The sequence below is a fragment of the bacterium genome (assembly GCA_009926305.1).
In the GTDB taxonomy this organism is placed as follows: domain Bacteria; phylum Bdellovibrionota_C; class UBA2361; order UBA2361; family RFPC01; genus RFPC01.
On sequence record RFPC01000012.1, the window covers coordinates 1 to 44910 of the forward strand.

Annotated in this window: 35 protein-coding genes; 13 read left to right on the plus strand and 22 right to left on the minus strand. The window is 46.1% G+C overall.

The window, feature by feature from the left end; genetic code table 11:
• Positions 1–76: 76 nt before the first annotated feature.
• Together EBR25_03525 and EBR25_03530 are read right to left on the minus strand one after the other, a co-directional pair.
• Positions 77–631 carry a hypothetical protein gene (locus tag EBR25_03525; protein ID NBW40056.1) on the minus strand — a complete coding sequence of 185 codons (555 nt, stop codon included), beginning with the start codon at positions 629–631 and terminating at the stop codon, positions 77–79.
• A 140-nt stretch (positions 632–771) separates the two neighbouring features.
• Positions 772–1050: a hypothetical protein gene (locus EBR25_03530; GenBank protein NBW40057.1), complete on the minus strand. Its 279-nt coding sequence runs from the start codon at positions 1048–1050 to the stop codon at positions 772–774.
• Positions 1051–1296: 246 nt separating this feature from the next.
• On the opposite strand from EBR25_03530, the gene dcd reads away from it, so the two are divergent.
• A complete protein-coding gene (gene dcd / locus EBR25_03535; protein NBW40058.1) occupies positions 1297–1866 on the plus strand; it encodes a dCTP deaminase in 570 nt (189 codons plus the stop codon).
• A gap of 28 nt (positions 1867–1894) precedes the next feature.
• On the opposite strand, the gene EBR25_03540 is transcribed toward dcd, so the two are convergent.
• The gene (locus EBR25_03540) at positions 1895–3364 is read right to left on the minus strand and encodes an amidophosphoribosyltransferase (protein ID NBW40059.1); all 1470 of its coding nucleotides are present in this window, start codon (positions 3362–3364) and stop codon (positions 1895–1897) included.
• A 77-nt stretch (positions 3365–3441) separates the two neighbouring features.
• On the minus strand, positions 3442–5751 hold the full coding sequence (gene purL / locus EBR25_03545; protein ID NBW40060.1) for a phosphoribosylformylglycinamidine synthase subunit PurL: 2310 nt from the start codon (positions 5749–5751) through the stop codon (positions 3442–3444).
• Positions 5752–6197: 446 nt separating this feature from the next.
• Here purL and EBR25_03550 point away from each other — a divergent pair, with 446 nt between their 5' ends.
• The 6 genes from EBR25_03550 to EBR25_03575 all read left to right on the plus strand — a co-directional run bounded on the left by EBR25_03550 (position 6198) and on the right by EBR25_03575 (position 12646).
• Complete coding sequence (locus EBR25_03550) at positions 6198–6476, plus strand: hypothetical protein (protein NBW40061.1); 279 nt, start codon at positions 6198–6200, stop codon at positions 6474–6476.
• 467 nt (positions 6477–6943) lie between these two features.
• Positions 6944–8872 carry a serine protein kinase gene (locus EBR25_03555; protein ID NBW40062.1) on the plus strand — a complete coding sequence of 643 codons (1929 nt, stop codon included), beginning with the start codon at positions 6944–6946 and terminating at the stop codon, positions 8870–8872.
• A 70-nt stretch (positions 8873–8942) separates the two neighbouring features.
• Positions 8943–10172, plus strand: a complete 1230-nt coding sequence (locus EBR25_03560) for a DUF444 family protein (protein NBW40063.1) — start codon at positions 8943–8945, stop codon at positions 10170–10172.
• Positions 10169–11638, plus strand: a complete 1470-nt coding sequence (locus EBR25_03565; protein ID NBW40064.1) for a SpoVR family protein — start codon at positions 10169–10171, stop codon at positions 11636–11638. Before EBR25_03560 ends, EBR25_03565 begins: the two co-directional genes overlap by 4 nt.
• Entirely contained in the window at positions 11639–11857 is a 219-nt protein-coding gene (locus EBR25_03570; GenBank protein ID NBW40065.1) for a hypothetical protein, read from the plus strand.
• 105 nt (positions 11858–11962) lie between these two features.
• Positions 11963–12646 (plus strand): alpha/beta hydrolase, encoded by a 684-nt coding sequence (locus EBR25_03575; protein NBW40066.1) that lies wholly within the window; start codon positions 11963–11965, stop codon positions 12644–12646.
• 3 nt (positions 12647–12649) lie between these two features.
• Here EBR25_03575 and ftsY read toward each other — a convergent pair whose 3' ends face one another.
• A complete protein-coding gene (gene ftsY, locus EBR25_03580) occupies positions 12650–14299 on the minus strand; it encodes a signal recognition particle-docking protein FtsY (protein NBW40067.1) in 1650 nt (549 codons plus the stop codon).
• Positions 14300–14430: 131 nt separating this feature from the next.
• A complete protein-coding gene (locus tag EBR25_03585; GenBank protein NBW40068.1) occupies positions 14431–18012 on the minus strand; it encodes a hypothetical protein in 3582 nt (1193 codons plus the stop codon).
• Positions 18013–18172: 160 nt separating this feature from the next.
• On the opposite strand from EBR25_03585, the gene EBR25_03590 reads away from it, so the two are divergent.
• Positions 18173–20887 (plus strand): TIGR03960 family B12-binding radical SAM protein, encoded by a 2715-nt coding sequence (locus tag EBR25_03590; GenBank protein NBW40069.1) that lies wholly within the window; start codon positions 18173–18175, stop codon positions 20885–20887.
• 52 nt (positions 20888–20939) lie between these two features.
• Here EBR25_03590 and pgsA read toward each other — a convergent pair whose 3' ends face one another.
• From pgsA to EBR25_03605, 3 genes are all read right to left on the minus strand, one after another.
• Entirely contained in the window at positions 20940–21587 is a 648-nt protein-coding gene (gene pgsA, locus EBR25_03595; GenBank protein NBW40070.1) for a CDP-diacylglycerol--glycerol-3-phosphate 3-phosphatidyltransferase, read from the minus strand.
• A 24-nt stretch (positions 21588–21611) separates the two neighbouring features.
• Positions 21612–22238 carry a DUF4124 domain-containing protein gene (locus tag EBR25_03600; protein NBW40071.1) on the minus strand — a complete coding sequence of 209 codons (627 nt, stop codon included), beginning with the start codon at positions 22236–22238 and terminating at the stop codon, positions 21612–21614.
• 298 nt (positions 22239–22536) lie between these two features.
• Positions 22537–23397, minus strand: a complete 861-nt coding sequence (locus EBR25_03605; GenBank protein NBW40072.1) for a flagellin FliC — start codon at positions 23395–23397, stop codon at positions 22537–22539.
• A gap of 678 nt (positions 23398–24075) precedes the next feature.
• Here EBR25_03605 and EBR25_03610 point away from each other — a divergent pair.
• Together EBR25_03610 and EBR25_03615 are read left to right on the plus strand one after the other, a co-directional pair.
• Positions 24076–24936 (plus strand): flagellin FliC, encoded by an 861-nt coding sequence (locus EBR25_03610; protein ID NBW40073.1) that lies wholly within the window; start codon positions 24076–24078, stop codon positions 24934–24936.
• A 552-nt stretch (positions 24937–25488) separates the two neighbouring features.
• A complete protein-coding gene (locus tag EBR25_03615; GenBank protein ID NBW40074.1) occupies positions 25489–26349 on the plus strand; it encodes a flagellin FliC in 861 nt (286 codons plus the stop codon).
• 260 nt (positions 26350–26609) lie between these two features.
• Here EBR25_03615 and EBR25_03620 read toward each other — a convergent pair whose 3' ends face one another.
• Both EBR25_03620 and EBR25_03625 read right to left on the minus strand, forming a co-directional pair.
• Positions 26610–27863 (minus strand): thiolase family protein, encoded by a 1254-nt coding sequence (locus EBR25_03620; GenBank protein ID NBW40075.1) that lies wholly within the window; start codon positions 27861–27863, stop codon positions 26610–26612.
• 177 nt (positions 27864–28040) lie between these two features.
• Positions 28041–28913: a hypothetical protein gene (locus EBR25_03625; GenBank protein ID NBW40076.1), complete on the minus strand. Its 873-nt coding sequence runs from the start codon at positions 28911–28913 to the stop codon at positions 28041–28043.
• 368 nt (positions 28914–29281) lie between these two features.
• Between EBR25_03625 and trxA the strand changes: the two genes are divergently transcribed.
• Positions 29282–29608, plus strand: a complete 327-nt coding sequence (gene trxA, locus EBR25_03630) for a thioredoxin (GenBank protein NBW40077.1) — start codon at positions 29282–29284, stop codon at positions 29606–29608.
• 253 nt (positions 29609–29861) lie between these two features.
• Positions 29862–31304, plus strand: coding sequence for a hypothetical protein (locus EBR25_03635; protein NBW40078.1), 1443 nt, complete (start codon positions 29862–29864; stop codon positions 31302–31304).
• Positions 31305–31313: 9 nt separating this feature from the next.
• On the opposite strand, the gene EBR25_03640 is transcribed toward EBR25_03635, so the two are convergent.
• On the minus strand, positions 31314–31697 hold the full coding sequence (locus EBR25_03640) for a hypothetical protein (GenBank protein ID NBW40079.1): 384 nt from the start codon (positions 31695–31697) through the stop codon (positions 31314–31316).
• Between the two features lie 211 nt (positions 31698–31908).
• On the opposite strand from EBR25_03640, the gene EBR25_03645 reads away from it, so the two are divergent.
• On the plus strand, positions 31909–32628 hold the full coding sequence (locus tag EBR25_03645; GenBank protein NBW40080.1) for a hypothetical protein: 720 nt from the start codon (positions 31909–31911) through the stop codon (positions 32626–32628).
• Positions 32629–32688: 60 nt separating this feature from the next.
• On the opposite strand, the gene EBR25_03650 is transcribed toward EBR25_03645, so the two are convergent.
• From EBR25_03650 to mutS, 10 genes are all read right to left on the minus strand, one after another.
• Entirely contained in the window at positions 32689–33726 is a 1038-nt protein-coding gene (locus EBR25_03650; protein ID NBW40081.1) for an alcohol dehydrogenase, read from the minus strand.
• Positions 33727–33737: 11 nt separating this feature from the next.
• Positions 33738–34580: a hypothetical protein gene (locus EBR25_03655; GenBank protein NBW40082.1), complete on the minus strand. Its 843-nt coding sequence runs from the start codon at positions 34578–34580 to the stop codon at positions 33738–33740.
• Positions 34581–34592: 12 nt separating this feature from the next.
• Positions 34593–34982, minus strand: coding sequence for a hypothetical protein (locus tag EBR25_03660; GenBank protein ID NBW40083.1), 390 nt, complete (start codon positions 34980–34982; stop codon positions 34593–34595).
• Positions 34983–34990: 8 nt separating this feature from the next.
• The gene (purD, locus tag EBR25_03665; protein NBW40084.1) at positions 34991–36253 is read right to left on the minus strand and encodes a phosphoribosylamine--glycine ligase; all 1263 of its coding nucleotides are present in this window, start codon (positions 36251–36253) and stop codon (positions 34991–34993) included.
• Positions 36254–36351: 98 nt separating this feature from the next.
• Positions 36352–37953 (minus strand): bifunctional phosphoribosylaminoimidazolecarboxamide formyltransferase/IMP cyclohydrolase PurH, encoded by a 1602-nt coding sequence (gene purH, locus EBR25_03670; GenBank protein ID NBW40085.1) that lies wholly within the window; start codon positions 37951–37953, stop codon positions 36352–36354.
• Positions 37954–38119: 166 nt separating this feature from the next.
• On the minus strand, positions 38120–39934 hold the full coding sequence (locus EBR25_03675) for a Stp1/IreP family PP2C-type Ser/Thr phosphatase (GenBank protein ID NBW40086.1): 1815 nt from the start codon (positions 39932–39934) through the stop codon (positions 38120–38122).
• Between the two features lie 203 nt (positions 39935–40137).
• Entirely contained in the window at positions 40138–41148 is a 1011-nt protein-coding gene (locus EBR25_03680) for a hypothetical protein (GenBank protein ID NBW40087.1), read from the minus strand.
• A complete protein-coding gene (locus tag EBR25_03685) occupies positions 41145–42266 on the minus strand; it encodes a CCA tRNA nucleotidyltransferase (protein ID NBW40088.1) in 1122 nt (373 codons plus the stop codon). Before EBR25_03685 ends, EBR25_03680 begins: the two co-directional genes overlap by 4 nt.
• A gap of 17 nt (positions 42267–42283) precedes the next feature.
• A complete protein-coding gene (locus EBR25_03690) occupies positions 42284–43516 on the minus strand; it encodes an N-acetylmuramoyl-L-alanine amidase (protein ID NBW40089.1) in 1233 nt (410 codons plus the stop codon).
• Positions 43491–44910: DNA mismatch repair protein MutS (gene mutS, locus EBR25_03695; GenBank protein NBW40090.1), on the minus strand; the 1420-nt coding region annotated here is incomplete at its 5' end. The genes mutS and EBR25_03690, both read right to left, overlap by 26 nt.

The following is a 44910-nucleotide window of genomic DNA, read 5'->3' on the forward strand; positions in this document are numbered from 1 at the left end:
CACCACATCAAATGTTTCCTCTCGCCTCCAGTATATTCAAGGAACACAAGAACAACAGGGGAGAACTCGCGTATTCTTACCCTGATGGCGATTTCTTCTGCTCCGCATACTCCAATATGGGTCTTGTGCGCCCTCCAATCCCACTACTCTCAAAATGGTCGAATAAATCAGCCGCCTGCTCGTATTCCTCAAGGCCCATATGCGCCGCAGCAAGCAACTCCTGCTCCACCGTACTCGCAGCTTGCCCCTCACAGATTGGCATAAGCAGCTCTTTGACCTTCTCGAACTCCCCCAACCGGAGGTAAAGAGTCGAGAGTACTTCTCGAGTCAGGCGACGCTCTTTTTCGTTCATTTCTAAGAGTTTCGCGACCTGACATGCGTCATAGCAACCTCTAAAATCTCGAGCCGTTAACCTCAAATGAGCGATCTTCACTACCCCTTGGAACCAATATGGGGTTCTTTTTAACTGCTCTTCCAACCACCTGATCTCTTGAGAAAGAGTATTCTCATTAAAGTCGGTCTTCTCTCGCTCAGAGAGATATGAGCTCTTCTGCTCGCCTTTGGCAGAGACAAGAAGTCGCATTATCCGATACCGGAGATCGCAGAGAAGAAGGGAAACTCTCCTTTTCATATGAGCTTACCTTTTCTCAACCAGAGAGCGAATTCTCTTTCTCTATGACCATCCCGAATCTGCGCTCATCATCTCTTAAGAAGCTCGAAAGTAAGGTCAGGGAGAGATGCCACTGTATTCCATCACGAAAGTTCAAAGAATTAATGATGCGCATCAGATGATGAATGATGATCATCCTTATTTAATGAGCGTGCTTCCAAAAGAGCACCTACTACCTGACGCTCATCACTAGCGCCGGCTGACACCTCAGACTGGGCAGTTCTTAAGGTTCGCAGCGTATCTCCTAGCCTGGCTTCCTTATCCGAAGTCGTTAGGTGATTATCAACACGATATAAAAATATGGTAAGGGCAACTGCCACCGAGCCAGCAAGAAGCAGCCAACGAAAGCTATTACTGTTCACGTTTGAATCTTTACTCATGCTACCTTTTCGTATGTTTATTGACTTCAATCTCTCCCCAAGAGGGTAAGATAAACTGGTGAGCCGTGTAAACTCCCTCTCGATTTTCCGATAGAATGGAGGGCAGATCAACCTCACTCTCCTCAAATTCAGTCCCTTGACAGATAGAATGATTCAAAAGTGCCCCATTCCGATGGAGTCAAATTGTGATACTCTTTGTTAGAGTAGCTAGAAAAAAGAGCGCCACAAACCGGAGAACTTCGTCCTATGATGCTTTCTGACACAGATCTGAGAAAAGTACTCAAAACGGGAGAATTGAAAATCTCTCCCTTCGGTGAAGAGATGGTACGAGCTGCTGGGATCACACTTCACCTCGGTAAGGAAATTCTCATCCCAGAGACCGGAACAGTCGTAGATGTAAAAAATGGCAAAACACCAGACCATCGTACAGAGCAGATAAGTATGGATTCCCCATATATGCTCAATCCAGGAGCATTTGTGCTTGGAGCAACTTTTGAACGGGTTAGCGTCGGGGCATCACTCGGGTTTTTCATTGAGGGAAGAAGCACACTAGCACGAGTCGGACTTACCATTGTTCAAACAGCGATGCTTGTCTATCCGGGACACACTGATAGAGCAGTAACGCTGGAGCTTGCCAATCACGGACCAAATCCAATTTTACTCTATCCTGAGATGAAAATCGCACGAGCTGCCGTATTTCGTTTAGAGAGTGAAGCATCAGAGCTTTATGACCACGACGGCAAATATCGCGAACAAGAATCTGTAGGCCCTCCTCTATTCCGTAATGAATTCAGAAAAGGGGTAATGACAAAATAAGGCCGGCGTAGTTCACCAAGCGCAGGAGCTAATCATGCCCAGCCTGGAAAAGCTGCTCTTGTTGTAATTGCTGCAACTGCTTCGGTGTCCCAAGAGGATATTTCCCACTGAAACACGCGTTACACATTGTCCCCTCTTGAGCGCCCACGGCTCGATAGAGCCCCTCCAGAGTGAGATATCCAATTGAGTCTACTTCTAAATATTCCCGAATCTCCTCAATAGTCATACGGGATGCAATCAGATCCTTTTTCTCTGGAGTGTCTATTCCATAATAGCATGGGTCTGTCGTTGGTGGAGCTGAGATGCGCAGGTGTATCTCTTTTGCTCCTGCTCTTCTGAGCATATCAATCAACTTCTTACTCGTCGTTCCCCGAACAATCGAATCATCGACAACAACAATACGCTTTCCTTTAAAGACCTCAGCATTGGCATTAAGCTTGATCTTTACTCCAAAATCACGGATTGACTGCTTCGGCTCGATAAATGTCCTTCCGACATAATGATTTCGGATAAGCCCCAACTCTAATGGAAGACCCGCTTCTTGCGAATATCCAATGGCTGCTGTCATTCCCGAGTCAGGCACAGGAACCACCATATCAGCAGCTACCTCATGCTCACGAGCCAATTCGATTCCCATCTGTTTTCGAATCGGATAAACCCCTCGTTCAAACACCTGCGAATCGGGACGAGCAAAATACACGTATTCAAAGATGCACGGTGCTGGTTGCGCTTTCTTAAGCGGATAAAATGACTTTTCTTCGCCTCTATGGAGAATAAAAACTTCTCCTGGCTGAATGTCTCTGACATATTCTGCTCCAATCAGATCAAATGCGCAGGTTTCTGAAGCAAATACATAAGCACCATCAAGTTTTGCCATTGCAAGTGGGCGAAGTCCGGCTGGGTCCCTCACCGCAATCAGTCTGTCCTGAAAAGCAATAAGTAACGAATACGCACCCTGCACCTCATCGAGCGCTCGAATCACTGCCTCTTCGAGAGAGATACTTTTTGGAGCACGCGCCATGAGGTGCAGAAAGACCTCCGTGTCCGATGACGTGCCAAAAATAGCTCCATCTCGAATAAGTTCTCTTCGCAACTTATCGGCATTAATTAAGTTTCCGTTATGCGCAATAGCGACTTTTCCGAGGCTGACATGTGCTATGAGAGGCTGCACGTTAGCAAGGCGATTTCCACCCGCAGTAGTGTAACGCACGTGGCCAATCGCTCGTTCTCCAGGAAGCCTCGAAAAGTCAAACCGCTTAAAAACATCAGATACGAGAGATGTTCCCTTATGAACATGAAAACCGTTTCCTGATTCTGGTGAATCTTGAACCGATTCAGAACCCGACTGATCATGCGCATCAATCGACACGATGCCTACACCTTCTTGCCCCCGGTGTTGCTGGGCATAGAGTCCGAGATATACAAGGTTTGCGGCTTCTTCATGACCCCAAACGCCCATTAATCCACACTCTTCACGAAACTTGTCGAGCTCAAACACCTCTTCAGAAGTAGGATTTTCTAGAATACGTAATGCCTTTGGTTTCGCCACCTATTCCCTCCTTTGCACTCACTCCTTTAGAGGAACAACTCTCTTAGCGTCGCAAGAGAACTCTCATAGGCCTCTTGTGATGAGATTTTTACACTCTCGCCAATCTCAACGGACTGTTCCGTAGTTACCAGCCCTCGACCAAGAATCTCAATGGCACTAGCCTTCAGCCTTGCTTCGACTTGTTCCAAACTATCCTCTCGCAGGCTTATCAGGTACCGAGGCCCTCCCTCTCCAAACAACTGCAGATCATCACGAGTATCTCTCTTTATATGCTCAAGCGTAACTCCGAGAGGAACTCTCTCCCCTAAATGGTCCATCTGAGGAAAACATGACTCAACTAATGCAACTGCGAGCCCGCCAGACCCAACGTCATGACACGAGAGAATCAGCTCCTGTTCCACAAGATCTCGGATTGCAGAAGCTACAATCTTTTCTTGTTTATAGTTAATAACAGGCAATGAGCCTCTCTCAACGTTAAATATCTGCGCCAGATATTCACTTCCTCCAAGTGATATCCCACTATCATCGCCAATATAAAGAATAACATCTCCTTCCGACTGGAAGGTTGTGCCAACTGCGTGACGGAAGTTATCAATTTTTCCTACCATTGCAATCGTTGGCGTAGGCAATATCGGGCTTCCCTGAGTCTCGTTATACAAGCTTACATTACCACTCACGATTGGCACCTCGAGGGCTCTGGCTGCATCACCAATCCCTCTAATTCCCTGAGCGATTTGCCACATTCCTTCAGGCTTTTCAGGAGACCCAAAATTTAAACAATCAGAAATTCCTAGTGGCTGACAACCCGAAGCTGTGATGTTGCGAAATGCCTCGACGACTGTATACGCAGCCCCTAAAAATGGATCGATCTCACAATATCGAGAGTTACAGTCAAGAGTTGCCGAGACTCCCATCTCATAGACCTTCTCCTCTACCTTAATCCGTATGACTCCACTATCTCCACCAGGTCCAACCCTTGTATTTCCGCGCACGGTCGAATCGTATTGCTCAAAAAGGGCTGCCCGCGAGCAGAGGTTTGGTGATTTGAGCATCTGCATCAGACAAGAGCCTAAATCATCAGGTTGCTCAAGAGAGAACACGTCGAACGCCAACCGTTCTTGGTAGGAAGATGGCTCCTGTTCCGGCCACTGATACTGCGGAACCGAACTCGTCAGCACTGATGCAGCTAAAGAAGATACACATTCGCCTTCCCAATACAGCTCAACCTCATTTTGGTCAGTAACTTCTCCAATGTGCACGGCATCAAGCCCCCATTTTGAGAAAACCTGCTTTACCTGCTCTTCACCACCTCTTTCTACAACAAGTAACATTCGTTCTTGCGACTCCGAGAGCATGATCTCATACGGGTTCATTCCCTCTTCTCTCATCGGCACGCGGTCAAGATGAATACGGACTCCACTACCTGCTCGCTCCGCCATCTCGTATGATGAACTCGTCATTCCAGCGGCACCCATATCCTGGATACCAACAACTTTGCCAGTCTTCATCACTTCAAGGCATGCCTCTAGGAGAAGCTTTTCCTGCAGTGGATCACCGACTTGAACCGTTGGTCTTTTCTCGGCAGACGATTCATCAAACTCTTCAGAGGCCATAGTAGCCCCATGAATTCCATCGCGACCTGTTTTTGATCCCACATAAAATACTGGATTTCCAACCCCTGAGGCTGTTCCAAGAAAGATTTTGTCTTCCTCAACAACGCCCATGGCAAAGGCATTTACAAGACAGTTCTTTGCATACTTGTCGTGAAAAAAAAGTTCTCCGCCGATATTAGGAATCCCCATACAGTTTCCGTACGTCCCAATCCCTCGCACAACATTTTTTAAAAGATAACGAGAATACTTATCTTTTAAAGGATTGCCGAAACGCAAACTATCTAATACGGCAAGTGGTCGAGCTCCCATGGTGAAAACATCTCGAAGAATTCCTCCGACACCTGTTGCTGCTCCTTGAAACGGTTCGATGAATGAAGGATGATTATGACTCTCCACCTTAAAGGCGATACCCAATCCTTCACCAATTCGAACGATACCTGCATTCTCTCCAGGACCCTGAATAACATGCGCACCCTCGGTAGGGAGATTTTTAAGGTGTGCTTTCGTACTCTTGTAAGAGCAATGCTCCGAGTAGAGCGCCGAGCAGATCCCAACTTCTAATACCGTGAGGGGACGACCAAGAACGTTCAACAACCCCTCGAACTCGTGTGCCTTTAAGCCATGCTGGATGGCATCATCGAGGGAGGCTTCTTTCAGCCACCACGGACATTCGGTTTTCTTCGATACTGGCGAGGCTTCTGTACAATGCTGGGTTTCATTCATAAAACTCAGTATAATGCACCGTTTTGAAAGGTCATTCTAGTAGTGTCTACAAAATTATGAGCTTTTGTTGAAGGAATGATCCGCTCCTAACCTCGTGAAACCTCGATATAAAAATAGCAAATTTCGGCCATTTGAACCCTGCAATCCCCCCGAACTGGGCATTACCTTCGTCATCCCTTCGAAATTACCGAACACAATTTAGGCTATTTCGTGCTATCCTAGTAAGAAAGATACACTGAATAAGCGCAATGAAAAGTCTTAGGTGAGGAGTCCAAAAACCGAGCACTGGAAGCTAAGCGCTCTTAAGGAGAGCGATTTTTAGGAAGTTCCCAAAATCTGGGGCTCCTGTAAAGACCAAGGCTAGGCGTGCCCTCTTCGATGAACTAGAACGTTGTTACGGAGTCGATTTTAGGCATCCCGCAAGCAAAAATGAGCGAACAGAAATAATGACAAAAAAGAAAATACCCTCAAGAAGTAACAAGCTCGCACCAGCTGAAGGAGTAATAGCTCACACCCCGGTCCAGAAAAAACAAAAAGTACCTCTTGTAGTGTCCAAACAAGACTTTGAATACGCTTCTGATGACTCGCTTCGTGAAATGGATCATCCTCAATGCATTCTGCCAGAACACTACTTTGACGCTCTTGTCCACAGACAGTCTAGCTCCTCATGCGGTCACGACATAGGTGAACTGCTATCAATTGAGTCTTGGCGTGAAAAAAAATAGGCGTCCTGGTCTACAAGCAGAGAATGAATAGTAGAACCACGTCTCTGCCTCACTTTCTCCTAAAGTAGCCGCGGATAACTCTGGCGAGGCTCCCTCTAATCAAAGCTCGTATACGCTACGTGCGAAGTTTTCCCTTTAAAATCAAACCTTGCCTCATTTCAGTTTGCTGGTATTTCGACGAAACGATAAAATGAGAACAATAAGTGGGGGTTTTTACATCATAAAGAGTGTGGAGGTTTTACTAACGTGTCTCGACTCGCGTTGGGGTTTCCCCGTGCAGATCGTAATTGACCATTTAGTATGTGCTTCCAAAAATTCAGAAGGGAACGGGTTGTTCGACATAAGAGAACCGCTCGTGTTCGCTATTCTACTGGCAAGATAGGGAACTCATCCCAACTGTAATGGGAAATTGGCTTTAAGAAATAGAGGGGTTGCTCAAAAACTCTCTCTTTTTAGAAGGGCAGACGATGACAGAAGATTTTCAGAAAATAATCAATCAGGACCGAGAGACCCGAACCAAGTCGATGTGGCGAGGCACTATGCTCGAATATCTTGAGATTATTCGAGAGAATCCAGATGTTGCAAAACTCTCCCACAAGCGACTCTACGATATGATCATGGGTGAAGGAGTAGATGAAATTCGCCTTGAGGACGATCCAAAGCTTCAGCGGCTTTATAAGCGTGAGAAGCTCACCGAGTATAAATTTTTCAGTGAAGACTTCTATGGTATGCATAATACCATTAGCCAGATTGTTCGATTCTTTCACTCCGCCTCACTTCAAGGCGAAGAGAGTCGCCAGGTGCTTTATCTCGTGGGACCTGTAGGTTCCGGGAAAAGCAGTCTCGTAGAACGTCTCAAATCTGGCCTCGAAATGCTTCCGCCATTTTATGCGGTTGAGGATGATCCAATGTATGGTGAACCTCTTCACCTCATTCCTCGTCACCTCCGCCCAGAATTCTCCAAAATGCTCGGCGTAAAGATTGAAGGAGACCTGAACCCGATCACTCGACACCGTCTGATAGAAGAATTTGGCGGCAAATGGGAAGAAATGCCTGTACGCACCTATGAATTCAGTATTCGTGCAAGACGAGGTATTGGAGTGGTGCCTCCTGTCGATCCGAATAACCAAGATACCTCAGTGCTCGTTGGCGGAGAAGATATCTCTAAGCTGGATTTATACTCAGAAGGCGATCCACGAGTCCTCGATCTCTCCGGAGCTCTCAATGTTGGGAACAGAGGAATGGTTGAATTCATTGAGGTCTTTAAGAATGAGACAGAGTACCTTCATGCAATGATTACCGCCACTCAAGAGAAGCATATTCCAGCTCCAGGACGTCATGGCATGATCTATGTTGATACAACAATAGTTGCTCATTCTAATGAGGCTGAGTGGAAGAAGTTCAAGAGTGATCATACAAATGAAGCTATTCTTGATCGGATTGTAACAGTAAAAGTGCCCTACAACTTAAGGCTCTCTGAAGAGGTAAAGATTTACAAAAAAATGATTCGTAAATCGCAGTTTACTGCAGACATTGCACCCCACACACTTGAAGTTGTATCGATGTTTGCCATCCTCTCACGCCTCCAGCCAACAAATAAGTGTGACCTGATTACAAAGCTTAAACTCTATAACGGAGAAGAAGTTGTAGAAAAAGGCAAAACAAAGAAAATTGATGTGGTTGAACTGCGAGAAGAAGCAAAAGACGAGGGTATGAACGGTATCTCTACTCGGTTCATCATGAAAGCTCTTGATAATGCTCTCTCAGATAATGTGAAAGAGAATTGTATACACCCGCTTAATGTGCGTGAGGCTCTGGTTCAGATGGTAAAAGCTGGAGATTTTCCAGATGATACCCGAAAACAGTATCTTGAATTCCTCCAAGACACACTTCACAAAGAGTATCTTGAAATTCTTGAAAAAGAGATTACTAAAGCATTTGTATACTCTTATCAAGAACAAGCGGAATCTCTCTTTCAAAACTATCTTGATCATGCAGAAGCATATGTGAACAAGAAGAAGTTAAAGGATCGAAACACCGGCGAAGAGCTCGATCCCGATGAAGGCTTCATGAAGTCGATTGAAGAACAAATTGCTATCATCGGCACTGCGAGCGATGGTTTCCGGCAAGAAGTTATCTCCTATCTCTGGTCTGTCGGTCGAAAGGGAGAGAACATCTCATACGAAAGTTATGAGCCGTTAAAGGAAGCTATTGAGAAGAAACTGATGACCAGTGTACGAGATGTATCTCGTATTATTACAAAAGCTCGAACGCGCGATCAGGATCAATCTGAGAAGTATAGCCGTATGGTTGAACAGCTTATTAAAAATGGATATCCAGCAGCCTGCGTAGATACCATTTTAAAGTATGCGGCTAATAATCTTTGGAAGGATTGATAACTGAGCAACAAAACAGTGATAGACGCCAGCAAATGCTGAGGTCTACCTAAAGAGAGGTCTGTGGTCTATGTCCACCATTTTTCGACCATTTGTCCCAACTTCTCAACGCTCGGACCGAAGCGCACGAGACCGTACGCGCCATCGCCAAAAGATTAAAGATTCAATCCGAGAAAATATCGCGGATATTCTTTCGGAAGAATCAATTATTGGGCGAGATAAAGACAAAATCATCAAGATACCAATTCGCTCGATTAAGGAGTACCGCTTCATCTATGGCGAGAATGCTCCAGGAGTAGCACAAGGTGACGGCAAGCAGCAGCCAGGAGATGTAGTAGGACCAGCACAACCTGGCAGCCCTGATGTTGGGAGAGGAGGAGGAGATCAGCCAGGAGTAGACGCTATCGAAACAGACGTTACCCTCGAGGAGCTCATCAGCCTCATGTTCGACGATCTTGAGTTGCCCGAACTTGATAAAAAGTCACTGCGTCAAGTGATGTCTGAGGACGCCCGACGCCGAAAGGGACTCAGAACAGCTGGGATTCGCCCAAGGCTCAACAAAAAGGCGTCAGCGAAAAACAGGATCCGACGACGGCTTGCAGTCCAAGGTTCTCGTGGAATTACCTTTGACGATGGTGAAAAGCGCTTCCCGTATCACAAAGATGACCTGCGTTATTTCCATATCGTTCCAACGACAAAAGAGGTCTCGAATGCGGTCATATTTTGCATTATGGATACCTCGGGATCGATGGGAACAGTGAAGAAGTATCTTGCTCGCTCATTTTATTTTCTTCTCTATCAGTTCGTGAGGCAAAAGTATCAAAATGTTGAGGTCGTCTTCATTGCACATCATACCGAAGCAAAAGAAGTCAGCGAAACCGAGTTCTTTCATAAAGTAGAATCTGGTGGCACGTATATTTCCTCTGGATATCGCAAGGCGCTCGATATCATCAATGATCGCTATCATCCGTCGCTCTGGAACGTCTATGCCTTCCACTGCTCCGATGGAGATAATTTCTATTCTGATAACGAACGTGCGGTTCAAGCTGCAATTGAACTATGTGATGTTTGTAATATTTTTGGATATGGCGAGATTAAACCATCGGGAAGTGCTTACTACTCCGGCAGTATGATTGATGTCTTTGGTAAAATTGACCGTGAGAACTTTCAGATGCTGACTATTGAAAAGAAAGAGGACCTTTGGCCTGCATTTAAGAGTTTTCTCTTAAGAGATAAAACCAGTCCACTAAACGCTACTCCCAATAAAGTAACAGCAGAAGGAGCACAGTCGGCAACATGAGTGTTAAGGATGGGCTAACAGTAGAAGAGATGGAAGAATGGGATCAGCGCATCCGCCTACTCGTTGACCGGTATGGTCTTAACTGTTATCCCCAAGAATTCGAGGTCTGCGATCATCATGAAATGATCGGATACATGTCGTACTCTGGAATGCCAGCTCGTTATGCACATTGGTCATTCGGAAAATCTTACGAAAAAACTAAGACAATGTATGACTATGGAGTCTCTGGTCTCCCCTATGAGATGGTAATTAACTCCAATCCCTGTCTCGCATACTTGATGCGAGACAACACAGATCTACTCCAAATTCTTACGATCGCGCATGTATACGGTCATAATGACTTTTTTGCTAATAACTTTACTTTTACAAGTAATATCGATGCTCGCTATACCCTTGAGATGTTTAAAGCACATGGTAATCGCGTAGATATCTATATGGAAGATCCCTCTATCGGTATCGATCGGGTTGAAAATATTCTCGATCATGCACATGCAATCTCGTTTCAACGCTCAAGAAATATGGCGATACAAAAACTCACCCCAGGTGAACAGCGCTTACGTCGATGGGAAAGTGCTCAGATTCCGGAAGATCCGTGGAGAGAGATCCATCCCTCACCCGAGTATGTCGAGCCAGACTTTTCTAAGTTTCCATTAGAACCCGAAGAAAACATCCTCGAGTTCATCTGCAACTACAATCCATATCTGGCTGAATGGCAGAGAGACTTGCTTCATATCGTGGATGAGGAAACACGATACTTCCTCCCACAAATGGAGACGAAGATCATGAATGAAGGCTGGGCGAGCTACTGGCACTTCAAGCTACTTAATGAGCTAGACCTCCCACAAGGACTACATCTCGAATTTCTTGTTAGACATAATCAAGTTCTTAGACCAACCCCTGGAGGACTTAATCCATATCATCTGGGATTCGTCATCTGGCATGATATCGAGCGAAGATGGAACGAAGGGAATACAGGGCGCGAATTTACCGACGATACGCCGCCTGAAAATCTCAATGCCATGGATGAGAATGAAACTCCCGGCAGGAAGAAGATTTTTGAAGTTAGAGAATCAGACAGAGATTCTTCTTTTCTTCGACGATTTCTTACCGAAGATATCATGCGTGAGCTTGGCATCTTTCAACATGAAAAGAGGGGAAAGGAACGAGTAATTACGAAAGTTAGCGATGAAGAAAGCTGGCAGGATGTTAAAAATACATTAATAGCCAATGTCGGAACAGGCACACTCCCCGTCATCAAAGTTGAAGATGCTGACTTTGGTAGTAAGAGGACCTTGCAGTTACGACACTTTCACGATGGACGGGATCTGCAACTTGAGTATGCAGAAAAATGCTTGCAGCATATTCAGGCGCTGTGGGGACGACAGGTTATCCTCGAAACGACATTGAATGGCAAGGATTCGGTCTTAAAGCTCGATAACGGCTCGCTCAAGGTCGAAAAGTCATAAATGAAAATTGGGTCACCTATTCGTAAAGTTATCTTGTTTAGCACCCTAGGCGGCTTGCTATGTGGAATTCATCTTACCCTTTATTTTCTACGAGATTTTGCCCCGTGGATGCTCTTCAATTTTTTGATTGGTGTGCTCTGCTTGTGGGCAGCGCTCCTTGTAGGCTCAGCACCAAAGTGCAATATATCCGATACGTCGGGAACAGATGAGCCTTCATAATACAATACGCTTAATGCCAACCAAGGTATAAACGGTTATACCTTTATTGCTGAAACAAAACCTGCATTAATACTTATATAAGCGCCTCTATAGTAGGAAGTAGGCATGTCTAAACTTTTATATAAATCAAAGAAAGGCAAAGACTCACGTGAGGATTCGCCAACTGTTCTACTCATTCATGGACTGGAGGGAATTCCAGGCACGATGAAAGTCCTTGAGATACGATTTCTTAATGCAGGATGGGATGTACTGCAGTTTGTCTACCCGTGTCATAAGATCTCATTTTATCAGGCTGCTAAAGCCTTGGCTGAAAAACTATCGAGTCTTCCAGAGACACAACGTCCACAGCACGCTGTTGGATTCTCATTAGGTGGCCTCGTTCTTATTGAGACGCTCAAGCAGTGGCCACACATTAAACGGAATATGCTGCTTGGCTCACCCCTTACATCATCGCAAGCGGCATGTTTAACTCTTCGTGTTCCGTTACTCCCGAAACTCCTCGGGCCTTCCGTACAGGAACTGGCAAAGCCACGGAGTCTTCAATTACCAAAATCACTCGAATTTGCCGCTATCGCAGCGAAAGGACAGCTCTACGGAAGCTGGAATCCCCTACTCCCAGGTGAAAATGATGGGCTCGTGCTCGTTGAGGAAGCAATCCCAGACAAGATTGCACAAACGCATGTCGTCTCAGCACTCCATATCGAATTAGTACTTCGAAAACAGATTTTTCATCTTATTGAGCATTTTCTCTCTACGGGCACGCTACCGAGGGTCCGCTCGCAGGGATGAGAATTATGAAAATGTTTCGGCAACAGCCTCATGATTTTCTTCACGCCTACGACGGCGACGCTTTGCATGCGCACTCGGAGCCGACAATTCACTTATATCTTCTCTATTAAATAGAGCCGCTATAAAGGATGACACTTCAAAGAGACGCAGATCTTCTGCTGCTTCACCGATACCAATGTAGCGAACAGGCACACCCAACTCATCTTGCACAGCAACGACCATGCCGCCACGAGCGGTGCCGTCGAGTTTGGTTACAACCAAGCCTGTTAGCCGAACACTGCTATGAAATTCTTGCGCCTGCTGCAAAGCATTTTGCCCCGTAGTTCCATCAATAACGAGTAAGATTTCATGAGGAGCATCGGGCTGACTCTTTCTGACTATATTCTTGATACCCTCAAGCTCTTGCATCAGGTTGCCCTTGGTATGCAATCGTCCTGCCGTGTCTATCAGAACTACATCATACTGCTCCATATTTGCTTTTTCCATTGCATCGTAGACAACGGCAGCGGGTTTTGCTCCTTCATCTCCTACATGTACAGCGATGTCGAGTTCTTCCCCCCATTTTTGTAGCTGGAGAGAAGCGGCGGCTCTAAATGTATCCGCTCCAACCATCAGAACCTTTGCTCCCTTCAACTTCCATTGAAGAGCCAACTTGGCAGTACTCGTTGTTTTTCCAACTCCGTTCACCCCAACCATCATAACAACAGTAGGGCCACCGTCTCTCCGAGTCGGCTCAATCGGATGAACCTCTAGCCCCACCTGCTGAAGCCTCGTGCTTACGTTCGCTCGAAGCGTTTCCAACAATGCCTCCTCTGTGACGGCATCGCCCCGCCGAACGTCTTCTCGTAATCGCTCTATCAGCGAATCAACCATCTTCAGTCCAAGATCTGCACTGACCAGAAAAGCCTGAAGCTCCTCTAGCGTCTCTTCGTCAATAACAGAACGACCAGAAAACACTTCTCTCATTTTTCTAAAAAATCCAGAGCGAGTCTTGGTTAAACCCGAAGAAAGACTCTTCGGCTCTGCGCTCTTCTCATCTTTCAGCTCCCTATCTTCACTCGCGACCCTCTCTTCACTCGCGACCCTGTCTTCACTCGCGACCCTGTCTTCACTCGCGACCGACTCTGATAACCCACCGACGTCATCACTCGGCTTGTCGATCTTCATCCCCTTGGGCGCCGCCATCTCGATTGAATTTTGCTCAATATCATCGGCCGATGAGACTGCTACCCCCTCATCTGTTTCCAAAATCTCTGGATCTCCTACTGGCGGAGTAAAAGCTATGCCCGCACCTTGCTCGAGCTTTTCAACCCTGCCCTTTAAGAGTTCGACCTCGCGCCTCAGCTCAGTCCGGGATGAATTCGCATTCATCTCTAACTTCTCAAACTTTCCAGCCAGTGCTGTTAATCGATCGCGTCCTTCAGAGATGGTGTCTAAGGAGCTTTTCTTTTTTCGTCCGCCGGCAAAGAGCGAAAGAGCGATCAGTCCAATGGCGAATGCAATCAGCACGAAAAGAACAAGAGAGAGATCAAACTGGGGGTTTCCACTTCCGTATTGCTCTATAATATTCATCAGTTTCTGTAGCATGGTATCCATCTTCTCCGCTTGTCTTGTTATGAGCTCTCTATTGTTGTGAACAGAGTCGTGAAACAATGAACGAACAATTCCATCCCACCACTGGTCCTCCTGCTCACCGAAATCTCTATTTTTTTGCCATCGACCAACCTACGTGTGGGAATAACATGCTCCCCTACCACAACTTGCAAGCCTCACCTTAGCAAATATCAGGCAACATGTGCATAAGCTTCTTCAAGAGACACTTGAAGAACCGACGAGGAGCCAGGTCTCTGCATGGTCACTCCCACTAATCGGTCCGCAGCACTCATCGATGCCTTATTGTGCGTGATGAGCAAGAACTGCGTCTCCGAACTCATCTCTTTTACCAACGAGAGAAAGCGAACGAGGTTTGCTTCATCCAACGGAGCATCAACTTCATCCAAAACGCATAATGGACTTGGACGAACTAAAAACAAACTTACAATGAGAGCTGTGGCACAAAGCGCCTTCTCACCCCCAGAAAGGAGGTCAAGAGACTTTGGCTTCTTTCCTGGAGGTCGAACAGTAATCATTATTCCTGCCTCCAACGGATCATCATCGTTCGTTAGCTCCAGATCTGCACTTCCTCCTCCAAAGACTCTCGGCATCAACTTGATAAAATGCTCGCGAACACTCTCGAAGGTTACCCGAAACCGCTCGACAGACTGCTCACGAAGCAGCTGAACGGTCTTTCTCAAAGTGAGTGACGCAGCCTCCAGATCAGACTTTTGGGCTTTCAGATCGTCAAGCCGCTTTGATTCTTCTTCGAATCTCTCAATAGAACTTGGGTCAACCTCTCCCTCTCGGAGAAGTTGCGCTCGAATATTCCGGACCTGCTCTTCCAAGTCTTCTAACGCATGATCCCCTATCCCATCCGCTTCAATCTGTTCACCCTCATGGTCGAGAACACGGTCTTGATACTCCTCTGGCAAACGCTCTTGAATGCTTTCATGAATATGCTCAATCTCCATACTACCGCGCTCAAGTTCAAGCTTTCGAGTGGCAAGTGTCTGGCGAAGAGATTCCAATTCACGTCGCTCAACTTCTGCCTGACCACGCGCCTCTTCGAATCGCTCGCGTAAACTTCTTCGCTCAGAATCTTTTGAGTTGAGCTGCTCTACCAACTCTCTGAGATTTGTATGGAGACCTGAAGCATCACTCTTGAGTAACTCAGCGAGCTCCGATTCAACCGTCTCTCTTCTCTGCTCAAGCTCTTGTACTCGGTTCTGCAATTCAACCTCATACTCCCGCGAGCGAATGATATCGTGCTCAACCTGTTCAAGGGCCTGCTGCTCGGCAGAGAGATATCCCTTAATTGAACCAAGCTCTTTACTCATCTCACGAACTGCCTGCTCATGTTCCTGCTTCTGACGGAGCGCCTTTCCGAGCTCCTCCTCTCTTTCTGTAAGCGTCTGACGCTCAGCCATAATTTGCTGTTCTAGCCCTGAGAACTGCAATTCCATATCCTCTTTTCTCTGCACAAGCTGAGATATCTCCTGCTGTATATCCAACAACCCCCTCTCTTTCTGGGGCACAGAGATAGACTCTGGGGAGATACATTGACCTGCTCTCGTAACCACGAGAGAAGCAGGAGGAATTGCAGCTGAGCGAAACAGTTGCAATCCCTCAGCGAAGGACGGAACAATAAAAACCCGCGACAACAAACTGCCTAACAGGGACTGCGCAAGTGGCTCTGCTGTAACCACACTCATAGCAGGCATAGCATTCAGCGGGACTTCGACTTCCTGCTCAATAACAGGTTCACCACTGCTCTGATTCTCTTCAAGAGCACCTTGAAGAAGCCCGTACCAAAAGCCCGACTCATCTAATGCTTCTTGGCGCTGCTCGGAATACTCTCCCAAAACTTCGGCTAAATCCGCAGCCCGAGAAGCCACGAAATATGACGCCCTCTCTCCAATCGCAGCCTGTATAGCTTTTGTATACTCGGGCTCAACTTCAAAAAGCTCGGCAAATACTCGGGGCATATCTCCCTCAATGCTCCGAATAAGACTCTCAAGCTTTTGACTCTCGTCATGATTCAATACCTCAGGTCGAGCCTGCTCTCGCATCTGCTTACGAGTTGCGTCCAGCTCCCCCTCGACTTTCCGGAGAACATCCCGTAGACCCTGGCTCTGCTCTTCTCTGCCTCGAATCGATTTTCTAAGCTCTCGAACCTCCTCATCGAGCTGCTGTAACCGATCCACTCCAGAGACCTCTAACTCGCGGAGCTTTTGTGATAGCGACTCTTCCTTGGCTGATAATGTCGCCATCCGTTGTTGGGACTGATTCTTCCGATCCAGGAGTGTATTCAGCCGTTCAACGACTCGCTTGCCTTCAGTGCCCTTCGCCTCGAATAGCATCTTGAGTTCGTGCTGTGCACCCTTCAGTGACTCCTCCTTCCTTCCGCGAACATTCACCTCCTCCTTTAGGGCATCAAGCTGCTCTCGCAACTGCTCTACAAGCAACTCAGTGGCCAAAAGCTCGCCACGCAACACCTCCTCTTCACCAGAAGCCCCACTTGTAGTTGAAAGAATCTTTTGCTCGCGCTCTTCAAGCGTAGCAACGACCTCGCTAAGCTCTCTCTTCCGAGCGCTCACTCGTCTTAACTTCTCTCGAAAAAGGCTACTTTCACTCTCATACAACTCATGCTTGAGAGACTCCCTGCGTCGAGCACGGGAAGCTTGTCGCTTCAAACTATTCACTTGTCGCTCTATCTCTCGCTCTATGTCTTCTAGGCGAGCGATGTTATCAGCAGTATCCTTCAGTCGACGCTCGGAAGCTGCTATCTTGTCTCGCAAACCGAGAACTCCTGCTGCCTCCTCAAAGATTTGTCTCCGATGCTCAGGCTTTGCAGTGACAATTCGACTCACCTCACCCTGAGCAACAATCGTGAAAGTACGAGCTGAAATTCCGATGACCCGGAAGAACTCCTTAAGATCCCGCAATCGACAAGGGGTTTTATTGAGAAAAAACTCAGCTTCCCCGCTCCGATACAGCCTACGGGTAACCTGCACTTCACTTACAGACTTTAGCCAGCCAAATTTTTGTTGGAGCACTTGCTCTGAAACACCTGCTGAAAGTGTAGATGAGTAATGCTGCGCCCCCAATTCATCCGCTGTGATCTCTTCATCCGAGAGAGAATCATCCTCTGAGAAAGAGTCTCCTGGTGAAAGCACCCGTAACTTCGGGGCACCCTCATCATTATCAGAAGCAGAACTCTCCGCCGATTGGTCATGCTCAGTGTTTCGAGTCTCAGGAGCAGCTTCGCCCTCCGCTTCCTGTGTAACCCAGTCGCTGTCATCAGCGGTTATCCTCTGAACTTTTTTCAGTTGTTGTGAGACCTCTTCGATATGCGCCTCAGCTTCATCGAGTTGAGACTGCAACTCACCCTCTCTGCTGTTTCCAATGATGTCATCAAACAAACTCTCACCGTCAGAAGATACGGTAAGAGAGACTTCCGCCAAACCCAAAGGGCGCAATTTATCGGTTCCATTGAATATAACATCTTCAAGGAGACCACCCCGAAGGCTCCTCGCATTTGTTTCACCAAGGACCCACCGGAGAGCATCAACAATATTGGATTTCCCACAACCATTGGGACCAACCACACCGGTCACACCATCTTTTATAGGGAGAACCAAACGCTCCATGAATGACTTAAAGCCAAAGATCTCTAGCCGTGAAACTCGCATAGTATTTTCAAACCTTGTTATGACGGCGCCCTTTTGGGCCACCCCAACATGAATACCGAGAACAGAACTAAACTTCAACTGAATTAAAGTCTCCTAGCACCCAATCTCGGGGAGCATGTCCCAGTCTTTTGATTTTATTCATATTTCGTGAAAAAACCAGCTTTCTAGGGGTCAACCAGCGAAAAAATACCCATGAAGCGCCTGCGTTTAAGGGGTGGAGGTTCCAATCTCACGAAATATGGAGGATAAAGGCAGTATGTCATGCTCACAAGAAATCTCCGATTCCCACCTTCTGAATGTTACGAAGCCTGCTCAGTACTTAGGAGGCGAAAAGGGCTCTATCGTCAAAAACGACTCTGAAGTGGCTTTGCGCATGTGCTTGGCTTTTCCAGATACCTATGAGGTGGGAATGTCTCACACGGGGTATCAGATTTTGTATGACCTCATCAATCGGGATGAAAGATTCTGGGCCGAACGCGCCTACACCCCGCTACCAGACATGGAGCAAATCCTCAGAAAAAATCAAATGAGGCTCACCTCACTTGAATCAAAGCGACCACTGTCTGAGTTTGAGATAGTAGGGTTTAGCCTTCAGTATGAACTGTGCATGTCAGGAATCTTACAAATGCTTGATCTTGGAGGGATTCCTCTTCTGCAATCTGAGAGGAAAGAAAAAGATCCTCTTATCATTGGCGGAGGTCCCGTTGCATATCATCCTGAGCCCTTTGCTGATTTCTTTGACTGCTTTCTTATAGGAGACGGCGAAGAGCTCGTACCTGAATTTCTTGAAGCGGTCTTACGCTGCAAACAGCTAACACGGCACGAACAATTAAGAGAATTTTCTCGAATTCCTGGGGTGTATGTTCCGGCCTTTTTTAGTCCAAACTACGGAGAAGACCGCTCCTTTCAAGGATTCACGCCTCGCTACTCAGACTATACAGCAGTAAATCGCAGAGTACTGGCATCCCTAGAGAATGCACCCTTTCCCAAACAGCCTATTGTACCGAATATTAAAACCGTGCACGACCGTCTGGCCGTTGAGGTGATGCGTGGATGCGTTCGTGGCTGCCGCTTTTGTCAAGCAGGATACCTCTATCGACCGCAACGTGAGAGGGCTCCAGAGGAGATTAGAGAACTCACCCGCGAAGCACTTCAACAAACGGGCTTTGAAGAGCTATCTCTTTTATCGCTCAGCACCGCTGATTACTGCAGCATTCTGCCTCTGCTCAAAATCCTGAAAGACGAATTCGCAGAAAGTGATAAGCTCGCAATTTCATTCCCTTCTACGAGAGTTGATGCTCTGACTCCCGAACTCTTACAAGAGGTTCAGCCTGTTCGACGCACCGGTTTTACCATGGCTCCTGAAGCTGGCACGCAACGACTGAGGGATGTGATCAATAAGGGGGTAACCGATCAACAAATTATTGATACCTGTAAAAATGTTCTGAAGCTTGGATGGTCAAGCATTAAGCTCTATTTCATGATTGGACTGCCGACGGAAACCGATGAAGATATCTTGGGAATTCTCGATATCGCTACTCGAGTTCAAGCACTTACGCGCAAAGGTCAGCAAATTACCATTAGTGTCTCGACCCATGTTCCAAAACCTCATACCCCATTCCAATGGTCAGAGCAGATATCAGAAGTCGAGACGAAAAGAAGACAAGAGCTCCTCTTCCGTGAGCTCAGGAAAAGAAAGATTTTTTATCGATACCATGAATCTCAGGCGAGCTTTCTTGAAGGAGTATTTGCACGTGGTGATAGAAAACTGAGCGCCGTGATACTTAAAGCATACCAACTAGGAACACGCCAAGATGGATGGATGGAGCAACTTTCTTTCGATCTCTGGATGCAGGCCTTCGAAGCGTGTCAAATAGACCCTCATGGTTATCTCAGAGAAAAATCGGGCGATGATCCGCTTCCATGGGATCATATCAGTTGTGATATCCCAAAGCGCTGGTTCCTCAAGGAATGGCAGAGGGCCCAGCGTACAACAACAACACCAGACTGTTTAACCAAGAGCTGTTCTACCTGTGGATCGTGCGACTATGATGGGGTGAGAAATGTTCTCTTTGATCGAGCCCGAAGCGAAAGTCGCCTCGCAATTATCTCTCCTCCCTGGCAACCAATACTTGATAAAAAGGCGGAGGGGGCATCAAACGACGAAATCCTGCAACTATTGAAAGGCTCTAGACAAAGGACAGCGACTCCAAAGCCAGAACAGTCTGTATATACACTGAAAGAGTACTTAAAAACCGAGATGGCTGAGGATGGCGTCCGAGGCGTGGCTGTACCAGCCGAATCCGCATTTCGCTATCGTCTTACTTACACGAAAATTGGTCATGCTCGATTTCATGGACATCTTGAAATGGCATCAATGCTCTTTCGTTCAGCGCGGAGAGCGAATTTACCAGTCGCCTTCTCTCGAGGATTTACTCCAAGACCTCGATTTGCATTCGGGCCACCAATCCAGCTTGGAGTTGAAAGCTCTGCTGAACTTGTTGACGTCATCCTCACTGAAAAAATGAACGAAGACACGATGGTCCGAGAACTCAACAAAACACTCCCGGAGGGCCTTTCAATTATTCAGGCTGAATCCCTACCCCGAAATGCGAAAAATATTCCTGCTCATAATGTCACTTCCACATTCATTGCTCGTCTTTCAGGCACTTCTTTGTCTCCGCATTCCGAAAAGGTGCTAGCAACGACATCACTTGTTGAAATGATCGGTCCAAACTGGCAAGGCAAAACTGTCACGCGACGGAGAAAGCAAAAAGAAACAACTCATGCAATTACTGACTTCGTAAAGGATGTCCATCCAGAAGACCACCAAGTGCGGTTTTCTATTACTTCTCTTCCGGATGGAAGGACTCTAAAGCCCCTTGAGGTCGTTGATTCTTTAACGGGACTTTCAGCTATAGAATTCTTGGTGAGAAAAGTCAGCTCGATATAGAGTGCTATCGCCTATTTCAAAAGGGCTTATGAGTAGTCTAGAGCACAAATCTCTACGCTCGACGCCCGAGAAGAAAAGAGGATGACTTTCTTCCCTTCTGTGTCGGTTGAACGGGAGCAGAATTCGATACAACGCGAAAAAATTGCATGGTGTACTCGAGGCCACTAATATACGCCAAGATAATAGCACCGAGTAAGCTCTGAAGACCTATATACTGGGCAGTAATTTGTTGGCGGGACCACTCAAAGAGAGTGATATCCTCAATCAACAGAAAAGTAACTGCAATCACTTGAAGCAATGTTTTCAGCTTTCCAAGCTCAGCCGCTTGAATGACGACTCCCCTGGTAGCGGCCAAACCACGAAGTCCCGTAATCCACAACTCACGCGCAAGGAGCAAGACAACCATCCATGCTGGAACAATCACATAGTTTGTTTCTACGGAACGCATGCCGACCAGAGTAATCAAGGGACAGAGGATCAACAACTTATCGATAAGAGGGTCAAGCAACGCACCGAAGTCTGTTTCAGCATCAAGTTTGCGAGCCAACCAGCCATCGACCACATCCGTAACCGCAAGTAGAAGAAAAAACATGCTGGTAGACCACCACGGCAATTCAGCGCGTATCGCCATAAAAAATAATAACACTGGAATACCGATTAATCGGAGAAGTGAAACAATATTGGGGATCATTATTCTCATGCTGCTTTATCCTAAACGTAACTCCTAAGCCCCAGCCTCCGCATATAAGCTCTGAAGTTGCAGAACTTTTCGAATATAATTCTGCGTCTCTGAAAATGGTGGTATTCCATTAAACTTTTTTACAGCATTTTCTCCAGCATTGTATGCTGCCAACATGATTTTTGTATCCCCATCATATTGCTTCAATAACTTCGACAGAAGTTTGACCCCTCCCTGTATATTCTGACTGGGCTCGAAAGGATCCTCAATTCCAAGAGACTTGAGATGAAAAGGCATGATCTGCATTAAACCGAGGGCGCCCTTCGGGGAAACAGCCGCAGGGTCATAGGCAGATTCAACGTGAATGACAGCACGAATAAGAGACGTTTTGACTCCATACTCACGCGCTACTGAATGAATAACTGTAGAGTAGCGATGTTTAAACAGTCTTGCTGGGGGCCTCTTTCCTCCTCGATACCAAGAGAATCCGCTTTTTCTTCCTTCAAAAATACGAGCCTCTACTCCTGCAGGAGGAGGCTTTGAAGAGAATCTCACGACCCCGTGGGAGTCTGTGTATACATAAATTTTTCCATCAGCACATACAGTCGACGGGAGGAAGAGTGCTACAATAAGGAGCAATAGAAAAACAATAGAATATCTGCGGTCTCGCATTTTTACCCCTAATCTTCAGGGTAAAAATTAGCAAACTCTCTCGGAACCAGCACGTTTTTTCGAAATTAAAAGAAAAAGAGTGATGGGAAGAGACCATCCGCCCCCAGACGGTCCCTTCCATCACCCTGGAAGTAGCGAGGTAAAACATCAACAAATGCGTACCAGTGGTACAAAATCTCTCATGCCTACTCATCTTTCTGCCTGAGTTGAGAGAATCTTTCTCCTTTCCCCCTCTCACTGGAAAGGAGAGGGAGACGGGCGAGAGATGAGTTCTCCCGCCCGAAGCCTATTTTTCAACCTAACTGAGTAGGTTAAGAGCCAATGTCGGCTGCTGGTTTGCTTGGGCAAGAACCGAAGCACCAGCCTGCTGAAGAATGTTGAGTCGCGTTAATTCAGCCGCTTCTGATGCAACGTCCACATCTCGAATTCGGCTTTCCGCAGCAGCTAGGTTTTCTCTAGCAACAGCAAGGTTATTAATCGCAACATTCAATCGAGCTTCTGTTGCACCAAGAGTACCTCGGGTAGAAGCAAGTGACTGAATCGCATTCTGCACCGCATCCAAAGCCGCGCGAGCTGCCGACTGACCTCCGTCAGTTGTAGACTCGTTGATTGAATACGAGAGTGCTGAACTCCCTGACGATGCAAGTCCGAGCGATGACAACGTTCCCTGGACCCCACTAAAGGAGATCTGAGAGGTAGACGTTGAGTCAAAACCAACTTGTAAGGTAAGGGTATTAGAGCCCGATAACAGTTTAACACCGTTGAACTCTGTTGTTACTGCGATTCGCTCAATCTCTGAAGCAAGTGATACGAATTCATTCGCCAGAGCTGAACGCTGAACCACTGAGAACACACCGTTTGCGGATTGTTCTGCAAGTTCTGCAAGTCGACTAAGTACGTTTCCAATCTCTCCGAGAGCCGAATCAGCAACCGCAATACTCGAGATACCATCATTAGCATTTCGAATCGCTACGATACCAATCCTTTGTTCCACACGAAGAGAGTCAGCAATAGCAAGACCAGCCGCATCGTCACTCGCCTTATTAATACGCTGACCAGAACTTAGACGTTCAAAGGTTCTTCCTAGTTGGTCAGTCGCTATTCCGAGTCGACGTTGCGCCTGAAGGGACGCGATATTGTTTCCAAGAGTAACAGCCATCTTCTTTTCCTCCTTGAAAGCTCACACCAGCACAGCGTCTTTCCATAGACACCGGCAGTTACACTGCTCAAACTGGCGATGAGGGCCACATCTTTAATTAGTTGCGAATGAAGTCTCTTTCTGTAGGTCAGTGACAATCCACCCGCATCACACACAAAGAGGGGGACGGCATAGCTTGAAAAATACTTAAGAGAAAAATGACTTGCTTGATTTGTTTCAAACCTTTCAAACTCTTAGCGATACTCTTTTCAAAGTACGTTACTCTCAGTTTGTCTAATTGTCAGTTCGCAAATGTATTCTCCGTAAATCAGTAACGCTTGATACGGTAGGCGCCAGAGTTATTAAACTCATATTCCCTTATGGTGGAAATTCTTAAGAACAACTACCATTTTTCATGATCGCTCCATTTTCGATTTCAGAATTTTTCTTGCCAAGACGTAACCCCTTTTAAGGCGGAGGATGTAGTTCCTCAACAGTCTTTCACTGCCCCAGACGTTTTTCTGTGAATGAGATTGTGTTGAGTATTCGCTGACGGACAGTAGCGGGAAAATTCATATTTTCCCATGTAAATTGCTAAATTGGAGTCAGATAGATCGAGTTTCTTCGGTCTAGATCTCGGTATCAGCCGGTCAAGGATCGACTAGTTGCTGGCTCTGTATAATCAAGGAGGAAAAAGCCATGGGTATTACTCTTGGTACTAACATATCATCCCTTCAGGGTCAGAGGAGACTCGCCCTGAGCACTGACGCTCTAACGCGCACGTACGAAAAGCTGAGTTCAGGTCAGCGTATTAATAAGGCGAGTGACGATGCAGCTGGTCTTGCGATCGCTGACTCCCTAAGAGCTGACCAACGAATTGCCTCAGTGGCAATTCGAAACGCGAACGACGGTATCTCGACGATTGCCATTGCTGATTCGGCTCTCGGAGAGATTGGAAACGTACTTAGTCGACTTGCAGAACTTGCAGAACAATCCGCAAACGGTGTTTACTCAAATTCTCAGCGCTCCGCGCTTCAGAATGAGTTTACTTCACTCGCTTCAGAAATTGAGCGAATTGCTTCGACCACCGTGTTTAACGGGGTTGCTCTCATCTCTGGTGGTGCCACAACCACTCTCCAGGTCGGCTTTAGTTCTGCCTCTACCTCTCAGATTCAGTTCTCAGGGGTACAAGGAACACTAGCAGCGCTCGGATTGGCTACTACGGGGTCTTCAGCCCTGAATTACTCAATTACGGCAGCCGGAAGTGATGCAGCTCAGTCGGCATCACGATTTGCACTTGATGCAGTAAACTCTGCGATTACCTCTCTTGCGGTACAGCGCGGAAATCTCGGTGCAACTGAGGCTCGTCTCAGTGTAGCGATTAAAAATCTCTCGATCTCTCGAGAGAATTTCGCTGCTGCTGAAAGCCGCATTCGTGATGTGGATGTAGCTTCAGAATCTGCTGAGCTGACTCGGTTGAATATTCTTCAACAGGCTGGTGCAGCAGTGCTTGCACAGGCTAACCAGCAGCCACAGCTAGCATTATCCCTAATTGGATAAACTGAAATAAATCTGCTCCGATAGGAGAAGCTGCGAAGAGATACTTCCAACTCTCAACTCATCTTTCGCCATCGGAGCAGATCTTCCCCTCTCCTCTTTATAGGGGAACTACTCTTGGCTAGGCACCAAGGGATTCTACAAGCGAAGGTAGGTGCTGAATTTAGTGCCTCGCTACTTTCTGCTCCAGGCTCTGCTTCTTTCCACGAAGTCGAGCCTGGATTTTTTTTCTAACCCCCTGAGTTTTCAATAGTTTCAAGAAATATGGGTATTACCCGTATATTTTGCTTAAGAAAATCTACGGCTCTACCGTTACCTCATTTGTAAGGATAAGTAGTCGTGAAGTTCTTACCACGCTGGCAGAAACATTCCTGTTTCGAAAGCAACTCGCAGTACCGAAGGCAGTACCAGAAAAGTAGCGGGGAAAGACCTCAGAAACCTTTCCCATTGAAAATTAGTGAACTTACGCCCACGAATCGAGCTGCAATGGATTGCAGTATATCTCTAGCGGTATGAGCTGCTAGTGAGACGATTCTTTATTTCACGGAGGAAACAATGGGTATCACACTTGGCACAAACATATCTTCTTTACAGGGTCAAAGACGACTCGCACTAAGCACTGATGCGCTTAGTCGTACCTTTGAACGTTTAAGCTCAGGTCAGAGAATCAACCGAGCTGCAGATGATGCGGCTGGATTAGCAATCGCTGACTCCCTGAGAGCCGATCAACGAATAGCAAATGTTGCTATTCGAAATGCAAATGATGGAATATCAACGATTGCCATTGCTGATTCGGCACTAGGAGAGATCGGAAACGTTCTTAGTCGACTTGCAGAACTTGCAGAACAGTCAGCTAACGGAGTGTATTCGAATGACCAACGTTCAGCACTTCAAAACGAATTTCTTTCTCTTGCATCCGAGATTGAGCGAATTGCTGTCACCACCGTTTTTAACGGAGTAAACCTTCTTTCTGGTGGTGGTACGACGACGCTTCAAGTTGGGTTTGATTCAGCTTCAACATCGCAGATATCATTTGCTGGAGTTGAAGGAACCCTACAAGCTCTTGGCCTTGCGAACACTGGAAGTTCTGCGATTTCATATTCTATCTCGGCCTCCACTGGAGATGGAGCACAATCCGCTGCACGTGCTGCACTTGATGCAGTCAATAATGCAATTAGCTCTCTAGCAATACAGAGAGGGAATCTCGGTGCTTCAGAAGCGCGATTAAGCGTCGCAATCAAGAATCTCTCTGTCTCTCGCGAGAACTTCGCAGCTGCAGAGAGCCGAATTCGCGACGTTGACGTAGCGGAGGAGTCAGCTGAATTAACGCGACTGAACATTCTTCAGCAGGCTGGTGCTGCCGTTCTTGCTCAGGCAAATCAGCAACCTCAGCTGGCACTTCAGCTTCTCGGCTAATAGGTTCAATCTGAAGCCTTCGAGGTGAACATTCTCACCCGATTGCTTCAAGCATAGCCGAACGGAAGTAACAGATTTTGGTGCCTCGCTACTTTTGCCCAGGTCTTACTGGGAAACTGGTAAGACCTGGCTTTTAAACGAGCCCAAATTCATAAAGAGCTGAAGGAGATGTTTATGATGCTGCACCCGAACGACATCTTCCTCTGATTCACAAACATGAACAGAGGAAGATGTCTTCTTTCCATTGATGAGCAGCTCACCTAATCTCTTGAAAGTAGTACCGCCCCTGCCATAGCTCCAGCGGCACAGATACTGATAACTGCCCGCTTTTTTCCACTCCGTTTTAACTCTCCCGCAGCACTTAAAAGAAGACGTCCACCCGTTGCAGCAAATGGATGACCGATAGCGATTGAGCCTCCATTCATGTTTATCTTCTCATCAGGGATATCACCAAACGGCTTCAATTTTGGATATTTACTCCATCCCTGGGCCCAAGCCATCCGATTGGCAATAACTTGCGCAGAGAATGCCTCATGAATCTCAAAAATATCTATATCAGCGACACCGAGCCCCTGGCGCTCCAGTAATCTCGGGAGTGCAAGTGCTGGAGCCATTAAGAGCCCATCTTTCGGGTCAATGGCAGCAAACTCTATGGCATCGATATATGCGAGGGCTTCTCTTCCCTCTGCCTTTACCTTCTCCTCAGACATGAGGCACACCAGAGAAGAACCGTCTGTGAGCCCACTCGAATTTCCTGCTGTCAGAGTCCCCGATGCAGTCCGGTCGAAAACTGGTCGCAGACTAGCGAGCTTTTCTTGTGAAGTTTCCTTTCGAATGAAGTTATCGCTATCAACTCCCTCAATCGGCGCGATTTCTGTATCAAGTATTCCAGACTCCTTCGCTGCTGCTGCTCTCTTATGACTCCGCAGTGCCCATTCGTCTTGTTCCTCACGTTTAATACCGAACTCCTTTGCAGTGAGCTCGCAGTGCTGTCCCATCGTCAGCCCGGTTGAGGGCTCCTTAGGACTCGGAGGAACAGGAAGGAGATACCCTGGCTTAAATTTCAGCGCCGCTTTCAATTGGTTTTTGAATCCTCGAGCCATACTCAAGTTAAGAAAAAATTTCTCCGCGTCACGCCGAAGAGTCAGCGAAGGCTGAGACATCGATTCAGCACCACCAGCAAGTCCACTCTGAATTCGCCCACACGCGATTCCATCCCGAATGAGGTTCACTGCGACTAATCCACTGATACAATTATTTGATACAAAATGACCAGAGAGACTCTTCGGAAGACTAGAGCGCAAGACAAGCTCACGAGCGGCATTCGGGAATCGAGGATCTAAGAGAACTGTGCTAAAGGCTATTTCATCGAGGTCTGATGGAGAAAGCTCAAGATCTTCAACTGTCTTCTCCGCCACATGAATCCCGAGATCTAGAAATGAGAACTTTTTCAAAAGTGTTCCAGCTCGTGTAAATGGAGATCTTTTTCCTCCAACGAGCGCGACTCTGGTCATAGCTTACTCCTCAATAGATTTGCATGGTTACCCTACTCTGAAGACAGATGTCTCACAAGAACATGAGTGCTGACTCATGGTCGCAAGTATTGAGTAGAAATGCAGGTGCAAAAAAAAGAGGCACCTCTGGGTCAATGAGGTGCCTCTTTAAGGTGAGTTATGAACGACAGAAAACGATTATGCTGCAAAAATCTTCAATTGAGGGTCCTTGAGATGCTCGCAGTTCGGAGGAGTGAAGATTTTTGGGGAAAGCCGATTAAGGGCTTCCCGCAGAGGGGTAGCAGCGTCAGGTCGAAGCCAGTGAAACTTTCTATCTTGGGCCAGCTTAGTGGCAACTGGAACTCCCCTCAGCTCTCGTTCACGCTCTTTCGAGCCATTGGAAAGACTTCTTACATCTACCCCATAGGCATTCTCTACAATACATTGGGCAAAGTCGGCAGCATCTTTCTGCCAATCTCCATAGGGAAGGACTGGACTCACCTGAATTCTTACGGGGATATCAAATCGTGATAAGGAGCGAATCGCTTTTAAACGCTCCTCCACTCGAGGAAGACTTGGAGTATAACGCTGAGCTATCTTCTCGAGAGGAGTTTCTAATCCAAAATTAACTATACACCGACTTCCCAGGCGTTTAAGTACAGGAAGAGAGAGTACCAAGAGTGGCGACCGTGTCTGAATACAGAGGAGACCTGGAGTATATCTTTCAAAGAGCGAGAAAAATTTCATAGACGCATCAAATCTTCCCTCAAAAGGATGTAACGGATCATTGTTTACACCGAATATAATCAGCGTGTGTCTTAGTTTTCCCTGAGAGGACAACCGCTTGAGCAGCTTTTCAAGCTCCCCTCGATGATTTTTTTGCTCTATGAAATACCGACTACGGAGTCGAACCGGCCGCTGCTCTCCCGGAAGTCTTAAAGAAAACTGCTGAAGAGCGTCGTGGTGTGAGCGTACCACATGTTGACCCACGGCAAGCCCGTTTTCAAAGGAATCCACGGTATAGACGATAGTTTTCGACTGACTGTCTTTCGATAGTTTTTGTGAGCTCATTTTACCTCCTCAGTGAAACAGATTGTTGTGCAGAATCAGTTTCGACCGAATATTACGTAGCTTTAACTCGGTTAAAGCTTAAGATGAGCGACTCAGTACTTGGATTCACCGAAGGGAAGAATTTAGTGAGACATCTCAAGCTAACTGATATCAATATTTATTAAAGACTGTATTTACAGCACGTTGCGCGTATAACATTGTTTGTCTATTTGGCACAGGGTTCACTGATTAAACCAAAGGTAGGCCAACCGCCCAACACCTCAACCAGAAAGGGCTACAAAACCCCATTCTGAGTGCTTGAAAGCGTCCTCGAGAGTGCTTATCGTACAGGGGTTAAGATACCTGTTACTAAACTTTAGGAATTATCAATGTCAGAAAATGTTAAAGCGATTGCTGATTCGAACTTTGAACAAGAGGTTCTTGAATCTTCTCTTCCAACTTTAGTTGACTTTTGGGCTCCCTGGTGTGGTCCGTGTAAAAGCATCGCTCCTATTTTAGAGGAACTTGCCAGTGAGTTCGACGGCAAGGTGAAAATAGTAAAAATGAATGTAGATGAAAATCCATCAACTCCATCCCAATACTCAGTACGGGGAATACCAAACTTAGTATTGTTCAAAGGTGGAGAGGTAATCGATCAAATCGTGGGAGCTGTACCAAAGGAACAACTCTCAGACGCTATTAATAAAGCACTCTAGGCTGGTAGTACTCATAGTCTTTAAAAGACGTCAGCGGAGAATAATTTTCGCGAAAAGAGACGCGACGAAAGGTCTTTCCTTGACTCGACAGCGAAGGTATCTGTGCGCCTGTGGTTACGAAGCAAATTCCACGGCATGAGGGTAACGCCCTTCGAACGAGTACAGTTGTCTCATCTCTGCGCTGATAAAGAAAAGCATCTGAATAATAGCACATAAGACTGCCGAACCTGTCGGTTATAAGGTATTTGATACAATGGTTTCTTCTAAGAAAGTAAAGATTCGGACCGGGGCTAGAAATCGGAAGAAATATTATATAAAAAACAAGAGATCGACTTCTTCGTTATTTGAGAGCCGAATGGATACCAAGCACTTCTTCAAAAAGACAACAACCAGTGAGAGAGAACACCTCCGAAAAGCTCTCAACGAAACTATCAAGCGCTTCCTCAGCCTTGAACAGTCTGTATATCTCGAAAGCCTAGGGATATTATTTGTTTCCCTCACTGAACAGACCTCTGCGCATCGACATCAAGAGCAGATTGCACTACGAAAAGATCAACGTTTGAAAGTCTGCTTCGAAAAATGTAGCGAACTGATCCCATATCAGAGAGAAAAACATCCTGCAGTCGTGGAGACAGCGGAACTGACACAACACTTATATGTATTGCTTCCGATAGAAATGCAGATAAAGTACACCGAGAGAACCACTCGAAAGTTGATAAAGGGATTAATTCAATCCATCCGTACTGAAGTTGTTGTTGATGGTTTTTCTGGGCAAATCTCATCTATTGGAAATTTATTTGCTCTCCATAATCGTCAAGGTGCAGGGATAGATGACTGGTTCGCGGGTTCGGATATTTTTATTGCTGACAAACTGAACATGTTGAAGCGCGTATCAATTCAGTCGAAATTTTGTCAGCCTACTTTGAATAATGCATGGGAGCTTTTTGAGGCGTGCTATGGTGAACCGCTTACTCGCTTCTCACTAAATCTTGCTGAGGAGCTTGAAAGCCTTGGCTATGACCGAGAATTCTTTCAGGCGAACTATACCGAAAGTGAGGCATACGTAAACGTTGCCGCTTTTCTACAAGCCGATCATCCTTCTTCTTCTCGCTCCACTATTCTATTATCAACTGATGGAATTCGTTATCAGACCTCGACAGAAACAGAACTCCCTTGTGAATTCGTATTTCAACTTGAAGCAACCGAATTGGCAGAGGGCAATACGAAGTCAATCGCAGCTCAGACCTTGACCGTTGCGAAGAAAGCCATGACTCTAGCATGGATACTCCACCAAAGTTTTCGCAAAAAGTCACTCTCCGCAGGTATGGGAATGGGAACTGAAACAGTGCTGTCGAAAAGTCATCCAGAAAGCAAGGACGGAATTACAGGAATATTTCTAACGCCCTTCTCAAAGGTAACATACCCGCAAAAATGTGAGGGGGGTGATTTCCAGTATCTCAATGTTGTTGGCGTGACTGAAGATGAACTACGATTCTCAGAATCTCGCTCGCCAGAGCATCTGACTTCCTTGCTTCAATACAAAAACATGGACCAAGTGACAGCACCACAGCGTCGCTCGATCTTTCATAGAAGCAATAGAGCTTCTCAAGATAGAAAGCCCTCAGCGGGAAGAATGAAGCACTCCGAAACTACCCAGAAATTCTCAAAGACTACTATCTCTCAGGCAAATGTCTAAAGCTTTCTTTTAGCTCCACCAAAATGAACCATTTTTCCGAGAGAAGCGTTCAAAAGAAGAATTTTGGATCGCAAAGGGATTATTGCTTGAGAAACGCTCAAATTGTGTCGGCATGAAATTGACTCTCATCGTCTGCTCGATAGAAGAACTTGTAATCGGAGAACGCTGGCTTTTGAGTTCGTGAGAAAAAGAAAATCTTGAAAGAGACCGCTCAAGTGCGAGTTGCTCTCGCTCGATTCGGTGCATGTCCCACTCGTCATGGCGGGGTATCGTTAGCCACTCCTCAACAACCTCGATTGCAGTCTTCATGGATGGAAAAAAGAAGTAGGTCTCTGTAAGGATCCAGGATGAGATCGACCAAGTAATACAAAGTGACAGGAGAAACCGAATCATAAAAACCTCTGTAGAACACTACGAGTTTTTCGCAGTGTCCTTACCGTCGTTATGGCTATTTCGAAAAGCTCTGAGACACTTAGAGTGATTAAATTTTCAATGCTGAATGATATCAGCTGGTTACCGAGCTTCTCGCTTCGCTAATCAACTTCAGTCCAATCAAAAAATTGACGATATTGCTTTCAATGAATGAAAAACCAGTTACATCGCTATGACAGAAGACTCGCGCAGCATCACGGGGCTGATTCTTGACTCCAATGAGGAGCGCCGAATTCGGCTTAAAAGTGCAACTCAGCTGGTGCCAGAATTTACAAAAGTGACCGTTGCTCAGACTCTGAGAGATGCTCAAGAACATATTCGTACTGCTGAGGAATCTTGGGATATTATCTTTATGAGTAATGAAATGGATGAGGCAACCCTCGGACACTTCATAGAGTCCTCAAAAAATACTAGCTCTGCTGCTGATGCCGCATATATCTTGATTTTAAATACGAAAAAAAAAGCCTCATCAGATATCTTCTCAAATATGCGAATCGGCATAGATGGTCTTCTCTACCAACCATATTCTATCGAACAGCTCATGGAGATTATAGATATCTCTGCGCAACTAAAACAACAGACTCCTGGAGCGAGGGAAAGCGCTGCTATTCAAATATTACTTAATGATGTAATAGGACAACTTGACAGATTAGCACTACTCAAGAAGCGCGGATATGATGTGAAAAAAGGAGGGATACAGCTAGAAAAACTGTGCGCTAATCTCAGTAAAATTTCACCAGAGGAGCTAGAAGGATACTTTAAGACCGTAGTGGAGACTTTTGAAAATGCGCCTCTCCCAACTACTCTTGAGAAGTCTCTGTACAAAGGACCAAGTCAGCGAGTTCGAGAAATGCAAGAACGGAGATTATTGCAAAAGCTAGAACGGTTTTAAGAAAAGGGGCTTATCTCTCAATAGAAACACGTTAGGCACATTAATTGCCGTCTTATACCACTACGGTTTCAACACAATTTTACCGAAATGCTCGCCTCTCTCCATCCTTTGTAACTGTTCTCTTCCCTCTGCCAAGGGATAGACTCCATCAATGACAACTTCAATATCTTGATCGAGTAGAAACTGCAAACCATCCTTCCAATCTTCACGACTTCCCATCGTCGATCCAATAATCGATATCTGTTTTCCGAATATGAGTCGATTATCGAGCGATAGCTGATAGCCAGATGTATTTCCAACAGTGACTATTCTACCGCCCCTACGGACACTTTTTAGACTTTTTGTTAGAGTATTGGCTCCTACATTATCGACTACAAGATCAACCCCTCTTCCCTTGGTCAACTTCATCAGTGTCTTATGCCAGTCCTCTGTCAGGGTATAATCAATTACGTCAGCTGCTCCCAGTGATCGTGCGCGATTTGATTTCTCCAAACCTCCTGCAACTACATATACCTCACACCCCAACGCTTTACAGATCTGTATCGTAAGAGAATTAACTCCTCCTCCACTTCCTACAACGAGAACACTTTCTCCCCTCTGTAAAGCCGCTCTCGCAAAAAGCATCCGCCATACAGTGGTCACGACTAAGTTTGGGGCTGCAATTTTTTCTGCTGCCCGATTCAAATCTACTTTTAAGAGATTCTCTGTTGGCACATCTACGTACTCAGCCAATCCACCCCAAATATGCTCGCCCAAAACCTGATAATTAGGACTAACAGAGGGCTCTCCTCGGCAGGTAAATTCATCAGAGGCGGGGAGAATGCCTGGATAGACCGCGACACGATCACCTGCTGATATCGAATGAGTACTGCCTTCCTGAGCAACTACGATCCCACACACATCGGCACCAGTTACATGTGGTAAAGGTAAATGTAACCCCTTCCAACCACGCCGAATCCAGATATCGAGATGATTCAGAGCAACAGCCTCGACTTTAATACGAGACCAGCCTGCTCTGAGAATAGGAAGTTCCACTTCACCGTATTGAACCTTCGTACTATCACCATGCTCGGAAAAATAGAGTGCCTTCATTTTCATACCATTCACCTCTACTTTCGCGCGAAAGATAACGCCAACCAAGCACCGAGACGGGAGATCTCCGTGCAGTTCCACTTATTACAGGGAAAATACTCACGAAGATCAGACCATTGTTCATACAGAACGCCGGATATCATCAATACTCCTCCTGAGTTCAGGCATCGATAATATTCTTCAGAGAATTCTCTATGCAAATCAGAGTACAGATTGGCTACGATCAGATCTGGCAAATCAACACTCTGTTTCGAAAGATATATTCCTCCTGCAAATGGCTCCTCTATAAAATGGAGATCCTGTGCATTGAGTTGGATATTATCCTTTGCATTCGCTATCGCTAAACTATCATACTCCCAGGCAGTGACGGTACCACCAGTTAATTTCCGAAAGATAATCCCCAGGATGCCACTGCCTGCGCCAATATCCCAAAGAGAATGTGATGCGTGCATAGAGCTGCTCTGTTTGATCAGAGATGCGATCAACATTCTCGTTGTTGGATGATGCCCTGTACCAAATCCACTTCCAGGACGCAGCAGAACATCATGAGGGGAATGCTTACGCGTTTCCTCACCAAGCACTGGAATAATTCGAACCTGACCTGCATCTATCGGATACCATTTCGAACTAGACAAAGAGACATAGTCAAGCGAAGAGTCAACAGGTTCTCCATGTTCTATTGAAAATTCATAGTCCTTTGATAAACTGTTCAGAGCTCGAGAGACACTATCTGAGTCATAAAACAACTCTACTCTTCCATCGTCTTTCTCTACGGCACCTAATGCTCCACTATCAATGAGCAAATACGAAACGGTTTCCGCATCCTTCCCACTGATTATAATATTTTGATAGGTCTTCATTGAGCATTTCGGTTAATCAATTCGAACAGAGAGAAGCTGCAAACCTGTCGGCCGTTGAGAGAGCTGCCACGAACCAGGCTCAATATTCGGAAAAACAATCCGACCCGACTCTTGAATCGTTGCCCTCCTTGTATCTCCAGCTCCACTTAAGTCCATGAGAACTATATTACCTTGCACATCGCTATTTTTCGAAAACTCCAGAGTAATGGTGAAAATTTCTTGAATCCCCCTTTCTACCGCAAGAGTAAGACCTCGTTCATCTATGATTCGGCACTCGCGAACATTTACCTCATCAGCCACAGAGAAACTCCCCAAAGGGTGCATTGCCATGAGATGTATTAAGAGGAGGAATCCGAACAGAGAGAACTGAGCTATTAACGAGAGTGTTCTTCCTTGCCTCATCTCAACTCCTATCCTTTTGCCAATCCGATATCTAACCGATACTGCTGGCCTGAGAAAGATATCCGTTCGACAGCATGGTACGCCTTTAGTCTCGCTTCTGTTCGGGTCTCTCCTATCGCGCTTACGCCAAGCACCCGACCACCATTTGTCACTACGGCAGATTTTTCCAGAGCTGTTCCCGCGTGAAATACCACTATGTTCCCCAAAGCCTCTGCCTCATCAATACCGATGATTTGATCGCCTCTCGCAGAAGTGAGCGGATATCCCTCAGATGCCATCACGACACAAACAGCAGAATCAGAGCTTATGCTCGGCATAGCATCAATCACTCCTCCTGTAGCCAGTCCATACAAGGTTTCCGTAAGATCTCCTGAAAACCTCCTGAGCAAAACCTGTGCCTCTGGATCCCCCATTCTGGCATTAAACTCAACAACGCGAAGTTCTCCAGACGGAGATACCATTAATCCTGCATAGAGAAATCCGGTAAATTTTCTTTCACGTCTCTCTAATTCGACGAGCACTGGCTTAATGATACTCTCAACAATCTCCTGCTCTCTTCCTGACTCAATATTTGGTGATGGCGAAACGGTTCCCATTCCGCCGGTATTCGGGCCGCGATCACCGTCATAAATCCGCTTGTAGTCGCTTGCAGTTGGAAATGCAACCGTTCGACTGCCATCAGTCATGACAATAAAAGAAACTTCCACTCCGTCGAGAAACTCCTCAAGTAGAATTCCTTCGGCTCCTTTTTGATTTTTAAAATGTTCTCTAATCGCCTCTTCAGCCTCTGATTTACTCTCTGTAACAACTACTCCCTTGCCAGCAGCCAGACCATCAGCCTTGAGAACAAAAGTCGGTCCAAATGTTGGTAACGCCGAAAGCGCTTCCGCTTCATTTGTACAGAACACATAGTGAGCAGTGGGCACACCAGCAGAGGTCATAACTTCTTTTGCAAACTTTTTAGAAGTTTCTATCTCAGCTGCTAGGCGTGTCGGCCCAAAGACTGGCAGTTCTCGCTTTCGAAATTCATCAACAATACCATCACGCAGCGGAACCTCTGGGCCAATTATCGTACAATCAATAGCCTCTTTTCCCGCAAACTCACATATAGCCGCTATGTCTGATTCAGGGATATTTATATTTTCGCCGATATTAGCTGTTCCAGGATTACCAGAGATAAAAAATATTTGATGTGGCCCAGATGTATCTTGAGCAATTCTCCATCCGAGCGCATGTTCTCGCCCGCCACTCCCTACAATTAGAATTTTCATTGTGCCACCGCCTCCTATTTTCTCCCTGCCACGAGTACGCTTCTGCCGCCGGCTGAATTCCAATGTAATGCGGCCAGAAATCTAGCCACATAGTTCTTTTAGTGCCGAAAGTGCCTTTCTGGAGTGAAAATTAAAGTCATACCGAGCTGCCGCGCTACTTCAACAACTTCTGGATCCTTCTTTGAGCCACTTGGAGTAACTACTGCCGTTACCCCTTCAGCAGCCAACCTCTCCAGACTATCTGGGAATGGGAAAAAGGCATCCGAGGCAGCTACTGCGCCCTGAATCCTATGCTTGTGCTCCTTTGCTTTGTAGAGCGCAACTTCGACCGAATCAATACGACTCGTCTGACCAGCGCCACTTCCAATAAGTTGCTGACCTTGAAACAACACTATGGCGTTGGACTTTACATGTGCAACCACCGCCCATGCCAGTTCAAGTTCCTGTAATAGAGAAGGATCCTCGAGACTACCACTCATGATCTCTCCGTCACGGACCGAACATCCTGAGAGGTCAGGACTCTGCTCAAGATAACCAAATAAAGTAGAGCGTAGCTCTGAAGCGATAGGCATTGAATAGTCACATTCTAATAATCGAAGATTCGACTTTCTCGAAAGAACTGCTCTTGCCTCATCTGAGAAACTCGGTGCAATCACAATCTCTGCAAAATCCTCTGCAATAGCCTCTGCTGCAGGTGCGGTAAGTTCTGAGGCAAATCCAATAATACCCCCAAAGTGACTTCGAGGATCACTTGCCTTCGCTCTCGTCAGTGCCTCTTCCTGGGTAGACGCAACAGAGACGCCGCACGGCGTGAGGTGTTTCATGATACTTACTACCTCTCCTGATCCAAAACGTTCTCTTTGCGAATACAAGCTCCTTGTAAGTCTATATCCAGCATCTGCATCTAAGATGTTGTTATATGAGAGTTCCTTACCCCCAATCTGACGCCATCCCGTTACGGGAGCAGATACTGACCGAAAGAGACGAGCTGACTGATGAGGATTCTCTCCATATCTCAATGACTGGGCTTGACGCCAGACCTGTCCAAAAGAGCGTTGTCGTCCTCCCGCTACATATTCACGTTCACTCAAGCTTTCAGATTCTTCGGATAAATATTTAGCAATCTCCAAATTATAGTGGGCTAGTCGCGTAAATACCTTTTGTGAGAGCTGTAATCGCAAATCAAACAAGTCAGGTGCAGTAGTTTTATTTGCCTCACTACTTCTCAATGCCTCAAGCACGGCACTGTAGTCATGCGGCTCTATAACGGCATACACAGACTCACAATTCTTTGCCGCAGCTCGAATCATAGTCGGGCCGCCAATATCAATATATTCAATTAACTCTGGGAGTGATTTTTCACCTCTCTGCTGTAACTGCTCTTCAAATGGATAGAGATTAACGGCCACCACATCAATAAGCGGAATTCCTTGAGAGCTGAGCTCTGCTAAATGTTGTGCATCAGACCGCTGCGCGAGAATTCCAGCATGAATTTTTGGATGAAGCGTCTTTACTCGTCCACCGAGGATCTCCTTCTGTCCGGTATATTCTGCTATAGAGCAGGTCGGAATGCCCTGCTCTGATAGATATCTCTGAGTACCAGAGGTAGTTAACAAAGAATATCCAAGTTCGGAAAGTCCTTGAGCAAACTCAAGAATTCCTTCTCGATCCGAGACACTGATGAGCGCAAACTTTTCCATAGAGATTCACTCCTTTCCAAAGGCGCCTAAAGGCTATCACACCCCTTTTCCCGAGTGAAGTTTCTTGCTGGTGGAAAAGTTAATTTTACGCCAATCACGCGCTTTCTGTAGGACAGTGTATTATTCGGGGGCAACGATAAAATGCCAAATAAAAATGGCATCAGCTCTAGAAGGAAACATTCATAGGTTTCAGTTGGGCTTGCTCACTCTCAATGACTCTCAATTCTGCCTCTAACTCCTCACGCAATGCCTTCCTCTCAGAGGCTGACCCGTCAATAAGAACGGTGAGAATCTCTCTTTCCCGAATATTACGGGTCAAACGAGCAAGCAGCGCATCTTTTCTTATGATGAGCTCTGCGACCTCTGCTTCAGTCTTAGAGCCCTCTTCCTTTATGGTGTCACGAATACCGGCACTGAGAGTAAGCAGAGCTTGTTCTCGCTCTTGCTGGAGCTCCAAAAGCTGCTCTTTGAGCTCAATGTTATCAGGCTCATAACGTAGAGCTTCCATTTTGCGAAGGTATTTCCATGTAATCTGGTCAAACTGAAGCTTAAGACTTCGTACTGCATCCGAAACGGCAGCAACCTCTATCGCAACAGCTAAGGCTCCCTTCCCTTCGCTATCTTTCTTACGCTGATGCCATACTGCCAATTTCCTAGTCGCTCTTTCTATCTGAATGCGAACCCTATCAAGTTCTTTATTTTCTCTTCGATTATTTTCCCTGTTGAGCTGCTCTTTTTGCTTTAGTTGATCATGCTCAAAAAACTCTATGTATCGTACAGTATCCTCTTTCTGTTCCCTTAGACTGGACTCGCGTGCTTGAAGAAGATCGATTCCCTCAGCTGCTGTTATCGCGGCTTCAAAACGAGATGGTGCAATCTTCTGATCCTCAGAAATGGTTTCTATGGAATCGGAAAGGGACTGAGCGAGATGCGCCGTGCCAGGACGAATAGCCAGATCCGACTTCATAAAGAAGGGAATAATAAGGAAAAGTAAACTCACCATACCGAGGGCTAACACAGAAAAGAAGAGGAGCTTTTCCGTTGAGAGTGGAGATCGAACATGCTTACCAACAAACGTGCTTGAGTTGGTTTGCTCTGATACTCCTCCTGATTCAGAGATCGGAATGCGCTGATCTTGGTGTCCATTTTGTGCGCCATCACATACAGAAACTATGAGAACGGTAATATTATCCGTTCCACCGCGCTCATTTGCCAGAGCAACAAGAGTTTTTACCGCCTCGCTATCCCTCTTCGAACTTAATATCTCGGCGATCTCACCGTCACGCACATGATTATAGAGACCATCAGAACAAAGAAGGTACCTATCCCCACTTCTCGAATAATCAGATAACCTCTTACAATCTGGTTCTACACTCTGACTTGGGCCAAGAGATCGGGTCAACATATGTGAAACTGGATGATTCTCTACCTGCTCTGGTCGAAGTGCGCCTGAATCTACCAATTCCTGAACGAGAGTATGATCTCGAGTCAACTGCTCTAAGGCTCCTTGACGAAAACGATAGGCCCGAGAGTCTCCAACATGGAGGAGATAGGTCTCATGAACCGTAAAACACATAGCAACAAAAGTTGTCCCCATCCCTGCAAGTTGCTCATCTTCTTGCCCACGTATAAATACGGCTTGATTGGCTCTCTTTAAGGACTCTCTCAGCTCATCTTCAGAAACATGCTCATGAAGCGATTCAATGAACGTCTTAATAGCAAGCTTTGATGCTATCGCTCCCCCTTCAACGCCACCCATTCCATCAGCTACAACAAAAAGGTTGTAGAATTCTGTCTGATTTGCTCCATAAGAATCTTGGTTCTCGTTACGTACCCTTCCGATATCGGAGGCAACTGCAGACGTCACATTGATGGGTCGCAGCTCCACAGAATCTGTACTTGTACTTTCTTTGACTTTATTCATGTATGAACCAAGTTCACAGTGCTCAACCCTAAGGGTCTTGTACACTCCCTTCTGCACTATTGAATACCGTGAATCCCTCTGATCTCCTCAGAATTGAAGACTAATCTTCCTGAAGAGTTAGATGCTGATGAATTCAAACGAGTTCAATTGAATCGACACAACTAGCTCCAATACTTCAGATTTTTTTCTAAAACAGAAATTATGACGAGACCAGCTGTTCACATGAGGCACAGACAATTCTCATCGATTTTGAAATCTGATTACCCGATTTTTTTCAAATACGGTTTGAATCCACGGTAGGGGTCACGAGAGAGGTATGATTCTCGCTCTAATTGCTGCTTGAGTCGTTCTGCTAGTATTGGTTTGTCTTCTGGGCCCACGAGCACCCTAAAATACCGCCTTTCCTTTACCCTCGCCTCTTGGATATGCGCATCCCGAAAACCGTTTTGAATGAGCAGGCTCTGAAGTTGATTCGCATCCGCCTCTGTTTCAAAAGCAGCGAGCTGCACATACCAGCCTTTAGAAAGAGGCTTTATACCACTCTCCCGAACAACCGCAGCGCTACTCTTAGGCAGGGATGCTACCACCTTCTGTTCAACGGGCGGCTGCAACTTTACTCCAGCATTCGTTATCTGATCACCACTAGTGGGATCACGGCGGGTGTCAGCAGTTATGACTTTATCCAGCGCTTGATCCTCTCCATCTACTAGCGTTCCAAGTGTCTGGCTGCGAGCCTTGTCTCTCCGTAATAGACCGGCTGCGCTCACCAGTTGTTGCTTCTGCGCAGACGTCAACTCTCCCTTCACTTTCTTATCAGAGACAAGAGCCGTCGTACTTGAGTCAGCTGATGAATTCTTGGCCATGTCTGCAGTAGTTTTTTCATTTATAACCTTTTGAAGTGGGACTATCTTCACTGGTTTTAGGTCCAGGCTCGACTCGGAATCTTTATTATGGGGCAGCATATCTTCTTGGTTGATAGTGGAGAGATCTTGTAATTCGTCATAAACCTCATCAACCATACGCTCTGAGACTTGCTTTACATCTCCACCATCTGCAATTGGAAGTCGCGGAAATCGCTCAAGGGATACAGACGCATACGTATCGAATTGCTCTTTCTTACCAACCCGAAAACCTAAAAAGAAAGAAGCGAGCAGTCCTCCTGTAATAAGTCCGATAACAATCACCGCATGACTTATTCCAAGACGGAGTCCCCAGTGAGAACGACCATCACTAAAAGAGCTATCCCTCTTCTCTGAACGATTCATTTTCATGTATTCCCTTTCTTCATCTTCTCGCTAGAGTACTCAGATATAAGTATTTCCAAAAGTACTAAGTGCTCGTCACTCTGATGGGAGCATCGGCCGACAAGTTGCTGAAAAAGGGTCATGAGCTCTTTCAGGCTCTTCTTTCCAACTCCAATGCGAGAAAAATACTCGCTTATGCCCGCTCCTATCGGCATAGAGCCAATCTCACCTAGCGCACGGCTCATCTCATATCCTGCCTCGCCTAAGAGTTCATAAATGGCCATGAGGTGAAAAAGTTCGGCGCGTTCAACAACGGAAAAGGTCTCGACTGCCTCTGCATACATGTGAGCAACTTTTTCCGTCTTTGGCCCGAGAAGCTGAGAACCTGTCCTCTCATCAAAACAGCCGATATGAAACAAACGAGGAAAAAGATTCTTTATACTCTGCTCAGCTAGGCACTTTCTCACTTCATTCCACAAACGCTGAAGACTGATAGTACTGAAGCATCGAGCCTTCAGCGCGTTCTGAGCATACTCGTGCGTCTGCTCTTCGACTGAGAATCCCAGACGGTTTTGATACCGATACATCCGAACGATACGGGTTGGATCATCGATGAAACTCAGAGAGTGTAAGACTTGGAGTTCTCTTCTTCTCAATGCCCCATATCCATCCCGAGGATCAACAAGCATAGTGTCATCAAGCCTCAGTATTTTCGTATCTGGCTCATAACTTTTAAGAAGCTCTGTGACTGAGAGCGCAATAGCATTTACGGTAAAATCTCTTCGGGCTAAGTCTTCCTCTAATGTTGCTGGATGGACCTCTGGTAGTGCGCCAGGACTCTCATAAACTTCTTTGCGAGCCTGAGCGAGGTCTAATTCAGTGCACTCTCCGTGACTATGTAAACCAGTTATTTTGGCCGTTAAGAAATTTTTAAATGGAATTATTCTTCCGCCAATACTTGTCTGAAGTGCGTCAGCAAAAGAATATACGGGACCGACGACCACCAGATCGATATCCGTCTCGTGAACCTCCTCGAGCAATAAAATATCTCGCACGATTCCACCAATGAGAAAGCACTCTACGCCATGCTGCTTCGCACATTCCCGAACTTTCCGTAGAAGATCGAATCTTTCTTTTGAGAGCATGAAAATAGTCAACGTATTTACTCCGTCAGCTCTTCCTGAATTCCTTGAACGATAGCCTGCGCCAGTTGATTTCGAAATTGTGGTGTTGAAAGCAAGAACGCATCATCCGGATGAGTAGCAAAAAATAACTCCAAAAGGACTGCTGGCATTTCAGCACCAAAGAGAACGAAAAAAGGAGCCGAATGAACCCCTCTGCCAACAATTTCCATCCCATCAGACTCCTTCGGTAATTTCTTCCGAAGAGTAGAATACATTTTGTGTGCAAAGGGCTTTGAAATTTCTATCGCGCCTCTCCAATACAGTTCACTTAAAAATGTCTGCACTCCGAATCCCTGCGTCTCTTGCATTTGACGGTTCTCTCGGCTGACGAGTTCAATTGCTTTTGGATTACTCTCATTGGATACGTAGTACACTTCAAAGCCTCGCGCTTTAGCCGCATTTTCCTCGTGCGCATTAACATGAAGACTAACAAAGAGCTCAGCACCCAAACGATTAGCGAGAGCCGTTCGTTCAAAAAGAGGAATGAAAGCATCGTACTCTCTAGAAAGGGCAACTCGACAACAGCCTGACTTAATCAGCTCTTTCTCTACAAGTTTTGCTAACGTGAGAACAAGATCTTTCTCTCGTATTCCTGAGACACCAACCGCCCCTTCATCTTCTCCACCGTGCCCTGGGTCCAAAAAAATAAGAGGCTTTTCCGAATCTCCTCTGTTCTTTTGAGAAGAGTGCCTACGTTTCCCTTCAACTCCAGCTTCATTCGTATCAAGTAAAAAAATCAGCTCACTTCGGGGAAATACATCAGAAAAATCATTTTTAATGCGGGCTACCGAAGCTTCCTCATGAAGTAAATCTCGATATATCAGATAGGCCGAATGTAAAGCATCATCAGCTAACTCATGCTGAGTATCAGCAGTGCTCATTTTTTCAAAAAGCTCTGCTGATAAACGGAGCTTTTCTGAATCTTGAGCGCGTTCTCCTATTTCTCTCTCTACTACCGCATAGTGAAACATGGCGCGAGACTTACTATCTCCCATAGGCATTGTTTTCAGCATCGTCTGAAAACGGCTTGAAAGACGACTCCAATCAGATTTTCGCTCATACTGAACATCAGTATTCCTCAATGAGCGAAGACGCGCTATCAGGCTATCGACTTCCTCCTTAAATGAGTCAGCCTGCAGATCCCCTAAAAAAAAGAAAAAACAAATGGAGAGTAAACAGCAGTTCCTAAGATTTTGATGCGATCTCTTCATGTAATATCTCCTGCACCTTATAGAGCATTTCAAGAGCTTCCCTCGGTGTACATTCGTCTGGGGCCTTACTCATCAGTAAATCACGCACAGCGGTAAGGACAAGGTCATTTTCGCGGGGCGGGACACTCTGTGAAGTCAAACGAAGAGAAAGTTGTTGACGAGGGAGAACCTTTGTCTTTCCCTCAACGGCAAGAGCATCAGCCAACAGACCCTCGGCTCGCTTCAAAATGTAATCTGGTAGGCCTGCAAGTCGAGCAACTTCAATACCATAAGAGCGACTCGCTGCTCCATTAATGACCTCATGGGTGAATACGACCTCAGATCCGTCTTCAATTACTTTTACAGAAATATTCTTGAATTGATTGAAATCATTCTCAAGCTCAATCAACTCGTGAAAATGAGTAGCAAATAGGCAGAAACACTCTACTGACGACAATAAATATTCCAATAAGCTCTGCGCAAGTGATAGGCCATCTGCCGTAGCCGTTCCTCGACCTAATTCATCAATAAGTACGAGAGAGCGTGCAGTTGCATGTCTGGTAATGACAGACGATTCTTTCATTTCTACCATGAAGGTAGAGTCACCCTCATGCAGATCATCTGCCGCACCCAGTCGAGCAAATACTCGATCAAAGGCTCCAATTTTAACTCTCGCTGCCGGGACATACGAACCTATCTGCGCCATGATAACCAGAAGACCTGCCTGACGAAGGTATGTAGACTTCCCTCCCATATTTGGTCCCGTGAGGAGAAGACATCGATAATCTGAATTTAATACGAGACTGTTTGGGACGCATTGATCGTGAACGATCTGTCTTAACACTGGATGCCATCCGTCTACAACCTCAAGTTGGGGTTCCTCATAGACAAATTCTGGAGCTACCAGATTTGCCTCTTCTGCTTTCTGCGCAAAAGCTGTTATCACATCTATAGTCGCAACCCCTGCATGAATATCGCGTAACACAGGGCAAAACTCTTGTACTTCAAGAAGTAATCCCTGATAGATTTCTCGCTCACGCGCTAAGAGATCGTGAGATGCTGACTGTAATTTCTTCTCCCACTCCCGCAACTCCTCGGTCGTAAATCGATAGGCATTGGTCAAGGTTTGCCGCGGGGCATAGTCTGAGGGCACTTTCTCACTGTTTGCTTTCGTTACCTCAAGATAGAGTCCGATAGCATTATTGGAACGAACCTTGAGGGTATTTATACCCGTCCTTTCGCGCTGTTCAGCTTCATAAGCAGCAAGCCACTGATGGGTGTCATCTGAAATTGTACGGAGCTGATCAACATGCTTGTCGAAGCCATCTCGAATAATCCCCCCCTCTGCTGTTTGTACAGGAGGAGTATCAACCAGCACTGCCTGAAGCCGCTTTAAAAGAGTATCATCGAAATAG

Coding starts and splice junctions, on each gene's coding strand:
- EBR25_03525 (NBW40056.1), bottom strand. CDS start 631: ATGAAAAGGAGAGTTTCCCTTCTTCTCTGCGATCTCCGGTATCGGATA.
- EBR25_03530 (NBW40057.1), bottom strand. CDS start 1,050: ATGAGTAAAGATTCAAACGTGAACAGTAATAGCTTTCGTTGGCTGCTT.
- dcd (NBW40058.1), top strand. CDS start 1,297: ATGATGCTTTCTGACACAGATCTGAGAAAAGTACTCAAAACGGGAGAA.
- purL (NBW40060.1), bottom strand. CDS start 5,751: ATGAATGAAACCCAGCATTGTACAGAAGCCTCGCCAGTATCGAAGAAA.
- EBR25_03550 (NBW40061.1), top strand. CDS start 6,198: ATGACAAAAAAGAAAATACCCTCAAGAAGTAACAAGCTCGCACCAGCT.
- EBR25_03555 (NBW40062.1), top strand. CDS start 6,944: ATGACAGAAGATTTTCAGAAAATAATCAATCAGGACCGAGAGACCCGA.
- EBR25_03560 (NBW40063.1), top strand. CDS start 8,943: ATGTCCACCATTTTTCGACCATTTGTCCCAACTTCTCAACGCTCGGAC.
- EBR25_03565 (NBW40064.1), top strand. CDS start 10,169: ATGAGTGTTAAGGATGGGCTAACAGTAGAAGAGATGGAAGAATGGGAT.
- EBR25_03570 (NBW40065.1), top strand. CDS start 11,639: ATGAAAATTGGGTCACCTATTCGTAAAGTTATCTTGTTTAGCACCCTA.
- EBR25_03575 (NBW40066.1), top strand. CDS start 11,963: ATGTCTAAACTTTTATATAAATCAAAGAAAGGCAAAGACTCACGTGAG.
- EBR25_03590 (NBW40069.1), top strand. CDS start 18,173: ATGGAGGATAAAGGCAGTATGTCATGCTCACAAGAAATCTCCGATTCC.
- pgsA (NBW40070.1), bottom strand. CDS start 21,587: ATGAGAATAATGATCCCCAATATTGTTTCACTTCTCCGATTAATCGGT.
- EBR25_03600 (NBW40071.1), bottom strand. CDS start 22,238: ATGCGAGACCGCAGATATTCTATTGTTTTTCTATTGCTCCTTATTGTA.
- EBR25_03605 (NBW40072.1), bottom strand. CDS start 23,397: ATGGCTGTTACTCTTGGAAACAATATCGCGTCCCTTCAGGCGCAACGT.
- EBR25_03610 (NBW40073.1), top strand. CDS start 24,076: ATGGGTATTACTCTTGGTACTAACATATCATCCCTTCAGGGTCAGAGG.
- EBR25_03615 (NBW40074.1), top strand. CDS start 25,489: ATGGGTATCACACTTGGCACAAACATATCTTCTTTACAGGGTCAAAGA.
- EBR25_03620 (NBW40075.1), bottom strand. CDS start 27,863: ATGACCAGAGTCGCGCTCGTTGGAGGAAAAAGATCTCCATTTACACGA.
- EBR25_03625 (NBW40076.1), bottom strand. CDS start 28,913: ATGAGCTCACAAAAACTATCGAAAGACAGTCAGTCGAAAACTATCGTC.
- trxA (NBW40077.1), top strand. CDS start 29,282: ATGTCAGAAAATGTTAAAGCGATTGCTGATTCGAACTTTGAACAAGAG.
- EBR25_03635 (NBW40078.1), top strand. CDS start 29,862: ATGGTTTCTTCTAAGAAAGTAAAGATTCGGACCGGGGCTAGAAATCGG.
- EBR25_03640 (NBW40079.1), bottom strand. CDS start 31,697: ATGATTCGGTTTCTCCTGTCACTTTGTATTACTTGGTCGATCTCATCC.
- EBR25_03645 (NBW40080.1), top strand. CDS start 31,909: ATGACAGAAGACTCGCGCAGCATCACGGGGCTGATTCTTGACTCCAAT.
- EBR25_03650 (NBW40081.1), bottom strand. CDS start 33,726: ATGAAAATGAAGGCACTCTATTTTTCCGAGCATGGTGATAGTACGAAG.
- EBR25_03655 (NBW40082.1), bottom strand. CDS start 34,580: ATGAAGACCTATCAAAATATTATAATCAGTGGGAAGGATGCGGAAACC.
- EBR25_03660 (NBW40083.1), bottom strand. CDS start 34,982: ATGAGGCAAGGAAGAACACTCTCGTTAATAGCTCAGTTCTCTCTGTTC.
- purD (NBW40084.1), bottom strand. CDS start 36,253: ATGAAAATTCTAATTGTAGGGAGTGGCGGGCGAGAACATGCGCTCGGA.
- purH (NBW40085.1), bottom strand. CDS start 37,953: ATGGAAAAGTTTGCGCTCATCAGTGTCTCGGATCGAGAAGGAATTCTT.
- EBR25_03680 (NBW40087.1), bottom strand. CDS start 41,148: ATGAAAATGAATCGTTCAGAGAAGAGGGATAGCTCTTTTAGTGATGGT.
- EBR25_03685 (NBW40088.1), bottom strand. CDS start 42,266: ATGCTCTCAAAAGAAAGATTCGATCTTCTACGGAAAGTTCGGGAATGT.
- EBR25_03690 (NBW40089.1), bottom strand. CDS start 43,516: ATGAAGAGATCGCATCAAAATCTTAGGAACTGCTGTTTACTCTCCATT.